Origin of the sequence: Streptomyces sp. NPDC047049 (genome assembly GCF_040643995.1) — a bacterium.
Lineage (GTDB): Bacteria > Actinomycetota > Actinomycetes > Streptomycetales > Streptomycetaceae > Streptomyces > Streptomyces mooreae.
The window spans coordinates 1-41074 of sequence record NZ_JBEYVM010000010.1; the positions used below are offsets into that span (position 1 = coordinate 1).

A 41074-nucleotide genomic window follows, 5' to 3' on the forward strand; every position below is an offset into this window, starting at 1 on the left:
TAAAGCGAAGCAGTCCGGCACCCCACCCGCGCAGGCCCGTCACCGCACCCCAACAGCCCCGCGCAGCGGACCCGCCCCGCGCAGCGGACCCGCCCCGCGCAGCGGCAACGCCCCGCGCAGCGGACCCGCCCGCCGCCAGGCGAAACGGCGGGAAAGCCAAAGACGGGGCAGGCAAAGCGCAGCGGAACGGCGACAAACCGCCACGACGGGAAAGACAAAAACGGCGGTCAATCCTTGGCCGGCCACCGCCGGCCTCGCAAACCCACCCTCTCGTCGGTGGCAACCGACACCGCCCCGGTGGTGACCGTCTCGTAGACGGCGAGAATGTCGGCACCGACGGTGCCCCAGTCGAACCGCCGCACATGACGAGCGCCACGCTCACGCAGCTCCGCGAGACGCGACGGGTCACCGAGCAGTCGTACCGCCGCAGCGGCGAGCGCCTCGGCGTCCTCGTTGGTGAAGAGTTCGCCGGCCTCGCCCTGGTCCAGGACCTGGGCGAAGGCGTCGAGGTCGCTGGCCAGTACGGGCGCCCCGGCCGACATCGCCTCGACGAGGATGATGCCGAAGGACTCGCCGCCCGTGTTGGGCGCGACATAGAGATCGACGCTGCGCAGCAGCCGCGCCTTGTCCTCGTCGCTGACCATGCCGAGGAATTCGACCCGGGAGCGCATCTCGGCGGGCAGCGCGGCCACCGCTTCTTCCTCGTCACCGCGTCCGGCGACCAGCAGCCGGGCGTCCGGTACCTCGGCCAGGATCGCGGGCAGCGCCTTCATCAGGACCGGCAGGCCCTTGCGCGGTTCGTCGATCCGGCCGATGAAGCCGATCGTGCGGCCCTGCCATTCGGCCTTGGCCTCGGCCGAGCCGAAGAAGCCGACGTCCACGCCATTGGGGATGACCACCGCATCGCCGCCGAGGTGTTCGACGAGGGTGCGGCGGGCGTATTCGCTCACCGCGATGCGTGCGCTGATCTTCTCCAGCGCGGGCTGCAGGATCGGATACGCGGCGATCATCGCCCGTGAGCGCGGGTTGGAGGTGTGGAAGGTCGCCACGATCGGGCCCTGTGCCGCCCAGCAGGCGAGCAGGCCGAGCGAGGGCGAGGCCGGTTCGTGGATGTGGATCACGTCGAAGGCGCCGTGCTGGAGCCAGCGGCGCACCCGGGCCGCGGAGAGGAAGCCGAAGTTGAGCCGGGCGACCGAACCGTTGTACGGGACGGGGACGGCGCGGCCGGCCGAGACGACGTACGGCGGCAGGGGGGTCTCGTCGTCCGCGGGGGCGAGCACGGAGACCTCGTGGCCGAGGCGGATCAGGTGGTCGGCCAGGTCGCGGATGTGGAACTGCACGCCGCCGGGGACGTCCCAGGCGTACGGGCAGACGATGCCGATCTTCACGCCGTCTCCGTTCCGGACGCCGCGGTGCCGTCCGGGGCGCCGGACTGCTCGCGCGGCTCCAGGTCGGCGAGCCAGAGCCGCTGCAGCATGTGCCAGTCCTCGGGGTGGTCGGTGATGCCGGAGGCGAAGGCGTCAGCGAGCGCCTGGGTCATCTGGGCGGCCTTCTCGGCGCGGGTGCCGGTCTCCGGGGCCTCGATCTCGGGGTGGACCCGTCCGCGCATGACGGCGGTGTCGTCGTACCAGAGCGTGACGGGCAGCAGCATGGCACCGGTCTGCAGGGCGAGGACCGCGGGACCGGCCGGCATTTTCGCCGCCTCTCCGAAGAACTTGACCTCTATCCCCGAGGCGGACAGATCGCGGTCGGCGACCAGACAGACCAGGCCGCCGGCCCGCAGCCGCCGGGCGAGGGTGCCGAAGGCTGAGCCGCCGGTGTGCGGCAGCACCTCCATGCCCAGGCCTTCACGGTAGGCGACGAAACGGTCGTAGAGGGATTCCGGCTTGAGGCGCTGGGCGACGGTGGTGAAGGGGACGCCGAGTTTGGTGGTGACCCAGGCACCGGCGAGGTCGTAGTTGCCCATGTGCGGCAGGGCGAGGATGACCCCGCGGTCGCTCTCGAGCCCGTCCACCAGGTGGTGCACGTCCTCGGGGGTGAAGCCGCCCCTTATCCGGTCCTTGCTCCAGGCCGGCAGCCGGAAGGACTCCATCCAGTAGCGCATGTACGAGCGCATCCCGGCCCGGGAGAGCTCGGCGAGCCGCTGCGGGGTGGCGTCCGGGACGACCCGGGCGAGGTTCGCCTCCAGCCGCAGGACGCCCTTGCCGCGGCGCTTCCAGACGGTGTCGGCGATCCGGCGGCCGAGCCGTACCGCCACGCCTTCGGGCAGCTTCTTGACGGTGCTCCAGCCCAGTGCGTAGAGCGCGTCCGCCAGTTTTTCGGTGTCCAGCCGCGGCCGGTGCGTGCGGTGTGGACTCATACGCCCGTTCCCCCTTGTGCCATGGCATCGGCCTCGGCCGATTCCCGTCGTACCGTCACCACGCGCTGGCCGAGGGTGACGGCGCTGCCGACGCCGACGATCCACAGGGCGATCGGCAGCAGCACCTCGACACCGGGCACCCCGAAGGCGTGCAGACCCGACAGCCCGCAGGCGACCAGGGTGATGACCAGGCGCTCGGCGCGCTCCACCAGTCCGTTGACGTTCACCGGCAGCCCGATGGCCTCACCGCGCGCCTTGGTGTACGAGACCACCTGGCCGCTGGCCAGGCAGAAGATCGCCATCGCGCAGAGGATCAGGCTGTCGCCGCGCCCCGCGTACCACAGGGCGAGCCCGCCGAAGATCGCCGAATCGGCGACCCGGTCGAGGGTGGAGTCGAGGAAGGCCCCCCACCGGCTGGAGCGCCCCAGCTGCCGTGCCATGTTGCCGTCGACCAGGTCGGAGAAGACGAACAGGGTGATGACGACCGTGCCCCAGAAGAACTCTCCCAGGGGGTAGAAGACCAGGGCGCCGGCCACCACGCCCCCGGTGCCGACGAGAGTGACCGCGTCCGGGCTGACGCCGATACGGATGAGCAGGGCGGCGAACGGCGTGAGAACACGCGTGAAGAACGCACGCGCGTACTTGTTCAGCATGGCCTTCCCGGAGGTCGATATGGGCCGCGCGGTCAAGGGGCCACCGGCTGGCCCATCGTAGCCAGGAGGTCTTGGGCCACCACGAACGCATCGCGGCGCGGAGCGCATCCCACGGCTCGGGGGCGCCGCCGCGCGCCCGTGGACGCGCCCGCGGGCCCCACCGGGCGCGTTAGGGGACCCTTGGGAGCACCGGCGCCGCGCGCCCGCTATGGACGCGACATGGCCACGGTGGAAAGCTCGAATCACCGCAAAGTGTCGACCTGGAGGCGAGACACATGAGCGAGAAATCGAGTACACACCCGGGAGCCGCCGGCAGGGCATCAACGGCCGACCAGCCCACGGCCCTGCGGAATGTGGTGTTGGTCGGCCACTCCGGATCGGGAAAGACCACCCTGGTCGAAGCCCTCGCGCTGGCATCCGGCGCGGTCAACCGGGCGGGCCGGGTCGAGGACGGCGGGTGTCTGTCCGACTACGACGAGATCGAACACCGCCAGCAACGCTCCGTACAGCTCTCCCTGGTCCCGGTGGACTGGGGCGGAGTCAAGATCAATATCTTGGACACCCCCGGATACGCCGATTTCGTCGGGGAACTCAGGGCCGGTCTGCGCGCGGCGGACGCGGCCCTTTTCGTTGTCTCGGCGGCGGACGGCGTGGCCGGTGCGACCCGGATGGTGTGGGACGAGTGCGCGGCCGTCGGCATGCCGCGCGCGCTGGTCGTCACGCACCTGGAGGCGTCCCGCTCCGACTTCGACGAGATGACCGAGCTCTGCCGGACCTCGTTCGGCGGCGAGGACCCGGACGCGGTCGTGCCCCTGTACCTCCCGCTGTACGGGACACCGGGCGCCGACGGCCACTCCCCCGTGCACGGCCTGATCGGCCTGCTCACCCAGAGGGTCTTCGACTACTCCTCCGGCGAGCGCACCGAACGCGCGCCCACCGAGGACGAGCTGCCGCGGATCGAGGCGGCGCGCAACCGCCTCATCGAGGCCATCATCGCCGAGAGCGAGGACGAGTCCTTGATGGACCGCTACCTCGGCGGCGAGGAGATCGACGTCAAGACCCTGATCAGTGACCTGGAGACGGCCGTTGCCCGCGGCACCTTCCACCCCGTGCTGGCCGCGGCCCCGGCCGCCGAGGGTGCCAGACAGGGTCTGGGCACCGTGGAGCTGCTGGAGCTGATCAGCGGCGGCTTCCCGACCCCGGCGGAGCGCGAGGCACCCGCCGTGACCAGCCCGGACGGCGCCGTGCGCCCGGCACTGAGCTGCGACCCCGACGGCCCGCTCGCGGCGGAGGTGGTCAAGACCTCCTCCGACCCGTACGTCGGCCGGATCTCCCTCGTCCGCGTCTTCTCCGGCACCCTGCGCCCGGACGAGATGGTGCATGTCTCCGGCCACGGGCTGGAGGACCGGGGACACGAGGACCATGACGTCGACGAGCGGGTCGGGGCGCTGTCCACCCCGTTCGGCAAGCAGCAGCGCCCGCTGTCCAAGGCCATCGCGGGCGATCTGGCCTGTGTGGCGAAGCTGACCCGCGCCGAGACCGGCGACACCCTGTCCGGCAAGGACGACCCGCTGCTGATGGAGCCCTGGACGATGCCCGACCCGCTGCTGCCGGTCGCCATCCAGGCACACAGCAAGGCCGACGAGGACAAGCTGTCGCAGGGCCTGGCCCGCCTGGTCGCGGAGGATCCGACGATGCGCCTGGAGCACAATCAGGACACCCACCAGGTGGTCCTGTGGTGCCTGGGCGAGGCCCATGTCGATGTCGCGCTGGAGCGGCTGCGGACCCGCTACGGCGTCCAGGTGGACACGGTCGCGCACAAGGTGTCGCTGCGGGAGACCTTCGGCGCCCCCGCCGCGGGCCGCGGACGCCATGTGAAACAGTCCGGCGGACACGGCCAGTTCGCGATCTGCGAGATCGAGATCGAACCGCTGCCGGGCGGCTCCGGCATCGAGTTCGTGGACAAGGTCGTGGGCGGCGCGGTGCCCCGGCAGTTCATCCCCTCCGTGGAGAAGGGCGTACGCGCCCAGGCCGAGCGCGGGGTCGCCGCCGGGCATCCGCTCGTCGACATCCGCGTCACGCTGCTCGACGGCAAGGCGCACTCCGTCGACTCCTCGGACGCCGCGTTCCAGACGGCGGGCGCGCTGGCGCTGCGCGAGGCGGCCGGTGACGTCCGGATCGATCTCCTCGAACCGGTGTCCGAGGTGAGCGTGATGGTTCCGGACGATTTCGTCGGCCAGGTGATGAGCGATCTGTCGGGGCGCCGGGGCCGGGTCGTGGGCACGGAGCAGTCGGGGGCGGGGCGCACGGTGGTGCGCGCCGAGGTGCCCGAGATCGAGATCGACCGGTACGCCGTCGATCTGCGCTCCCTCTCGCACGGCACCGGCCGGTTCTCCCGCGCTCACCTGCGGCATGAGCCGATGCCGCCACAGCTCGCCGACAAGTGGCGGGAACAAGCCGAGAACGGCGCATAGTTAACGGCGAATCAGCCGTTGGGGCGGTCGCTGTCCGGCTCAACTCCCCTGGGCCGGCCGGCGGCTGTACGCTGAGTTCCTGCCGTTGCCCAGGGCCTGTCTTCCACGTCCCGTCGTCCGCCCGAGGCAGGCGGGACGTGGAAGACAGGCCCTGGGGCCGGCGGCAGGTTGCGAGGTCACGGGCTCGAACACAGGCCCTCAGCAGGTGTGCCGTCGACGGAAGTCGGGAAGAGCCGCATCATCGGATACGTGGGGTGTGGGGGCGGTAGTGGCAGACGGCTTTGACTTCAGTCCCGGGGCGCAGGTCCCGCTCTCGGGGAGCGCCGGGCAGACGGCGGCGACCCAGGCACTGGCCTCGGCCGCCTACCGGGACAGTCCGCTGGCCGACATCTCCAAGGCCGACTCCGACTCCGGCAAGTCCGCGATCAAGAAGCCCAAGCTGTCGCTGTTCGCGCCCAATCTCGGCGAGGCGTTCTCGCGTGCCGTGCAGGTGCGGATGCTCGGCGGCGGGCGCGCCGCGCTCATCCAGTCCTTCGGGACCGAGCCGCAGACCATCGTCGAGCACTGCCTGTCCGCCTCCCGCGTGCGCAAGCAGCGGGACGCCAAGCTGACCCTGCTGATGGTGCTGTTCGGCGTGCTGTTCCTGCCGGGCGTGCTGGTGTGGCTGGGCGTCTTCCAGCTGCGGAAGATGCTGTCCAAGGACGGTGCGGGCAAGGGGCTTTCGCTGCTCGGCGGGCTGCTGCTGACGGTGCTGGCCGGCGTCGGCCTGTTCTTCATGATCAAGCTGCCGCTCACCGGTTTCTGGCCGCTGTACGCCCGCGCCATGGTCCTCGTCCCGGTGATCGGCTGGTGGTGGGCCAAGCAGATCTGCGAGCACACTGCGGTGGCCATGCGGGAGTCCTGGAAGGGGCTGCTGGAGGGCGGCGGCGTGGCCGCGAAGATCCCCGAGGCGGTGCCGCAGGACCCGAACCAGACCGCCGCCGAAACCCTCCGCCAGAACCTCGCCAAGATCTCCGCCGAGCAGACCAGCAACGTCGTCTTCTACGCCGGCCCCAAGGGCATACTCGGCATGGGCACCCGCTGGGGCAGCTGGCAGCTCGCCGAGGAGCTGACGCCGGCGCCGGGGAACGCCGAGATCCACCCGTTCCGCAGCTGGGACGTCATCCGGGCGATCCACGACAAGCTGCGGCTGCTGGAGCGCAGTCCGCTGCACACCGGCGGCTTCCCCACGCCGTCCGTACGCCACTGGATCGTCTCGCCGGTCGGGGAGAAGGCCGCCGCCGTCACCCGCCCCGAGGGCACCCATGTGGAGGCGTACCAGATCCGCGGGCACGAGATAGAGCGGATCTGCAACGAGCAGCAGTTCGGCAGCGGCAACCGCCACTACCTCGGCGTCCAGTTCGTGCTGTGGGACGGCCAGCTGGTGATCACCCTGATGATCACGGTCACCGTGCTGCACGAGACCCTGCGCATCGAGGTGACCGGCCACGCCCTCGGCCCGGTCAACGGCCTGTTCACGACCAAGCCCGAGCCCAAGACCAAGGACGTCGCCAAGGTCGTCAAGTTCTGGGAGACCAAGACCCAGCACCTGCCGCTCATCGAGCCGCAGGAGGTGGTCCGGCTCGCCGCGCGCGCCCCGCTGACCTGGTTCCCGCCGGTGCTGGACTTCCTCGGCGGCAAGCTGACCCTCCCCGAGCCGTTCGGCCTGCGGCACGTCTGGGCCGACAAGCCCTGGCGCCACCGCTTCATGGCCGATGACGCGCTGCGCGCCGCGACCCCGGTGCTGCGCACCGTCCACGCCGCCGCGATGAGCGTCCTCAAGGAGAACGGCGTGGACACCGAGCGCTTCACCAACCGTTCCCTGGTGCTCAGCGGCATGATCCAGGGAGTGGAGCCGCAGAAGGCGGACGAGTACAACGCGTAGGCCCTGGGGCGTCTTTCTCAGCGGAAGATGCCCGTGTGCCCCAGGGAGTACCGGCCCGGCTGCGGGTAGACCGCCAGTCCGTGCGGGCCCTGGCCGACGGGGATCTTGGCCAGGGTGGCGCCGGTACGGGTGTCCAGCGCGTAGACCTCGGAGTTGTAGCGGCCGGACAGCCACAGGACCTTGCCGTCGGTGGACAGGCCGCCCATGTCGGGGCTGCCGCCCCCGCGGATGCGCCATTTGCCGATGAGGGCGCCGGTCTTGAAGTCGAGCCGGGAGACGGAGCCTTCGCCGCGGTTGGAGACGTACATGTAGCGCGAGTCGCGGCTGACGTAGAGGCCGTGGGCACCCTTGCCGGTCGGCATGAGCTTGGGCTGTGTGAAGGTGTCGCCGTTGAGGATCCAGATGCCGTCGGCCATCATGTCGGCGATGTACCAGGTCTTGCCGTCCGGGGCGATCTTCACGTCCTGCGGCATCGCCCCCTCGAACGGCAGCTTCTCCTGGCCGATCACCTTCATCTTCTCGGTGTCGACCTTGAGCAGTTCACCGGAGAACTCGCAGGAGACGATGAAGTACCGCCCGTCGGGCGAGAAGTCGGCGTGGTTGACGCCCCCGCAGTTGACCGGCAGCGTCTTGCGGATCTCCATGGTGTGCGGGTCGCGGAAGACCAACTGCCGGTCCATCGAGGCCATCACGACGGCGTACTTCCCGTTGGGCGTGAAGTAGAGGTTGTACGGGTCGTGGACCTTGACGGGCTTGCCGGCCTTGCCGGTGGCGGGGTCGATGGGGGTCAGGTCGTGCCCCCGGTTGTTGTTGACCCAGAGCGTCTTCAGATCCCAGGACGGCACGACGTGCTGCGGCTGTACGCCCACCGGAATGGTCTCGATGACCTTGTAGGTCTTCGGGTCGATGACGCTGACCGTGTCGGAGCCGGTGTTGGGGACGTAGATCCGCGAGGGGAAGTCCTTGACCTGCGGGGCGAGCTTGCCCGGCCGGTCCGCCGCATAGAGATCGTGCTCGTCCAGCAGCGGCGGCATCCCGGGCAGACCGGAGGTGGCGGCCTTGACCGGCGCGCGTTCGACCGGCCGCGGGCTGTGCCCGGCCCGCCCGGTCTCGGCGCCGCCGCAGCCCGCCGCCGTCAGCGCGCAGGCGACGGCGAGCAGCGCGGCCCGGTGACGTGCGCGGGGACGGGGACGGTCGTGGATACGCTTCCGGTCAGCCATCAGGTCACCAGCTCCGTTGTCGTCACCGCGCGCAGACCGCGCCGGCGGAGGCCGTCGAGGATCGGGGGCAGCGCCGCCACCGTGCCGGCGTGCCCGAGGTGGAGGCTCACGACCGAGCCCGGCCCGACCGCGTCCAGGACCGTGCGCCGGACGGCCGGTGCCCCGGGGTCGTCCGCGTCGCGGGAGTCCACGTCGTAGGAGAGGACGTGCGGATAGCCGGCCTTGCGGGCCAGCCCGGTCACCAGGTCCGTGGCCCGCTGGGCCTGCGAGGGGCGGAACCAGCTGCCGATGGTCCCGGTGAGGGCGCGCAGCCGGTCGGCGCACCGGGTGATCTCGGCGTAGGCCTCGGCGGCCGGCAGGGCACAGATATTGCGGTGGTGCATGGTGTGATTGCCCAGTTCGTGGCCGCCGTCGAGGATCCGGCGGGCCATCGCGGGCTGCTCGTCGAGCCAGTCGCCGACGGCGAGCACGGTGACCCTGGCCCCGGCCCGCTCGGCCTCGGTGAGCAGGGCGGTCGCCAGCTTGGGGTCGCCCCTGCCGTGGAAGGTCAGCGCGACCGCACGGCCGTTCCGCGGCCCGTGCGCGATCTGTACGGGCAGGCCGGGCACCCGGACCGGCGGGCGGGCGGTGCGGGCACGGGCGGGCGGCGCATGACCCGCCCCGGAAGAGCCCGCACCGGAAGGGCTCGGCCCGCCGGACCGTACGGCGCCGGCGTCGTCGTCCCGGTGCGGGTCGCAGCCCGCCACCAGTGCACCGGCGGTCACGGCCGAGGCGGCCGCGCGCAGCACGGAGCGGCGATCTAGGGAAGTCACCACCCCATTAGAGAGGCAACTAATCCGAATTAGGGAGATATGCCCGATTCGCTCGGGCGCGTGTCGCTTCGGCGACCGGCCCCGGGCGAGGCCGGACGGCCTCAGGCGGGCCAGGCGTCCGCGAGCATCGCCCGGGTGTCGGCGAGCAGTTGGGGCAGCACCTTGGTGTGACCGACCACCGGCATGAAGTTGGTGTCACCGCCCCAGCGCGGGACGACATGCTGATGGAGATGGGCCGCGATCCCGGCGCCGGCGACGGTGCCCTGGTTCATCCCGATGTTGAAGCCGTGCGCTCCGGAGGCGGTACGCAGCGCGGTCATCGCCTGCTTCGTCAGCTCGGCCAGCTCCGCGGTCTCCGGCCCGTCCAGCTCCGTGTAGTCGGCGACGTGCCGGAACGGGACGATCATGAGGTGCCCGCCGTTGTACGGGTAGAGGTTCAGCACCGCATAGACATACTCGCCGCGCGCGATCACCAGGCCGTCCTCGTCGGACTTCTCGGGGATCGTGCAGAACGGACAGCCGTCGCCCGCCCCCGGGCCGGACGGTTTGTTCTCGCCCTGGATGTAAGCCATCCGGTGGGGCGTCCACAGACGCTGGAAAGCGTCCTGCGTCCCGACTCCGATCTGCTGCTCCGGCTCGCTTGTCATACGGGCCAGCATATGGCTTCGCCCGTTGGCGCCGTGTCGTTGGGGCACCTACCGCGGTCCGCTCCGCGATGCTGAGCCGGTGGACAGGGAACAGCGGCTGTGGGCCTGGGAACGAACCGCCCAGCCCTACCTCCTTGCCGCCTCCCTCCTCTTCCTCACCTCATACGCCGTCCGGGTCCTGGTCCCCGGCCTCTCCCCCGGCTGGCAGACCTGGTGGGAGCTGGTCACCGTCGTCACCTGGGGCATCTTCGTCGTCGAATATCTGGCGCGGCTGGCGCTCAGCAACGACCGGCGCCGCTTCCTGCGCACCCGCTGGCTGGATCTGATCGTGACCGTGCTGCCCCTGCTGCGGCCGCTGCGGATCGTCGACCTCCACGAGCGGATGCAGCGGCGCCGGGACCATCCACGGTTCGCCCTCGAATCGCGGGTGATGGCGTACACCGGGATCACCTCGCTGCTGCTGGGCTTCGCGGCCAGCCTGGCCGTCTACCACGACGAGCGCACGGCACCCGGCGCGAACATCCACACCTTCGGCGACGCGGTGTGGTGGGCCTGCTCGACGCTGACGACCACGGGGTACGGCGACGCCACGCCCGTCACCCCGCGCGGCCGGCTGGTCGCGGTGGCGCTGATGTTCGTCGGGGTGGCGCTGATCGGGGCGGTGGTGGGCTCCTTCTCCTCCTGGCTGCTGCGCCGCTTCCGGCAGGACGGCGAGACCTGAGCCCGGCGGCGGAACATGACGGGCCCCGGAGAGCGAGTCGCTCTCCGGGGCCCGGTGCTCAGGCACGTGTCACACCTGGACGCGGCGCTCCACGACGTCGAGGATCTCGGCGATCGCCTCTTCGCGCGGGATGCCGTTCTTCTGCGTCCCGTCGCGGTAGCGGAAGGAGACCGCGCCGTTGGCGACGTCCTCGTCACCAGCGATGATCATGAACGGCACCTTGGCCTTCTGCGCGTTCCTGATCTTCTTCTGCATCCGGTCCGACGAGGAGTCCACCTCGATCCGCAGGCCCTTGGCCTTGGCCTGCGCGGCGAAGTCCTGCAGATACGGGACGTGGGCGTCGCCGATCGGGATCCCGGTCGCCTGGACCGGCGCCAGCCACGCCGGGAACGCACCCGCGTAGTGCTCCAGCAGCACCGCGAAGAACCGCTCGATGGAACCGAACAGCGCACGGTGGATCATCACCGGACGCTGCTTGCTGCCGTCGGCGGCGGTGTACTCCAGGTCGAACCGCTCCGGAAGGTTGAAGTCCAGCTGGACGGTCGACATCTGCCAGGTCCGGCCGATGGCGTCCTTGGTCTGCACGGAGATCTTCGGGCCGTAGAACGCGGCGCCGCCCGGGTCCGGGACCAGCGGCAGCCCCTGCTTCTCGGCCACCTTCCGCAGCGTCTCGGTGGCCTCCTCCCACGCCTCGTCCGAGCCGACGAACTTCTCCGGGTCCTTGGTGGACAGCTCCAGGTAGAAGTCGGTCAGACCGTAGTCGCGCAGCAGGTCCAGGACGAAGGTGAGCGTGGCGTCCAGCTCGTCCGCCATCTGCTCCTTGGTGCAGTAGATGTGCGCGTCGTCCTGGGTGAAGCCGCGGGCGCGGGTGAGGCCGTGCACGACGCCCGACTTCTCGTACCGGTACACGGTCCCGAACTCGAAGAGACGCAGCGGCAGTTCACGGTACGAGCGGCCGCGCGCGTCGAAGATCAGGTTGTGCATCGGGCAGTTCATGGGCTTGAGGTAGTAGTCCACGCCCTCGTCGAGTTGCATGGGCGGGTACATGCCGTCGGCGTACCAGTCCAGGTGGCCGGACTTCTCGAAGAGCTTCCCCTTGGTGGCGTGCGGGGTGTAGACGAACTCGTACCCCGACTCCTCGTGCCGCCGGCGGGAGTAGTCCTCCATGACCCGGCGGATGATGCCGCCCCTGGGGTGGAAGACCGCCAGGCCCGAGCCGATGTCCTCGGGAACGGAGAACAGGTCGAGCTCGGCACCGAGCTTGCGGTGGTCGCGCTTCTCGGCCTCGGCCAGGAACTCCAGATGCGCCTTGAGCTCGTCCTTGGTCGGCCAGGCGGTGCCGTAGATCCGCTGCAGCTGCTTGTTCTTCTCGCTGCCGCGCCAGTAGGCGGCGGCCGAGCGCATCAGCTTGAACGCCGGGATGGCGCGGGTGCTGGGGAGGTGCGGACCGCGGCACAGGTCCTTCCAGCACAGCTCGCCGGTCTTGGCGTCGAGGTTGTCGTAGATGGTCAGCTCGCCGGCGCCCACCTCGGCGGAGGCCCCCTCGGCGGCCTCGGCGGCCGAGCCCTTGATCCCGATCAGCTCGAGCTTGTACGGCTCGTCGGCCAGCTCCTCGCGCGCGGCGTCATCGCTGACCGCCCGGCGCGCGAACTTCTGCCCGCGCTTCTGGATCTCCTGCATCTTCTTCTCGATGCGCTTGAGATCGTCGGGGTGGAACGGGGTCTCGACGTCGAAGTCGTAGTAGAAGCCGTCCTTGACCGGCGGGCCGATGCCGAGCTTCGCCTCCGGGAACAGCTCCTGCACGGCCTGCGCCATCACATGCGCCGTGGAGTGCCGCAGGATGTTCAGGCCGTCCTCGGAGGAGATCTCCACGGGCTCTACCGCGTCACCGTCGGCGACCTCGTACGCCAGGTCCTTCAGCTCTCCGGCGACCCGCGCGGCCACGACGCTGCGCTCGCCCTGGAAGAGGTCGGCAGCCGTAGTGCCCGTGGTCACCACGCGTTCATCCCGCTCGGAATCGCGTTGGATGGTCACACGGACGTCTGACACCGGTCTCTCCTGACTCATGTCTCTTGCGCGCCAGCGATTGCTGCGCAGCCGAATCGTACCGAGCCACCGGACCCGACCGCGAAACGGTTTCACCACCCCCGGCCCGAAAACCGCTCCTGCGCCGCTATTCCTCGGCGCCGCACGCCTCCTCGAAGAAGTCGAGGTTTTCCTGGAGCGACTTCAGCAGCCGGTCCCGCTCGGCCTCGTCGACCTGTACGGGCGTGACATCGCGGCCGCCGGTGATCCGGCGGAAGCCGCCCCGGCTCTCCAGCCGGCCGCTCACCCGGATGGGCAGTCCCACCAGGTGCGCGTGCCCGGCGATGCGGTAGTCCTCCTCCCCCAGCGCGACCCGCACCTGCACCACGTCCGCCCCGGTGATCACCCGCAGCCGCACCGTGCCGGGCCCGCCGGGACGCTCCCTGCGCAGCCGTATCACCGCGCCGGTCACCCGCACCGGCAGCGACGGCTCGTCGCGCACGTAGCGCTGGGCCGCCTGCTGCAGCGCGGGCAGATCGCCGGGCGAGAACTCCACCGGTTCGGGGCGGGCCGGGCAGCCGGCCGGGGCGCCGGCCCCCGGCGACCACTCGACCGCGATCCGCACGCCCTCCGCGTCCCGCACCAGCGCGATCAAGGCCTGGACCAGCTCATGGCAGACCCCCAGCTCGACGGCCGCGTCGAAGGCCTCCATCCCGCCGGTGGCCCGCTGGTAGTCGGTGGCGTCGCGGGCCGCGTGCAGCGCCCGCTGCAGCCCGGCGACCGCGCCGCGCCCGCCGCGCACCGGGACGAACGCGGTCAGCCGGCGCCCGGCCGCCGCCGGACCGACCAGCACCTCGCCCAGGAACCCCTCGGCCTGCCGTTTGTACCGCGCGCCGTAGTAGCCGGCCCGGCCGTACGTCCCCAGCGCCCCGGCGATCAGCATCGCGCGGGCCGCACCGCGCAGCTGCTCCTGGGCGACCCAGTACGCGGCCCCCGACCCGCCGTCGGGCACCTCGCGCACCCAGCGCACCTCGTCGCTGGGCACCGCGAGCCCCACCAGCACCTCGCGGGCGGAGGCCGAGGAGCTCTGCGCCAGCGCCGCCAGCGCCTCCGCGAGCAGTTCCCCGCTGTCGGGGAAGCGGCGGTCGTGCGGCACCAGCAGGCTGGTACCGCCCGCGCCACCGGGCGGTGTCCACCGGGCGTAGTGGCCCGCGGCCCCGCCCCGGCGCCGCCAGCCGTGCCGGGCCAGCAGCGCGCCGAGCACCGCGGGATCGAGCTGGGCGGGATCCAGGAGTCGCGCATCGTATGCGTCGGTCGGCCGGTACATCAGGGTCTCCCTCCCGCCCCGACCCGCGTCATGATCTCGCAGAGCGCTCGGTCGTCGAAGATCCGCGCGGTGGGGATCCGCACGGTGGTCCTGCGCCGGCCGGTCACCGGATGGCCGGCCAGGTTGATCCAGTAGCAGCAGTGCCGCAGCGCGAGACGGTCGTGGGAGGCCCGCAGCCAGTCCTCCCGGGTCCGCGGGACCAGCATCACGACCAGGATCTTGTGCACCGATACGGGCGTACGGGCCAGCTTCACCAGATGGTCGTTGTCGAGCGTGAAGGCGAACGTCGGCCCCGGCGGGCGGGGGGCGGTCTGGTAGGTGCACTTGAGCTGCACCTTGATGGTGACTTCGTCGTCGACGGTGTGGCCGGGCGCGCCATGGCTGACGTGCCAGTCGATTCCGTTGTCCGGGAAGGGCTGCGCCAGCGAACATCCCGCAGCGGCGGCGACCGCGTGCAGATAGCCCACCTGAAGGGTCTCCATGCACGCAGTGGTGGCGATTGAGCCGCGCTGCGGTGTGGACAGCTGGGGCAGCAGCCCGCCCGGTTCGGGCTGCGCGAGCGTCATCGCGGGGAGCCTTCCGGGCTGTGCCGATCGGTGCGGGTGGATGACGGGGAGAAGGCGGAACCCGTCGGCCCGTCACTCTGGTTGTCTCCGCGTCAAGTGGTCCGCAAACAAAGACGGTTCGAGCACCGGACGGCTCGGGTATCACCAGCTCGGGTGGCGTGCGTGCCATCCCCCGCACGAGCGCGAGGAGTTGGGATGATGCCGTGCTGGTATGACGGACCGCTTGCCGCCTTCGACACCGAGACCACGGGCATCGACGTCGAGCGCGACCGCATCGTCTCCGCCGCCCTGGTGGTCCAGGAGACACCGCGCTCCGCGCCCCGGATCACCCGTTGGCTGATCAACCCGGGCGTCGACATACCCGAGGCCGCCACGGCGGTGCACGGCCTGACCGGCGACCATCTCGCGCTGCACGGCCGCTGGCCCGCGCCGGTGCTGGAGGAGGTGGCGCGTGCCCTGGCCGCCCAGTCGGTGGCCGGCCGCCCGCTGGTCGTGATGAACGCCCCGTTCGACCTCACTCTCCTGGAGCGCGAGTTGAAACGGCACCGCGCCAGCTCGCTCGACGCCTACCTGGGCGGTCATCCGCTGCGCATCCTCGACCCCCGCGTCCTCGACAAGCATCTGGACCGCTACCGCAAGGGACGCCGCACGCTCACCGACCTGTGCGCCCACTACGAGGTCGAGCTGACGGACGCCCACGAGGCGGCCGCCGACGCACTCGCCGCGCTGCGCGTCGTCCGGGCCCTGGGCCATCGCTACGCGGACCGCCTGGAGAAGCTGCACCCGGCGGAGCTGCACACCCGCCAGGCCGTCTGGTACGCCGCCCAGGCGCGTGGCCTGCAGGCGTGGTTCGAGCGCAGCGGCAACCCCGAAACCGTCGATCCGCACTGGCCGCTGCGTCCCGAACTCCCCGCCGCGGCCTGATCCCTCATCAGCAATTCCGGCCCGGCCGGCAAAAGCGCCGGCCGGAATTCCCGGTGCGGTGTTCTCCCCGCACGGTGCCGCCTTCTCCCAACAAAAAGAACCGGGCCGCTTTTTGCGGCCCGGTTCTTGATCCCGGTGGGCGATACTGGGTTCGAACCAGTGACCTCTTCGGTGTGAACGAAGCGCTCTCCCACTGAGCTAATCGCCCGGGTGTCGGCGGGGTTTCCCCCGCGAACGAGCAGAACAATACAGGCCGCGCGGGGCTTCCATCAAATTCCTGTTCCGCCGGGGCCCGGGGCGGCCCCGGCGGGGCATGCGGGGCGCCTCATCCGCGGGCCAGCCAGGCGGCGAGCCCCCGGCGCCCGGACCGCATCATCAGCGCGTGATTGGCGACGAAGACCGGCCGCCCCAGCAGCGCGAACCGCCGCAGCAGCGGCTTGCAGACCTCGACGTCCTGCTCGAAGACGGCGCGGGTGCCGCCGGCGCCGGGCACCACCGTCCAGCGCGCCCAGCCGGCCAGGTCACCGCGCATCCCTATCTCCAGCACCCCCGCGCCCGGGTCCCGTACGCGTTCGCTCGCCACGACCGTGAGGTCGTACGGCAGCACCGAACGGAAGCGGGCGATGCCGCTGCGGTCGTCGAGCGCCGTCACCTCGCGGACCTGCGGCCACCACCGGGGGTAGGCCTCGGCGCGTTCGAGGACGGCGTAGACGACGGTCGGCGGGGCGTTGAGCAGCCAGACGGCGCGAAAACGGTAGCGGTGCAGTCGGCGTGACCGGACGGGCATGGTCCCAGTGTGCGCCCCACGGCGGCGCGGGGGCGCAACAACTGCGACGGCCCGGAGACTTGAAGTCTCCGGGCCGTCGTCCGGGGTGGGCGATACTGGGTTCGAACCAGTGACCTCTTCGGTGTGAACGAAGCGCTCTCCCACTGAGCTAATCGCCCGGGCGCACCGCCAACATTACCCCACGTCGGCGGGCACTTCTGACCACGGCGACGTCACTCGGAGACGTTCCACGGCATCGCGAGCCCGAACTTCCAGACGTAGACCGCGAGCACCGCGGCGATGATCACCAGGCCGACGGCGGTCAGGATGATGTTGCGCCGCCGCACCTTGGGGTCGAGCGCCTTCTGGGCCGCTTCCGTGACCTTCCGCTTGGTCCAGCGCAGCACCAGCTGGGCCCAGACGAATTCCGTCGCCCAGATCGCCATACCGGCGAAGATCACCAGCCAGCCCGGTCCCGGCAGCGGCAGCATGATCACGCCGCCCACCACGACCGCGAGGCCGACGACGAAGACTCCGACCTGCCAGCTCACGTGCAGCGGCCGGGAGCGCTTGATGAAGTGCGGCGCTCTCGAACCGAGCGGCTGCCCGGCCGGAGCGGCGTCCTCCTCCACCGTTCCCGACCCCCCGTTACTCTGCGTATTCATACCCGCAAACTTACCGGACGGGATGGGTCCGGCGGAATTACCGCCGAGGACGATCTCGCAATCCGCCGGAAGAGGTACCTGAAGCCACACAAAACCGTCAGAGGGGTTTACAACGGCACCGTAGGTGGCATGTCGATTTCGCCGACGTGCGAATCCCCGAGCGCACACTGAGCGAAAGGCCCTGGCGCTTATGAACACCACGGTCAGCTGCGAGCTGCACCTGCGCCTCGTTGTGTCGAGCGAGTCCTCACTGCCTGTACCCGCGGGCCTGCGGTATGACACGGCCGATCCTTATGCCGTGCATGCCACCTTCCATACCGGAGCCGAGGAGACCGTGGAGTGGGTTTTCGCCCGCGACCTCCTCGCCGAGGGCCTGCACCGGCCCACGGGCACCGGAGACGTCCGCGTATGGCCGTCCCGGAGCCACGGACAGGGCGTGGTCTGCATCGCCCTGAGCTCCCCGGAGGGCGAGGCCCTGCTCGAGGCGCCCGCACGGGCCCTCGAGTCGTTCCTCAAAAGGACCGATGCCGCCGTACCGCCCGGTACGGAGCACCGGCATTTCGATCTCGACACCGAGCTCTCCCACATCCTCGCGGAGAGCTGAGACGCAGCACGGTTACCGAAAGCACCCACCCGCTCACACTTGCGTCCGTCCGACTCGGGGAGACGGCGCAGGACCGACAAGTTCATACGGCACACTTCGGCGTCGTCGCCGCGGACCCACCGCGGAGTCGGCGCTGAAGCTTGTTCCGGGCGCGGGATTCGGCGACCATGCGGCAACCACACCGGGGGCGGTACCCGTCCGGCCCCACCCTGCCAGGGAGCGGAACCGTGATGATCAGCCATGACACCCGGTGCGCACTGGACGCGGTCGTCGACCTGCTGAACACCGCTCCGGAGGGCGAATCGCCCGGAGCGCCGGACAGCCTGACCGGCCTCGCGGCCCTCGAGGACTTCGTCCGGCGCCATGAGGTCAGCGACGTGGGGGCGCTCGGTGCGGGCGACCTGGCGGCCGTGCGGTCCGTCCGCGCGCGGTTCGCGCGGATCTTCGCGGCCGACGACGACCGTGCCGCGGCCGAACAGCTGAACGCGCTGGTCGCCTCGGCGGGCACCACACCGCAGCTGACCGATCACGACGGGTACGACTGGCACGTCCACTACTTCGCGCCGGGCGCGTCGGTCGCCGAGCACCTGGCCGCGGACGGCGGGATGGCGCTGGCCTTCCTCCTCGTCGCCGGAGAGCGCGAGCGGCTGCGGCGCTGCGAGGCGCCGGACTGCCGGCATGCCTTCGTCGACCTCTCGCGCAACCGCTCCCGGCGCTACTGCGACAGCCGCACCTGCGGAAACCGGCTGCATGTCGCGGCCTACCGGGCGCGGCGGCGGGAGGCCGCGGCGGGCTGAGCGCCGGTCGCGGCGCCCCTGCGGGGTGGGCGGCGACGGGGTGCGCAGCGGCGGTGCGTGGCCGCTTCACAGCAGGAAGAGGTCGTGCACCGCCCCGAGAAGGAGCAGAAAGCCGATGACGGCGAGGAAGAGCATCAGCGGCGGCTGGGACAGCGCGAACAGGCAGCCGCGTGGTTCGGGGGACGGGGCGTCGTCTTGGGCGAGGGCGCACTCATCGTTCATCTCGCGCGCATCATGACGCAGATGATCGTGCCAATGCGCCCGATATGCGCCTCAGCAGCGGTAGTTCATCAGATCCCGTGCTTTTTCAGGATCGCTTCGATGTCCGAGAAGTCATCCTTGGGTGCGCCGCCCTTGCCCTGGGCGGCCTTCCCCTTGGGTGCCGGCTGCGCGGCGCCCCGGGCGGCGCCGAGGGAGGGCACGGAGGCGGCCGGAGCCACCGCGCCGGACCGGTCGGCCGCCGCGGCCTTGCGCTCCTTGCGGCTGCCGATCCCGCCCCTGCGGCGCTCCACTCCCCTGCTGATCATGAACAGCACGGCGGAGAGCGCGAGCACACCGAAGCCGGCCCAGACCGTGGGCTTGAAGACGATGTTGGTGACCCAGTCGATGACGCCCGTCATCACCAGGCCGATGGGAATCAGGGAAAAAGCGGCGATGCGGGTCGCGGCCAGGAACCGCTTGCGGTATGCCGTCAGCGCGGCGATGCCCAGGCCCGCTGCCGACACCGCGGCACAGACGGTCGAGGTCAGCATCCGGTCCTCCTGCTGCTGAAAGGGCGAGCAGGCACTCTGCTCCCTTCCATCCTGCCTTGTCCGGCCGGGCGCGGGCCATGTTCCGGGACGGGCTCAGGGACATCTCGGGGTTGCGCTCCTCCGCAGGTGCCGGTTCCGTCACCGGGGCGGGGTACCAGCGGGTGTCGGCCGGGGGCGGGCTGGAAGACTGGCCCCATGAACGACGCCACCACCTCCGCCGCCCGCCCCGACCGCCCCGTTCTGGACGTGTGGTGCGAATTGCAGTGCCCGGACTGCCGTACCGCCCTGGAGGACCTGCGGGCGCTGCGGGCGCGCTACGGCGACCGGCTGGACGTCCGGCTGCGCCACTTCCCCCTCCCCAAGCACAAGCACGCCTACGTCGCCGCGCAGGCCGCCGAGGAGGCCATCGAGCAGGGCCGGGGCTGGCCGTACATCGAGGCGGTGCTGGCGCGCAGTGAAGAGCTCGGCGCACGCGGCGAGAAGCTGCTGCTGGAGGTCGCCGGGGAGCTGGGGCTGGACGCCGAGGAGCTGGACACCGCGCTGATCGACGGGCGGCATCTGCTGATCGTCGACGCGGACCAGGCCGAGGGCAAGGCGATCGGGGTGACCGGGACCCCCACCTATGTGATCGGCGGCGAGCGGCTGGACGGCGGCACGAGCCAGGAGGGGCTGCGCGCCCGCATCGAGGAGATCGCCGACCGGCTGCTGGCCGGACAGGACTGAGCCGGGCCGCACGGGACTGAGCCGGACCGCACGGGCGCCGGCGGGCCGCACGGGCGCCGGCGGGCCGCACGGGCACCGGGCCGGCTTCACGGGCGCCGCCCGGACCGCCTCACAGGATCGGCTTCCACAACAGGTACCCGGTGGGCCGGTAGCCCAGCGAGGTGTAGAGGCCGAGCGCCGGCGCGTTGTCCGCGTAGACGTTCAGGCCGAGGGCCGTGCGGCCGGCGGCCAGGCTCTCGCGCTCGGCGACCAGCATCAGGGTGCGGCCGTGGCCGTGCCCGCGGTGTGCGGGATCGACCCGTACGTCGACGACATAGCCGCCCGGCTGGTCCGGCATCCGCAGGGCGACCCAGATGCTGCCGACGTCCGCGCCGCGGTGGGCCAGGACGCGCAGCGCCTGGTCGGGCGTGTCCACACCGTCCGGCAGCAGGGCGCGATGGCTCGCGGCCGAGACCTCCTCGGCGCGGGCGCGGGGCATCCCCTGGCCCTGCTGCGTCCGGACGTACTCGGCGAGCGCGGCGTCCCGCCAGGCCGGGTACTCCGCCTCGCTCAGCGCCCGGTCGGAGCTGTTCCCAGGGAGCCGGGGCGGGCCGTCGAGGGTTTTGCTCATCGTGCGGCTGCGCTCGGTGTAGCCCAGCGCCGCGGCGAGCCGGGCGGCGGCCCCGGCGCCGGCGGGGACGGTCACCTCGATCTGCCGGCAGCCCCAGCCGCGCAGTACCTCCTCGGCGGCGAGCGCGGCGACCGTGGCGCGGCCGCGGTGCCGGTCCGGCTCCTCGACGGTCAGCTCCGCGATCCGGCCCGCCGTCGGGCCGAACCGGGCATCCGTCGTCAGCCGGATCCCGCCGACCCGGCGGCTGTTGACACAGATGTCGTACGGGCGGGCCCGGCGCCCGTCGCCGTGTCGCTCTTCGGGTCCCGCGGGGCGCAGCGTTGTGGTCACGAGGACTTTCTACTCGCCCCTGCGCGGGCCCGTCATCACCGCGGATCGAAGTCGGCGGCGGACTGCTCGTCGAAGATCCGCATGGCTTCCGCGGTCACCGGGCCCGGGGCGTCGGCGAGTTGGCGGTCGTCGATGCGGGTCACGGCCTGGACGTCGCGCAGGGTGGAGGTCAGGAAGATCTCCTGGGCCCGCTCCAGTGCGTCCAGCGGCAGGTCGGTCTCCTTGGCGCCGGCCCAGCTGATGGTCAGGGCGCGGGTGATGCCCGCCAGGCAGCCGGAGTGCAGCGGCGGCGTGTGCAGTTCGCCGTCCAGCACGACGAAGACGTTGGAGCCGGTGCCCTCGCAGAGCGCGCCGACCGTGTTGGCGAACAGGGCCTCGGAGGCGTCCCGTTCACGGGCGCGGGCCAGGGCGACCACGTTCTCGCCGTACGACGTGGTCTTCAGGCCGGTGAGCGCCCCGCGCTCGTTACGGGTCCACGGGACCGTGACGGCGGCGGTGGTGTCGGGGCGGCGCGTGGTCTCGGAGAGTGCGATGACCAGCGTGGGGCCGGCGTCGCCGCGGTCCGAGCCGAGCGGTGAGACGCCGCCGGTGTAGGTGAGCCGCAGCCGGCCCAGGGCCATCGGGTTGGCGTCGAGGACCGCCGCGCAGCCGCGCCGCACCTCGTCGAGGTCGGGATCGGGCAGTCCCAGCCCGCGGGCCGAGGTGGTCAGGCGCTCCAGATGGCGGGTGAGGGCGAAGGCACGGCCGCGCTCGGCCTTGATGGTCTCGAAGACTCCGTCGCCGACCGTCAGCCCGTGGTCGAAGACCGAGACCCGGGCGCCCTCGGCGTCCTGCAGCGTGCCGTTGAGCCAGATCTTCATCGCTTTCCTCCACTCGCCTCGTGCAGGCCCGACGCTACCGCGAGCAGCCTGCGCGCCTTCAACTCGGTCTCGGCCCACTCCCGCTCCGGATCGGAGTCCCAGATGATCCCGGCGCCGGCGCCGAAGCGGAGCACCGGGCCGCCGGGCGGGGTGCGGTCGATCCAGAACGTACGGATGCCGACCGCGAGCTCGCCGGTGCGGCGGTCCGCGTCGACCCAGCCGATGCCTCCGCAGTAGGGGCCGCGGGGTGCGGTCTCCAGCTCGTCGATGATCCGCAGCGCGCTGGATTTGGGGGCACCGGTGACCGACCCGGGCGGGAAGGTGGCGTCCAGCAGATCCGCCCAGGCGGTCTTCTCGTTCGCCCCGTCCAGTTCGCCGCACACGGTGGAGACGAGGTGGACCAGGCCGGGGTGCTCTTCGACGGCGCACAGTGCCGGGACGGTCACGGAGCCGGTGGCGCAGACCCGGCCGAGATCGTTGCGGACCAGGTCCACGATCATCACGTTCTCCGCCCGGTCCTTCGCCGAGAGGTCCGCCGCGGTCCGCCCGGTGCCCTTGATGGGGCCGGAGGTGACGGTGCGGTCCTCGCGCCGCAGATACAGCTCCGGGGAGGCGCTGGCGATCTCGACGCCATGGCCGGGCAGCCGGATCGTGCCCGCGTGCGGCGCCGGGTTGCCGCGGGCCAGCACCGCGGACAGCGCGTCCACGTCGGCACGGCCGGGATCGGGCAGCGGCGCGGTCAGCACCCGGCAGAGGTTCACCTGGTAGACGTCGCCGGCCGCGATGTGTTCACGGATGCGCCGCACACCGCCTGTATAGGCGTCGCGGTCCAGGGAGCTGGTCCAGGCGCCGGCGGCGGGGCCGCGCCAGCCGCCGGGGTCCGGACCGTCCGCCGCGGTGGCCGGACGTACGTCGCCGAAGCGGGCGCAGACCACCGCGCCCTCGAAATCGGCGGCCACGGCCCACCAGCCCGTGGAGTCCAGAGCCGCGGGATCGCTGGTCACATCCAGCAGGTCGGTGGCTATCAGGCCGCCGAAGCGTGCCATCGGAGCGAAGTCGTGCACGTCAGCGAGTCTATGGCGGCGGCCCCGAGGCTGCCTGTGCCGAGCGAGCAGCGCAGCACGCTGCACAAACGCGTTTTTGTACTGGCCCCGGAATCCGCTAGAGTTCAACACGTCGCCGGGACGCGCAAGCGCCCCGGAGGACACGTAGCTCTCGGACGTAGTCTGGGAGAGACACCTGCGGACGTAGCTCAGTTGGTAGAGCACCACCTTGCCAAGGTGGATGTCGCGAGTTCGAGTCTCGTCGTCCGCTCGATGTGGGGGATCTTCCCGAACCCCCTCACTCCTGGTGGAGTGGCCGAGAGGCGAGGCAACGGCCTGCAAAGCCGTCTACACGGGTTCAAATCCCGTCTCCACCTCCAAGGACGATTAGCTCAGCGGGAGAGCGCTTCCCTGACACGGAAGAGGTCACTGGTTCAATCCCAGTATCGTCCACTGGATCCCCGAACGTGCTTGACCGGGGTTTCCGTCCCGCGCGATTAGCTCAGCGGGAGAGCGCTTCCCTGACACGGAAGAGGTCACTGGTTCAATCCCAGTATCGCGCACGCAGCTGCGGATCTTCGTGATCCGCGGTCCCGCGGACGATTAGCTCAGCGGGAGAGCGCTTCCCTGACACGGAAGAGGTCACTGGTTCAATCCCAGTATCGTCCACACCTGATCCCGAGGGCCGGAGCATTTCGCTCCGGCCCTCGGTCGTTCTCCGGCAGGGACCGGTCAGGACGAGAAGAGCATGTGACCGAAGCCGCGGTGGTGGCCGTGATGGCCGTGATGTCCATGGTGGCCGTGGTGGCCCTGATGCGGGGCACCCCAGGCGGGCGCTGCGGGGTAGGCCTGCGGGGCGGGCGGCGGCGGGGGCTGCTGGGACCACTGTGACTCAAGGCGGGTCAGCGCCTCCAGCTCCCCGTAGTCCAGGAAGATCCCCCGGCAGCCGGCGCACTGTTCTATCTGCACGCCATTGCGGTGGTATGTCTGCATTGGCGCATGGCACTTGGGGCACTGCATCGTCGGCTCCACTCCTGTCATCCGGCACTGCTCACTGCCGCGCCGCCGGAAAGGCCGCCCGGCGGCGGGGTGTTCACCCTACGTCCGGGCCGCCGGGCGCCAACCGGTCCGGCAGGGAGGCCATCCGGGCACAGGCGGCGACGACCGCCGCCTCGGACTCGTCCAGGGGGCGGGCGGCGGTGAGGGCCTTGGCGAGGGCGAGCGCGGCGGTCTGCACGGTCAGGGCGCGGGCCGGAACCTCCAGGTCGGGCCAGGGATCGCCGGACGGCCGGACGGCGGGGCCGCCGGCGGCGCGGTAGGCGGCGAGGAAACGCGTCCAGAGGTCCGGTGCGAGCAGGCCGGTGGCGAACCACGCGGCGGGGCGGGCCAGGTCCCAGGCGCCGTCGCCCGTGCCGAGGTCGTCGATGTCGATGAGGAGCCAGGGGCCGCCGGCGGCCGGGTGGCGGACGAGCTGGCCCAGGTGCAGATCGCCGTGGCAGAGGGTGCCGGCGCGCGGCGGCGGGGCGGCGCCTTTGGCCCACGGCGGCAGCAGGGCCCAGGCCCGCTCGACGGCCGCGGCGGCCGCGGGCAGCGGCCCCGGGCCGGGCCGGAGCGCGGGCGGCGGGCCGTCGGCGGCGGCCAGGGCGGTGCGCAGCCGGGCCAGGGCACGGGCGGCCTTGGCGGGGCCGCGCATCGGCGGTACGGGGCCGGGCAGTTGGCGCGGGTCGACGGTGTGCAGACGGGCCAGCAGGCGGGCGGCGTCCTCCCAGGGCGCGGCGCCCGGGTCGTCGGGCAGCACCGGGCTGCCGTACGGCCAGCGGGTGAGGGCGCGGCCCTCCTCGGTGAAGGTGAGGAAGCCGTCGGGGGCGGTGACCGGGAGCGGGGGCAGCAGGATGCCGTGCAGAAGGGGGTGGGCGGCGATCCGCAGCCGGGTGGCCAGGTCGTGCCGGTCGCCGTCGGGGGCGTGCGCCTTGGCGACCGTGGGGCCACTGCGGACGACCGTGCCGTCGGGACGGTCGGCAAGCACCTCGGGGGCGGGGGTGGCGGTGGAGGCCGGAGCGCCGGGCCGGGCCGTCGTCGCGGACAGCGCGGCGAGGCGGTCGAGCAGTGAGGTGGCCATCGTTCCCCCTGGTCCTGCGCGCGCCGGAGGGCGTCGTGGTCGGCGGGCCGTGCAGGGTATGCCGTGGGTGGTGGTGCGGGCTGTGGGCGGCCCGGAGGGGGATCGTACGCGTGGTCCGCGGGGCCGGGCAGGGCGGCGGCCGGGAAAACCCGACGGCCGGGCATCTCCCCAGATGCCCGGCCGTCGTGCCGTCCGCCGCACCCCCGTCCCCACGGGGCTTTCAGCCGGAGGTCCCCGTCCCGGGCCGCTCTCCCGGGACCGGGGCGCCGCTCAGCGCCCCAACATTCCGACCACGGACGACGCCTGTGTCATCACGGCCTCCCAGCCGCCGAAGACCACGACGAGAACGCAGGCCAGCGGCAGCACCATGGCCACCGCGACGAGGGGATGGCGCGTGCCGGAGGGCTGCCGGCCGCCGGGCACAGTGGCTCGCCGCCCCTGCGCCCGAAGGGCCGTCCGCCCTGAGCTCTGCACCATCGTCCCGCTCCCGTCGTGGCTGGGGCGGCGGGCGTCTGACCTCGGGGGACGAGTGCGGCGCCCGCCGCTTGAAGACAACAGTAGGCACGCGGCCGGCGACGGGCGTCATGCCGTCGTACCGATTGGTCGGCCTCCGGGAGGATGACGGCCCGGCGCCCCGTGTACTCCCCTGGGTGGAGAGACGGCGTCAGGCCTTGGCGATCTCCCCCAAGGGGGACCGCTGCGCCGCCTTGGCCCGCGCACTCCTGAGGGTGACCTCGCTCACGTCGTCCGCTCCCCCGCGCACCATGGTCCCGCGCCTGCGGACCGCCGCGCGCACCCCCGCTTTCCGCCCCTCGGCCTCATCACCGGCATCCCCGGCCAACCACACCGGATCCCGTTTCATCCCGCCAATTTTCCTTCTACGGCGGATTATTGGGATCCCTCACGGTAAGCCGGGACGCCCGGCGGCCGGTTTTCCCCGCCCGCCGCGGGAATCGCCCCCGCCACCGGCAATCCGGCCGCCGACGCATGCGCGGCCTCTCAGCACAGCGAGCCGTCAATCCGTAAGCTGTGCCACGTCAGACGGTTGGCAGCGGAGGGGGCTCCCCACCGCAGGTAGGGGACGGACATGGCGATGATGCGGCTCCGACGCGAGGACCCGCGTGTCGTCGGGACGTTCCGGCTGCACCGCCGGCTCGGCGCGGGCGGGATGGGCGTCGTCTATCTCGGCTCGGACAAGCGCGGGCAGCGGGTGGCGCTCAAGGTGATCCGGCCGGACCTGGCGGAGGATCAGGAATTCCGCTCGCGGTTCGCGCGGGAGGTCTCGGCCGCCCGGCGGATCCGCGGCGGCTGTACGGCCCGGCTGGTCGCGGCCGATCTCGACGCGGACCGCCCCTGGTTCGCCACCCAGTACGTCCCGGGCCCGTCGCTGCACGACAAGGTCAACGAGGGCGGTCCGCTGTCCCCGGCACAGGTCGCCGCCATCGGCGCCGCGCTGTCCGAGGGGCTGTTGGCCGTCCATGACGCGGGCGTGGTGCACCGTGACCTCAAGCCGTCCAACATTCTGCTGTCGCCCAAGGGCCCGCGGATCATCGACTTCGGCATCGCCTGGGCGACCGGCGCCAGCACGCTGACCCATGTGGGTACGGCCGTCGGCTCGCCGGGGTTCCTGGCGCCGGAGCAGGTGCGCGGGGCCGCGGTGACACCGGCGACGGACATCTTCGCGCTGGGCGCCACCCTCGCGTACGCCTGTACCGCGGACTCCCCCTTCGGGCAGGGAAGTTCGGAGGTCATGCTCTACCGCGTGGTCCACGAGGAGGCACAGCTCGCCGGGGTGCCGGACGCCCTGGCGCCGCTGCTCGCCTCGTGCCTGGCCAAGGATCCGGCGGACCGTCCCAGCACGTTGTCGCTGTCGCTGCGCCTCAAGGAGATCGCGGCCCGTGAGGCGCACGGTCCGTCGGGCGGACCGCTGGAGAGCGCCGCGGGCGCCGCCTGGCAGCGCGCGGAGCGCCGTCCTCCGGACCGGCCGACCGGGCAGCGTGCCGAGGAATACGCCCGTCAGCGCACCGAGCGGCGGACGGCCGGCAACTCCTCGCCGCGGCCGCACCCGTCCCGCCCCCCGGCTTCGCATGACGCGGCCTCCCGGCCGTCCGGCCCGGCCTCGGCCGCGGGGAGGAACCCGCGGAGGCCCGGCGGACGCACGGTGCGCCGTGTCCCTGCCGCCCGGCCCGCGGGGGCGGGCGGCAAGCGCGCCCCGGTGCGTACGACGTCGGGCGGTCGGCGGCCCGGCCCCGACCGCCGGCTGCTGCGCCAGCGCGTCATCGTGTTCGTGGTGGTGACCCTGCTGGTGGCGCTCGGTATCGCGGCGGCCCAGGGGTGCCAGGGGCCGGCCCACGGTCTGGGCGTGGAGCGTCCGGCGCCGGTCGCCCCGGCCTGGGGTGCGGACGGGGCTTACGGGGTGGGGGCACAGAACCCCTGAGAGCCTGCGCGGGCAGATCTCGGCAACGGGGTGGGCACAAGCCCCGGAAGTGTGGAAGGGAACGCCCGCGCCCTGGTGAGGCGTCATGGGCGGCGTTCCAGTGGTGCCGGGGCCGGTGCCGCGTGGCGAGCCGGCCAGCAGGACGCGGGCCCGCTCAGGGGCGCAGGCCCTTAAGGGGTCCTTGCACTATGAGCGCCCGATGAGGGCGCGTGGTCTGGTGCCGTGCATCGCAAGGCGCCGGAGAGCCCTCGTAGCGGAGCTACGAGGGCTTTTCGGCAACGCGGCGAGGTGCGGTGCCAGGCCGCGCGACCCGGGCGGGCATAGTGCAAGGACCCCTTAAGCGGGCCGCCCCGTCGCCACCGCGTAGAACGCCACCGCGGCGGCCGCTCCGACGTTGAGCGAGTCCACGCCGTGCGCCATCGGGATGCGGACCCATTCGTCGGCGGCCCGCAGCGCACCGGTGCTCAGTCCGCCGCCCTCCGCGCCCAGCATCAGGGCGGCGCGCTCCAGGGTGTGCGGGGCGGCTTCGTCGATGCCGGTGGCCTTCTCGGCCGGGGTGAGGGCGAGCAGGGTGAAGCCCGCTTCCCGTACGGCGGCCAGGTCCCGGGGCCAGCTCTCCAGGCGGGCGTACGGCACGGAGAACACCGCGCCCATGGACACCTTGACCGAGCGGCGGTAGAGCGGGTCGGCGCAGTCCGGGGAGAGCAGCACGGCGTCCATGCCGAGGGCCGCCGCGCTGCGGAAGATCGCGCCGATGTTGGTGTGGTCGTTGACCGCTTCCATGACCACGATGCGCCGGGCCCCGGCGAGGAGTTCGGTGGCGTCCGGCAGCTGCTTGCGCTGCATGGAGGCCAGCGCCCCACGGTGGACGTGGTAGCCCGTCACCCGCTCGGCGAGGTCCGGGCTGACGGCGTAGACCGGCGCCGGGACCTCGTCGATCACATCGCGCATCACGTCGACCCACTTGGCCGAGAGCAGCATGGACCGCATCTCGTAACCGGCCTGCCGGGCGCGCCGGATGACCTTCTCGCCCTCGGCGATGAAAAGCCCTTCCGCGGGCTCGCGCCGGCGCCGCAGCTCGACGTCGGTCAGACCGGTGTAGTCGGCCAGCCGGGGGTCGTCCGGATCGTCGACGGTGATGATTTCTGCCACGGGAAGAGAGTGCCTTGTCGGTGTCGGGGTGCCAATGCCGCGTCGGGATCGGCTACCTGGGGGCAGGTGCGGGGGCGACGGTGACGACGTCGCCGACGACGATGACCGCCGGAGGACGGACGCCCTCGGCCCGTACGGTGTCGCCGAGCGTGGCGAGCGTGGCGTCGACCCGGCGCTGGGCGGCGGTGGTGCCCTCCTGGATGACGGCGGCCGGGGTGTCGGCGGGCCGGCCGTGCTCGATGAGCTTGGCGGCGATGGCGCCGCTGTTCTCCACGCCCATCAGGACCACGAGAGTGCCACGCAGCTTGGCGAGCGACGGCCAGTCCACGAGCGAGCGCTCGTCGTCGGGGGCGACATGGCCGCTGACGACGGTGAATTCGTGGGCGACCCCGCGGTGGGTGACCGGGATGCCGGCCGCGCCGGGCACCGAGATGGTGCTGGAGATACCGGGGACGACCGTGCAGGGGATGCCGGCCTCGGCGAGCGCCTGGGCCTCCTCCATGCCGCGGCCGAAGACGAACGGGTCGCCACCCTTGAGCCGGACCACGGCCTTGCCGGCCTTGGCGTGCTCGATCAGCGCGTTGTTGATGGCCTCCTGGGCCATGAACCGGCCGTAGGGGATCTTCGCCGCGTCGATGACCTCGACGTGCGGCGGGAGTTCGGCGAGCAGATCGCGGGGGCCGAGCCGGTCGGCGATCACGACATCGGCCTCGGCGAGCAGCCGGCGGCCGCGGACGGTGATCAGGTCGGGGTCGCCGGGGCCGCCGCCGACCAGCGCCACGCCCGGGGTGTGCGGGCGGCGGTGGTGCGGGGCGGCGAGACTGCCGTCGCGCAGGCCCTCGACGATCGCGTCGCGTACGGCGGCGGAGCGGCGCGGGTCGCGGCCGGTGAGCACGGCGACGGTGACGCCCTCGCTGCGGCCGGTGGCCGGGGTCCAGGCGGTGGCGGCCTCGGCGTCGTCGGAGCGTACGCACCACACCCGGCGGTCCTCGGCCTCCTGGGACGCGGCGGCGTTGGCCTGCGGGTCGTCGGTGGAGATCAGCGCGTACCAGGCGCCGTCGAGGTCGCCGTCCCGGTAGCGGCGGCGCTCCCAGCGGACCTCACCGGCGTCGGCCATCGCCTCGACGGAGGGGGTCGCGGACGGGGAGATCAGCAGGACCTCGGCGCCCGCGGCGACGAGGGACGGGAGCCGGCGCTGGGCGACCTGTCCGGCACCCAGGACGACCACCCGGCGGCCGGACAGCCGCAGTCCGACGGGGTAGGCGGCGTGATCGGCGGCGTGATCGGCCATGGCGGTACGGCTCCTTGTGCGGATGCTGCGGGGTTCGGCGACCGGCTCAGCCGCTGCGGCTCTGGAGCGGCTGGTGAGGGGACGGCCCGGGGCGGCGGTACGGCCCCGGCCCACAGCCTATGGGGCTGCGGGCCGGGGGTCATGCGGAGGTCGGGCCTGATCAGGTCTTCTCGGTCACTCCGGCCGAGTCGAAGGTGGCGACCTCGTGCATGGCGCGGGCGGCGCTCTGCACCACGGGCAGTGCGAGCAGGGCGCCGGTGCCCTCACCGAGGCGCAGATCGAGGTCGACCAGCGGGCGCAGGCCCAGCTTGTTGAGGGCCGCGACATGGCCCGGCTCGGCGCTGCGGTGTCCGGCGATGCAGGCGGCCAGCGCCTCGGGGGCGATGGCGCGGGCCACCAGGGCGGCGGCGCCGGCGCTGACCCCGTCGAGGATCACCGGCGTGCGCAGCGAGGCGCCGCCGAGGATCAGTCCGACGAGGGCGGCGTGCTCCAGGCCGCCGACCGCGGCGAGGACACCGATGGGGTCGGCCGGATCGGGCTGGTGCAGCTCCAGGGCGCGGCGGACGACCTCGACCTTGCGGGCGTGCGTCTCGTCGTTGATGCCGGTGCCGCGGCCGGTGACCTCGCCCGGGTCGACTCCGGTGTAGACGGAGATCAGCGCGGCGGAGGTGGTGGTGTTGGCGATGCCCATCTCGCCGGTGAGCAGCGCCTTGTTGCCGGCCGCGACCAGGTCGCGGGCGGTGTCGATACCGACCTCGATGGCCTTGAGCACGTCCTCCTGGGTCATCGCCGGGCCGGCCGTGAAGTCGGCGGTGCCGGCGCGGACCTTGCGGGGCAGCAGACCCGGGGTGGCGGGCAGGTCGCTCGCGACACCGACGTCCACGACGCAGACCTCGGCGCCGACCTGGTTGGCGAAGGCGTTGCAGACCGCGCCGCCGCCCAGGAAGTTGGCGACCATCTGGCCGGTGACCTCCTGGGGCCAGGGGGTCACGCCCTGGGCGTGGACACCGTGGTCACCGGCGAAGATCGCGACGGCGGCGGGCTCCGGGATGGGCGGCGGGCACTTGCGGGACAGTCCGGACAGCTGCGCGGAGATGATCTCCAGCATGCCCAGCGCCCCGGCCGGCTTGGTCATCCTCTTCTGCCGCTCCCAGGCCTCGCCGAGCGCCTTGGCGTCCAGCGGGCGGATGCCCTGCAGGGTCTCCTGGAGGAGGTCGTGCGGGCTCTCGCCGGGCAGCGCGCGGCGGCCGTAGGTCTCCTCGTGGACGACCCAGGACAGCGGGCGCCGCTTGGACCAGCCGGCCTGCAGCAGCTCGGGCTCCTCCGGGAACTCGTCGACATAACCGATGCACAGATACGCGACGACTTCGAGGTGCTCGGGCAGGCCGAGATCGCGGACCATCTCCCGCTCGTCGAAGAAGCTCACCCAGCCGACGCCCAGGCCCTCGGCGCGGGCGGCGAGCCAGAGGTTCTCGACGGCGAGCGCGGAGGAGTACGGGGCCATCTGCGGCTGGGTGTGCCGGCCGAGGGTGTGCCGGCCGCCGCGGGTGGAGTCGGCGGTGACGACGATGTTCACCGGCGTTTCGAGGATGGCCTCGATCTTCAGCTCGCGGAACTGCTTGGCGCGCGCCTTGGGCAGCGACTTGGCGTACGCCTCGCGCTGCCGCATGGCGAGCTGGTGCATCTTCTCGCGGGTCTCCTCCGAGCGGATGACCACGAAGTCCCAGGGCTGGGAGTGGCCGACGCTGGGGGCGGTGTGGGCCGCCTCCAGGACGCGCAGCAGCACCTCGTTGGGGATCGGGTCGCCGCGGAAGCCGTTGCGGATGTCGCGGCGTTCGCGCATCACGCGGTGCACGGCGGCCCGCTCGTCGTCGTCGTACCCGGCGGCCGGGGACGGCACCTCGGCCGCGCCGGACGCTGCGGAGTCTCCGCCGTCGGGCCGCTCACCGGCCGGCTGCGGCTGGTCGTCGCCGAGCTGGACGAGTTCGGCGACGTCCTGCTGGTGGGGCGCCTCGTCGGCGGGGGCGTCGGGCGTGGGCCCGGCCGTCGAGGGCTCGGCGGCCGCGGCGCGCGGGGCCGGGCCGTCCACGGGGGACGGCTCGCCGGAGGCCTGGGACGGGATGTGGACGGCCACGGGCGGGGTGTCGACGGGCAGGGCCTCGGGGGTCTCGGGGGCGGTGGGCTCCGCGGCTTCCGCGGTCGTGCCGGACTCCGTGGGTTCGTCGGCCGCCGGCTCCGCGGCGGGGGCGGTATCCGGGGTCGCCTGGGCCGTCGGGTCTTCCGGCAGGCCGGGGGCGTCGGAGCCGTCCGCTGCGGGCCGCTCCTCGACGGCGGCGTCCGCGTCCTGCGGCGCGGCCTCCGCTGCGAGCGCGTCCGCGGTCTGCTGCCCGGCGGCGTCCACGGGGGCATCGGGCTGCGGCTGCCCGGCGGCCGGTTCCTGCGCCTCGGGCGGCTCTATGACGGTCTGATCCGTGTCGGTCTGCTCCGTGTCCGCCTGCTCCGTGTGCGTCTGGTCCACGGGCGCGCCGGTCTCCTCGGCGGGTGGCGCGGCGGGGCCCTGGGGGGCGGCGGGCGCGGGGTCGGCGGCGGGCTCGGCCCCGGGGGCGTCCGTACCGGCCTCGGCGGGGGTGGTCTCGGGCTCGGCGGCCTCAGGAGCGGACTCAGGCGCTGCGGCCTCGGGAGTTACCGCCTCGGGGGCTGCGGCCTCGGGCTGCGACTGGGCCTCGTCGGTGGCAGGGGCCGGGTCGGCGCCCTGTCCCTGGTCGGCGGGCTGCTCGTCCTGCGCTGCCGGGGCCGGATCGGCGGGAGCGTCGGCCGGCTGGGCGGGGGCGGGCTCCTCGGCCGGGACGACGGCTTCGGGCGCGACGGGAGCCGGGGTGGCGGCGGGCTGCGCCTGCGCCTCCGGGGCGGCCACGGCTCCGGCTTCGACTCCGGCTTCGGCTTCGGCTTCGGTGGGCAGGCCCTGGGCCACGGGCTGCTGCGGGTCCTCGGCGGCGGCGGCCGCCTCGGGCTGCTGGGCCGCCTCGGGCTGCTGGGCCGCCGCGGCGGTGTCCTCCACGGCGGGCGCCTCCGGCGCGGCAGCTTCCGCAACCGGGGCCTCCGGTACAACTGCTTGCGCCTCGGCCGCCTCGACAAGCTCGGCCGTCTCCACAGACGCGGCCGCCTCAGCAGGCTCGACCTTCTCGACAGACGCGGCCGTCTCCACAGCCTCGTCCGCGCCGTCCTGTCCGGCCACGACGGCCTCGGGCAGGACGTCCGCGGCCCCCTCCTGCGGCTGCTCCTGCGCCGCTCCCCCGGCCGGCGCGTCCTGGCCGGCCTCGGGGGCTCCCGCGACGGCCACGACGTCACCGGCCTCCGCCACGCCCGCGGGCGCCGGCGCCATCGGCTGGGGCTGCTCGGCGGGCAGCGCTTCGGCGGGCAGCGCTTCGGCAGGCTGGGCCGTGTCCGGCAGGACGGGCGCCGCCTCGGGGGCAGGGGCGGCCGGCGCCTCGGGGGCGACCGTTTCTGCAAGCGGGGCCGCGGCCGCGGCCTGGGCGGTGGCCTCCTCCCACGACGGCACCTGCGACGGGATCTCGCCGAGCTGCGGGCCGGGCAACGGGCCCTGGCCCGCGGCCCCATAGGTCTGCTCGGCGGACAACTGCCCGCCGTAGGACTGCCCGCCGTAGGACTGAGCGCCATAGGGCTGCTCGCCGTACGGCTGCCCGGCGTAGGACGGCGCCGCGACGCCCTGCTCCGGCGCGGCCGCCTCCCCCGAGGGCTGCTCGGCGTACGGCAGGCCCGCCTCGGCCGGCGGCGCTTCGCCCACCACGGCCTCGGGCGCCCCGGCCGGAACGTCGAAGTACTCGGGACCGCCGGTGGGCGGTCCGGCGTGCCGGGCGGCGGGCTGCGCGGGCGCGTCGGCCGGTCCGCGGTCGGCGAGCGAACGGACCACTCCGCCGGTCGCGTCGGGGACGGGCGGGCCCATGTGCAGCGGACGGCGCGGGGGCGTGGCGGGCGCCGCGGCGCGGGGCTGCTGCGGTGCCGCGGGCTGCGGGATACGGACGGCGCCGAGGTCGACCGAACCGGAGTCCCGGCCGCCGCTCTCGTGGTCACCGGCCGGGGCGGGCATCGGCTCGAAGCCGGTGGCTCCCTGGGCGGCCGGGTCATACGGCGCGCCCTGCGGGCCCTGGTGGGTCTCCTGCGGGAGCGGCTGGGCCGCCGGCTGTTCGCTCCAGGCGCCCTGGGCACCCGGCATCAGCAGCAGATCGTCGTCCTCGGCGACGCCGTCGGCCTGGTCGGCATAGGGGTAGACGCCGGGAGGGGGCACCATGCCCGGCAGCTCCGTCGGTCCGGCGTCGGCAGGGGAGGGAGCGGCCGCCGGCTGCGGCTGCCCGGGATGTCCGCCTGCGTTCTCCGGCTGTCCCTCGCCCGGGACCTGGCCGGTGTCGGTCATGCGTACCCCTCGCCCATTGGTAGTGCTCCTTCCAACCGCTCGTGCGACGCGCTCGACCGGGGCGCGCCGACGCCCCGATAGCTAGAACGAGCGAGCACGCCTCGCGGCACGTCCGCTCTCCAGAGCTTCATATTCGGCCAAAACCACGGCATTTTCCGGATATTGGTGTACGAAGCCGAATGCGGAACGGCGGCGCAACGATCCGCCAGCCTACCTCGCGCGGGTTGCCCTGCTGGTCACGGGTGAGGAACGCGATAGCCGCTGAGCAAAAACACCACGGACCGCTCGCGTTCGACCCAGACGGAGGTGTCCAGGTCCACGGACTGCAGCAGTGCGCACTCGACTTCGTAGCCGCCGTCGGCCAGCGCCCGGCCCAGTGCTTCGGCCTCGTCGCGGGTGGCGGCGTGGGTGACGATCCGTTCGGGACGGCGGGCCGCGCAGGCGGTGACGACCTCCGCTCCCCCGCCGCCGACCCGGATCACATCGGGCTCGGGCAGGTCCTCCAGGACCTGCGGCGCCCGCCCGTGCACGACCTGGAGTTGGACGCCGTGACGGCGGGCGAGGGCGGCGGTGCGTCCGCAGGCGTCGGGGTCGGCGTCCACCGCGATGACGGCGGCGCCGAAGCGCCCGGCCTCCACCGCGGCGGCTCCGCTGCCCGCGCCGATGTCCCAGACGAGGTCGCCCACCTGCGGCCCGAGGCGGGCGAGTTGTGCGGTGCGCAGCTGGACGGACTCGCCCTCGCCCAGGGCACCGCCGTAGGCGCCGGCCGGAAGTCCCCAGCCGCGCGCACCCGTCGGATGGCCCACCTCGCGTCCGGCGATCCAGCCGGTGCCCTGGGCCGCGGCGCCGCCGGGCGAACCGCCGATGACAATGACGACATTGGGGTCACGCCAGACATGGTCGGCGGCCTTGTCCGATGTGAGTACCGTCACCCGCTCCCGGTCGGTGCCCAGGTCCTCGCAGATGACGAAGGTGCGGTGGACGCCACCGAGCAGCAGGGCGAGTTCGGCGGGGCCGGCGCCGGGCGAGGTGAGCACCGCGACCTTGGTGTGGGCGCGGCAGACGTTCACCGCGCGGCGCAGATCGCGGCTGTGGGCGACGACGACCTGGGCGTCGTCCCAGGGCATACCGGCCCGGGCGAAGGCGGCGGCGACGGAGGAGACGGCCGGTACCACTTCGACTTCCAGGCCGTGCTCGGGTGCCCGCAGGGTGCGTACGACGCCGAAGAAGCCGGGGTCGCCGTCGGCGAGCACGACGGCGGTGCCGCGGTGCTGGGCGATCCGGCGGGCGGCCAGGGTCACACTGCCGAGCCGGATCCGCTCGGCGTTCGGCGGGACTTCGGGCAGTGCGAGGTGGTGCGCGGCGCCGGCCACCAGGGTGGCGGCGCCGAGGGCGGAGCGGGCGGCGGCGGTCAGCGCGGAGCCGTCCCATCCGATCACCGTGACCCGGTCGGCCATGCTCGTCAGTCTCCTGGGGCTGCTGTGGTTGCGCGCGCGGGGGCGGCAGGCGGGCCGGCTGCGGGCGGCCGCAGGCCGGTGAGGTGCCGCTGGGGCGCTGGTCGCGCAGGTGCGCGGCAGGCCGAGGGTACCCCGAGAGGTACGGACCGGAGTGCGGGCGTGGGGTCAGTTCCACTCGGGGTAGGGAAATGCGTCCGCATCCGCCGGCCGGCCCGGGATCCCGTCCAGGTCCTCGGGCAGCAGGCTCCACACGATCAGATCGGTGCGGATGTCCGTCCAGCCGCCGTCCTCGGTGCGGCTGCGGACGATGAAGGCGTTCCGCAGCACGCCCTCGCTGATACAGCCGATCTTCTGGGCGACCTGCTGGGAGGCGGTGTTGCCGGCCGCGGTGCGCAGCTCGATGCGTTCGAACTTCTGGTCGTGGAAGAGCCAGTGGGCAACGGCGAGCGAGGCCTCGGAGGCGTACCCCTCACCGCGGGCCCAGGAGGCGACGACGTAGCTGATCTCGCTGGAGCGGATCCGCCAGTCGGTGTGGCGCAGCTGGATCACGCCGACCAGGCGCTGGGTGAGGAACTCGGTGACCGCGAAGTCGATGCCGTGGCCCGAGGCCCGTTCGGCGGGGGCGCTCTCGGTGGTCCAGGTACGCGCGGCGTCCTCGGTGTACGGCTGGGGTATCGCGGTCCAGGCGGCGACCAGCTCGTCGTTCATCATGGCGGTGAGGGAGGGCACGTCGGCCTCTTCGAACGGGCGCAGCACCAACCGGTCCGTGCTGATGGAGATGTCCGGAAAGGTGGATGTCATGCCGCTGCTCCCACGCCGTTGACTGTGGTGTCCGGAACGTCGCGGACTGTGAGACCGCGAGGTCACGGGCCGTCTGGACCGTCTTGAATGCACCAGCATGCAGCATCGGCCCGCGGGTGTGCACGCGCATGGGCCCCGGTCGCGCGCGTGCACGGATCCGGGGCCCGGTGGCCGCGCCTGCGGACGGCCGCCTTCCGGTGACCTGCGCGGGGCGACCGCACGTCCACACCCGCCCACCCCCCGAAGAGGGGTGGGCGGCGGGGAGAACGTTCAGGACAGCAGCGGCGGCGTCAGCTCTTGGCGGGGCCGAACGCCGGGATGACCGAGCCGTCCTTGTACTTGTCCTCGATGAACTTCTTGACCTCGGGGGAGTTCAGGAGCTTGGCCAGCTTCTTGATCCGCGGGTCGTTCTCGTTGCCCTTCTTGACGGCGAGGAAGTTGGCGTAGGGGTTGTCCTTCGCCTTCTCCAGGGCCAGCGCGTCCTTGGAGGGCTTGAGGTGGGCACCGATGGCGAAGTTGCCGTTGATGATCGCGGCGTCGACGTCGTCGATGCGCGGCGCGGTCTGGGCGGCCTCCAGCTCGGTGATCTTGATGCCCTTGTCGTCCTTGACGTCGGTCAGCTTGGCGTCGGAGCCGACACCGGGCTTGAGGGTGATCACGCCGTTGTCGGCGAGCAGCTTGAGCGCCCGGCCCTCGTTGGAGGGGTCGTTGGGGACCGAGACGGTGCTGCCGGACTTGAGCTGGGACAGCTTGTCGATCTTCTTGGAGTAGACGCCCAGCGGCTCGATGAGCACGTTCTGGACGGGCACGATGTGCGTGCCGTTCTCCTTGTTGAAGACGTCGAGGAACGGCTTGTGCTGGAAGAAGTTGGCGTCGACCTGGCCGTCGTCGGTGACCTTGTTGGGGATCTTGTAGTCGTTGAACGGCTTGACGACCAGCTTGAGGCCCGCCTTCGCCGCCAGCTCGTTCTTGACGAAGTCGAGGATGGCGCCGTGCGGGGTGGGGCTCGCGGCGACGACGAGGGGGGCGTTCTTGTCGTTCTTGTCGGTGCTGGCGGTGGTGTCGGAGGGGGCGCTGCAGGCGCTCGCGCCGAGGGCGACGGCGGAGGCGGCGGCTATGGCGACGGAGATCTTGACGGTGTTGCGCACGAAGAGTGCCTCTTTCTTGTTCCCACGCGCGCGTTCACGCGTGATGTCCGCCCGGCAAAGGGTCCGGGCTGCGGGGTGGTGCGGGTGTGGCGGTCAGGCGGCCTCGGTGACCGTGGCCGGTTCCTCGGCGCGGGCACGGCGCAGGCCGACCCCCAGCGAGGAGGTACGGGTGCCGCGCTCGGCGAGCCGGCGGACGATGAGGTCACCGAGCAGCTGGACGAGGGAGACCAGGAGGATCAGCTCCACCACAGTGGCGATCATCAAAGAGGTCTCGTACTGCTGGTAGCCGTAGGTATAGGCGAGGTTGCCCAGGCCGCCGCCGCCGACCGCTCCGGCGATCGCGGAGTAACCGATCAGCTGGATGACGAGCGTGGTGACGCCCGCGATCAATGCGGGCAGCGCCTGCGGAAGGAGCACCTTGAAGATGATGGTCCAGGTGCCGCCGCCCATGGCGTGCGCGGCCTCGACCAGGCCGCCGTCGACCTCGCGCAGCGCGGCCTCCACCAGCCGGGCGAAGAACGGGATGGCGGCGAGGGCCAGCGGGACCACCGCGCCGGTCGGGCCGATCGAGACGCCGACGAGGAGGCGGGTGAAGGGGATCAGCACCACGATCAGGATCAGGAACGGGAAGGACCGCCCGATGTTCGCGATGGCGCCGAGCACCTTGTTGACCACGACGTTCTGCAGGACGGCGCCGCGCTGGGTCAGGTGCAGCAGCACACCGACCGGGATGCCGAAGAGCACCGCGTAGAACGTCGACCACCACACCATGAACAGGGTGTCGAGGGTGTTGTCATACAGCAGCGGCTGCATCTCGGACCAGGTCACTTGGCACCTTCCTTCTCCAGCGGGGCGCCGGCCGCGACGACGCTCAGCGCGTCGTCGACCGTCTGGCCCGCTACATCCGCCACATCCACCTGGAGCCCCTGCTCGCGCAGGAAGCCGATGGGCACGACGTTCTCCTCGAAGCGGCCGGGCAGCTCGATGCGCATCCGGCCGACCTGCTTGCCGCCGACCGTGTCCATGGCGGCGCCGAGGATCGAGATGTCGACGTTGTACGTGCGCGACAGCTCGGAGATCACCGGGCGGGTGGCGGCCGAGCCGTGGAAGGTGACGTCGACGACGGTGCGGTCGTCGGCCGACGCTTCGCCGCCGACCGGGAACAGCTCCCGGGCCAGCTCGGAGCCGGGGGTGGCCAGCAGCTCGGCGACGGTGCCCTGCTCGACCACCCGGCCGTTCTTCATCAGCGCGGCCGAGTCGCAGATCGTCTTGACGACGTCCATCTCGTGCGTGATGAGCACGATGGTCAGGCCCAGCTTGCGGTTGAGGTCGCGCAGCAGCTGGAGGATGGAGCGGGTGGTCTCCGGGTCCAGGGCGCTGGTGGCCTCGTCGGAGAGCAGCACCTTGGGGTCGCCGGCCAGCGCGCGGGCGATGCCCACGCGCTGCTTCTGCCCGCCGGAGAGCTGCGCGGGGTAGGCCTTGGCCTTGTCGGCGAGGCCGACCAGGTCCAGCAGCTCCAGCGCCTTGCGGGAGCGCTCACGGCGGTCGACCTTGAGGATCTCCAGCGGCAGTTCCACGTTGTCCTGGACGGTGCGCGAGGACAGCAGGTTGAAGTGCTGGAAGACCATGCCGATGTGGCTGCGGGCGGCGCGCAGCTGGGCACTGGCGCGCTTGCCGCGCCCGGCGATGGACGTCAGCTCCTGGCCGGCGACGGTGACCGTGCCGGAGGTGGGGCGCTCCAGGAGGTTGAGGCAGCGGATGAGGCTGGACTTTCCGGCGCCGCTCTGGCCGATGACGCCGTACACCTCGCCCTCGCGGACGTGCAGATCGACGCCGTCCAGGGCGGTGACTTCGCGGTCTCCTGAACGGTAGACCTTGGTCAGGCCCGTTGTGGTGATCACTAGGGAATTCCGTCACTGTCGAGTGCTCGGCGGCTCGCCCGCCGGGCACGGGGCATTCTTGCGAGTGCGGCAGAGGGGAACAGGGAGCGGCGGCGGGCGCGGGGCCCGGCTCCGGGTTCCGGTGACGCGGGGCGGCCGGGGGCGTCGGGAGGAGGCCGACGTACGGCTCATGGCAGGGTCTCGCTTCGGGGCGCGAGGCTCAGGCGGGGGCCCTCAGCGGTCACACATTCGACACATGCAACGAGCACCGGGCGTCAGGTACGCCTCGGTCGCAGGGGTGCGGTTGCTCGTCGTGGTCATGGCGGCAAGTAAACCAGACAGCGGGACGGCCCAATCAAGCCAGTCCGGATGGCGGACACGCCTGACCATTGTGTGGACAGCGCCGCCCGGCGCGCGAGTGCTCTCCGCCGGTCCGCCCGTGGCCTGCGCGGATGCCGCCGGGAGCGGGGTGACGACGGCGCCCCGGTGCGGTACTTCCGCAGGGTGGGCTGTGGCCAACGCCACGGTCACCCTCCCGACGGTCGTCGTCCCGGTGTTTTCCGCGACCGGGCGGCCGGCCGCGGCGGGGCCGGAGGCGGTCGCCCGTCCGCCGCCGATTAGCATCGCCCCATGCCCCACAACCCCACGGCGCGCGGCCACGTGGCCCGGAGGTCCCGGTGATCGACGCGCTGACGATCGCGGTCGCGGTGACCGCTCTCGCCCTCGCCGCCTGGTGCGGCTTCGCCGCCTTCCGCGACCAGCCGACCAAGGACTGGCACTTCATCGGCATGGCCCTGGTGTCGCTGCTCGGCCTGGTCCAACTGGTCGTCGCCGGCGTGCAGCTGGCGGGCGGAGCGGCGCCGGACAAGGGCACCGCGCTCTTTGTCGCGTATCTGCTCGGGGCGGCCGCCTGTGTCCCGGCGACCGGGTTCATGTCGCTCTCGGAGCGCACCCGCTGGGGTTCGGCCACCGTCGCGGCGGGCGCCGTGGTGCTGGCGGTTCTGGAAGTGCGGCTGTTCGACATCTGGGGAGGCGGCAGTGCCTGAGACCACGGCAACCACGGCGGCGGACGGCACCACGGCCACCGCCCCGGCGAGGCGTTCCCTGGGCACCGGTCCCGGGCGCCTGCTGGTCACGCTCTACGGCATCTTCACCGTCGCGGCCGCCTCCCGCTCGCTCTACCAGCTGATCGCGCAGTTCGACCGGGCTCCGCTGGCCTACAGCCTCTCGGCGCTCTCCGCGGTCGTCTACGGGTTCATCACCTTCTCGCTGGTGCGCGGCGGTGAGGGCGCCCGCCGGGCCGCGCTCGCCTGCTGTGCGCTGGAACTGCTCGGGGTGCTCGGCATCGGCACCTGGACGCTGCTCGACCCGTCCGCCTTCCCCGACGCCACGGTCTGGTCGGACTACGGCATGGGCTACCTCTTCATCCCGGTCATCCTGCCCGTCACGGGGCTGCTGTGGCTGCGCCGGGCGCGTACGGAGCAGCCTGCCACCTGAGGGACGGCTTCCCGGAAGGGGGGGGTGCGGGTCCCGGCCGCGCGGCCGGGACCCGCAC

At 72.5% G+C, this 41074-nt stretch carries 38 protein-coding genes and 7 tRNA genes; 15 read left to right on the forward strand and 30 right to left on the reverse strand.

Features of this window, described 5'->3' with window-relative positions:
- Window positions 1-227: 227 nt before the first annotated feature.
- From ABZ851_RS22005 to pgsA, 3 genes are read right to left on the reverse strand one after another with little or no spacing between them, the layout of a single operon-like run.
- Window positions 228-1388 (reverse strand): glycosyltransferase family 4 protein, encoded by a 1161-nt coding sequence (locus tag ABZ851_RS22005; RefSeq protein WP_361130211.1) that lies wholly within the window; start codon window positions 1386-1388, stop codon window positions 228-230.
- Window positions 1385-2359 carry a phosphatidylinositol mannoside acyltransferase gene (locus tag ABZ851_RS22010; RefSeq protein ID WP_361130214.1) on the reverse strand — a complete coding sequence of 325 codons (975 nt, stop codon included), beginning with the start codon at window positions 2357-2359 and terminating at the stop codon, window positions 1385-1387. Before ABZ851_RS22010 ends, ABZ851_RS22005 begins: the two co-directional genes overlap by 4 nt.
- Window positions 2356-3012 (reverse strand): phosphatidylinositol phosphate synthase, encoded by a 657-nt coding sequence (gene pgsA / locus ABZ851_RS22015; protein WP_350249878.1) that lies wholly within the window; start codon window positions 3010-3012, stop codon window positions 2356-2358. The genes ABZ851_RS22010 and pgsA overlap by 4 nt, the downstream gene beginning before the upstream one ends.
- A gap of 275 nt (window positions 3013-3287) precedes the next feature.
- Between pgsA and ABZ851_RS22020 the strand changes: the two genes are divergently transcribed.
- Both ABZ851_RS22020 and ABZ851_RS22025 read left to right on the forward strand, forming a co-directional pair.
- Entirely contained in the window at window positions 3288-5486 is a 2199-nt protein-coding gene (locus ABZ851_RS22020) for an elongation factor G-like protein EF-G2 (RefSeq protein WP_361130217.1), read from the forward strand.
- A 268-nt stretch (window positions 5487-5754) separates the two neighbouring features.
- The gene (locus ABZ851_RS22025; RefSeq protein ID WP_361130219.1) at window positions 5755-7410 is read left to right on the forward strand and encodes a hypothetical protein; all 1656 of its coding nucleotides are present in this window, start codon (window positions 5755-5757) and stop codon (window positions 7408-7410) included.
- Window positions 7411-7427: 17 nt separating this feature from the next.
- Here ABZ851_RS22025 and ABZ851_RS22030 read toward each other — a convergent pair whose 3' ends face one another.
- From ABZ851_RS22030 to ABZ851_RS22040, 3 genes are all read right to left on the reverse strand, one after another.
- The gene (locus tag ABZ851_RS22030) at window positions 7428-8630 is read right to left on the reverse strand and encodes a hypothetical protein (protein ID WP_361130222.1); all 1203 of its coding nucleotides are present in this window, start codon (window positions 8628-8630) and stop codon (window positions 7428-7430) included.
- The gene (locus ABZ851_RS22035) at window positions 8630-9418 is read right to left on the reverse strand and encodes a polysaccharide deacetylase family protein (RefSeq protein WP_361130695.1); all 789 of its coding nucleotides are present in this window, start codon (window positions 9416-9418) and stop codon (window positions 8630-8632) included. The genes ABZ851_RS22030 and ABZ851_RS22035 overlap by 1 nt, the downstream gene beginning before the upstream one ends.
- 125 nt (window positions 9419-9543) lie before the next feature.
- The gene (locus ABZ851_RS22040; RefSeq protein WP_336050825.1) at window positions 9544-10101 is read right to left on the reverse strand and encodes an HIT domain-containing protein; all 558 of its coding nucleotides are present in this window, start codon (window positions 10099-10101) and stop codon (window positions 9544-9546) included.
- Between the two features lie 67 nt (window positions 10102-10168).
- Between ABZ851_RS22040 and ABZ851_RS22045 the strand changes: the two genes are divergently transcribed.
- On the forward strand, window positions 10169-10810 hold the full coding sequence (locus tag ABZ851_RS22045) for an ion channel (protein WP_361130225.1): 642 nt from the start codon (window positions 10169-10171) through the stop codon (window positions 10808-10810).
- A gap of 69 nt (window positions 10811-10879) precedes the next feature.
- Here the strand turns inward: ABZ851_RS22045 and thrS are convergent, their stop codons facing one another.
- The 3 genes from thrS to ABZ851_RS22060 form a co-directional block, all read right to left on the reverse strand.
- Window positions 10880-12859 carry a threonine--tRNA ligase gene (thrS, locus tag ABZ851_RS22050; RefSeq protein WP_361130228.1) on the reverse strand — a complete coding sequence of 660 codons (1980 nt, stop codon included), beginning with the start codon at window positions 12857-12859 and terminating at the stop codon, window positions 10880-10882.
- A 124-nt stretch (window positions 12860-12983) separates the two neighbouring features.
- Window positions 12984-14162 (reverse strand): hypothetical protein, encoded by a 1179-nt coding sequence (locus ABZ851_RS22055; protein ID WP_361130231.1) that lies wholly within the window; start codon window positions 14160-14162, stop codon window positions 12984-12986.
- The gene (locus ABZ851_RS22060) at window positions 14162-14728 is read right to left on the reverse strand and encodes a DUF4365 domain-containing protein (RefSeq protein ID WP_336050819.1); all 567 of its coding nucleotides are present in this window, start codon (window positions 14726-14728) and stop codon (window positions 14162-14164) included. The genes ABZ851_RS22055 and ABZ851_RS22060 overlap by 1 nt, the downstream gene beginning before the upstream one ends.
- A 198-nt stretch (window positions 14729-14926) precedes the next feature.
- On the opposite strand from ABZ851_RS22060, the gene ABZ851_RS22065 reads away from it, so the two are divergent.
- Complete coding sequence (locus tag ABZ851_RS22065) at window positions 14927-15652, forward strand: exonuclease domain-containing protein (RefSeq protein ID WP_088801932.1); 726 nt, start codon at window positions 14927-14929, stop codon at window positions 15650-15652.
- Window positions 15653-15788: 136 nt separating this feature from the next.
- Here ABZ851_RS22065 and ABZ851_RS22070 read toward each other — a convergent pair.
- The 4 genes from ABZ851_RS22070 to ABZ851_RS22085 all read right to left on the reverse strand — a co-directional run bounded on the left by ABZ851_RS22070 (window position 15789) and on the right by ABZ851_RS22085 (window position 17083).
- A tRNA-Val gene (locus ABZ851_RS22070) sits at window positions 15789-15860 on the reverse strand.
- Window positions 15861-15977: 117 nt separating this feature from the next.
- Window positions 15978-16439 carry an SRPBCC family protein gene (locus tag ABZ851_RS22075; protein ID WP_361130234.1) on the reverse strand — a complete coding sequence of 154 codons (462 nt, stop codon included), beginning with the start codon at window positions 16437-16439 and terminating at the stop codon, window positions 15978-15980.
- Window positions 16440-16525: 86 nt separating this feature from the next.
- Window positions 16526-16597 (reverse strand) — tRNA-Val (locus ABZ851_RS22080).
- Between the two features lie 54 nt (window positions 16598-16651).
- Window positions 16652-17083, reverse strand: coding sequence for a TIGR02611 family protein (locus tag ABZ851_RS22085; protein ID WP_129297326.1), 432 nt, complete (start codon window positions 17081-17083; stop codon window positions 16652-16654).
- A 190-nt stretch (window positions 17084-17273) separates the two neighbouring features.
- Here ABZ851_RS22085 and ABZ851_RS22090 point away from each other — a divergent pair, with 190 nt between their 5' ends.
- Complete coding sequence (locus tag ABZ851_RS22090) at window positions 17274-17687, forward strand: SsgA family sporulation/cell division regulator (protein ID WP_003959770.1); 414 nt, start codon at window positions 17274-17276, stop codon at window positions 17685-17687.
- 227 nt (window positions 17688-17914) lie between these two features.
- Window positions 17915-18484 carry a CGNR zinc finger domain-containing protein gene (locus tag ABZ851_RS22095; protein WP_336050815.1) on the forward strand — a complete coding sequence of 190 codons (570 nt, stop codon included), beginning with the start codon at window positions 17915-17917 and terminating at the stop codon, window positions 18482-18484.
- Window positions 18485-18550: 66 nt separating this feature from the next.
- Here ABZ851_RS22095 and ABZ851_RS22100 read toward each other — a convergent pair whose 3' ends face one another.
- Both ABZ851_RS22100 and ABZ851_RS22105 read right to left on the reverse strand, forming a co-directional pair.
- The gene (locus tag ABZ851_RS22100; RefSeq protein ID WP_018087659.1) at window positions 18551-18706 is read right to left on the reverse strand and encodes a hypothetical protein; all 156 of its coding nucleotides are present in this window, start codon (window positions 18704-18706) and stop codon (window positions 18551-18553) included.
- A 68-nt stretch (window positions 18707-18774) separates the two neighbouring features.
- Window positions 18775-19236: a hypothetical protein gene (locus ABZ851_RS22105; RefSeq protein ID WP_361130239.1), complete on the reverse strand. Its 462-nt coding sequence runs from the start codon at window positions 19234-19236 to the stop codon at window positions 18775-18777.
- Between the two features lie 195 nt (window positions 19237-19431).
- Between ABZ851_RS22105 and ABZ851_RS22110 the strand changes: the two genes are divergently transcribed.
- The gene (locus tag ABZ851_RS22110) at window positions 19432-19959 is read left to right on the forward strand and encodes a DsbA family protein (protein WP_336050813.1); all 528 of its coding nucleotides are present in this window, start codon (window positions 19432-19434) and stop codon (window positions 19957-19959) included.
- A 109-nt stretch (window positions 19960-20068) separates the two neighbouring features.
- On the opposite strand, the gene ABZ851_RS22115 is transcribed toward ABZ851_RS22110, so the two are convergent.
- Genes ABZ851_RS22115 through ABZ851_RS22125 form a run of 3 tightly spaced genes read right to left on the reverse strand, consistent with a single transcriptional unit; the run spans window position 20069 to window position 22823 of the window.
- The gene (locus ABZ851_RS22115; protein WP_361130242.1) at window positions 20069-20899 is read right to left on the reverse strand and encodes a GNAT family N-acetyltransferase; all 831 of its coding nucleotides are present in this window, start codon (window positions 20897-20899) and stop codon (window positions 20069-20071) included.
- Between the two features lie 35 nt (window positions 20900-20934).
- Window positions 20935-21759: an aminodeoxychorismate lyase gene (locus ABZ851_RS22120; protein WP_361130245.1), complete on the reverse strand. Its 825-nt coding sequence runs from the start codon at window positions 21757-21759 to the stop codon at window positions 20935-20937.
- The gene (locus tag ABZ851_RS22125; protein WP_361130248.1) at window positions 21756-22823 is read right to left on the reverse strand and encodes a chorismate-binding protein; all 1068 of its coding nucleotides are present in this window, start codon (window positions 22821-22823) and stop codon (window positions 21756-21758) included. The genes ABZ851_RS22120 and ABZ851_RS22125 overlap by 4 nt, the downstream gene beginning before the upstream one ends.
- A 177-nt stretch (window positions 22824-23000) precedes the next feature.
- On the opposite strand from ABZ851_RS22125, the gene ABZ851_RS22130 reads away from it, so the two are divergent.
- The 5 genes from ABZ851_RS22130 to ABZ851_RS22150 all read left to right on the forward strand — a co-directional run bounded on the left by ABZ851_RS22130 (window position 23001) and on the right by ABZ851_RS22150 (window position 23471).
- A tRNA-Gly gene (locus ABZ851_RS22130) sits at window positions 23001-23073 on the forward strand.
- Between the two features lie 35 nt (window positions 23074-23108).
- Window positions 23109-23182, forward strand: a tRNA-Cys gene (locus ABZ851_RS22135).
- 1 nt (window position 23183) lies between these two features.
- Window positions 23184-23255, forward strand: a tRNA-Val gene (locus ABZ851_RS22140).
- A 38-nt stretch (window positions 23256-23293) separates the two neighbouring features.
- Window positions 23294-23365: transfer RNA gene (locus tag ABZ851_RS22145), tRNA-Val, on the forward strand.
- 34 nt (window positions 23366-23399) lie between these two features.
- Window positions 23400-23471 (forward strand) — tRNA-Val (locus ABZ851_RS22150).
- A gap of 63 nt (window positions 23472-23534) precedes the next feature.
- On the opposite strand, the gene ABZ851_RS22155 is transcribed toward ABZ851_RS22150, so the two are convergent.
- The 4 genes from ABZ851_RS22155 to ABZ851_RS22170 all read right to left on the reverse strand — a co-directional run bounded on the left by ABZ851_RS22155 (window position 23535) and on the right by ABZ851_RS22170 (window position 25783).
- Entirely contained in the window at window positions 23535-23822 is a 288-nt protein-coding gene (locus ABZ851_RS22155; protein ID WP_088796784.1) for a zf-TFIIB domain-containing protein, read from the reverse strand.
- Window positions 23823-23895: 73 nt separating this feature from the next.
- Complete coding sequence (locus ABZ851_RS22160; RefSeq protein WP_361130251.1) at window positions 23896-24921, reverse strand: phosphotransferase; 1026 nt, start codon at window positions 24919-24921, stop codon at window positions 23896-23898.
- A 270-nt stretch (window positions 24922-25191) separates the two neighbouring features.
- Window positions 25192-25398 carry a hypothetical protein gene (locus ABZ851_RS22165; protein WP_336050808.1) on the reverse strand — a complete coding sequence of 69 codons (207 nt, stop codon included), beginning with the start codon at window positions 25396-25398 and terminating at the stop codon, window positions 25192-25194.
- A gap of 187 nt (window positions 25399-25585) precedes the next feature.
- Window positions 25586-25783, reverse strand: a complete 198-nt coding sequence (locus tag ABZ851_RS22170) for a hypothetical protein (RefSeq protein ID WP_361130254.1) — start codon at window positions 25781-25783, stop codon at window positions 25586-25588.
- 225 nt (window positions 25784-26008) lie between these two features.
- On the opposite strand from ABZ851_RS22170, the gene ABZ851_RS22175 reads away from it, so the two are divergent.
- Window positions 26009-27358 (forward strand): protein kinase, encoded by a 1350-nt coding sequence (locus ABZ851_RS22175; RefSeq protein ID WP_361130257.1) that lies wholly within the window; start codon window positions 26009-26011, stop codon window positions 27356-27358.
- A 336-nt stretch (window positions 27359-27694) separates the two neighbouring features.
- On the opposite strand, the gene ABZ851_RS22180 is transcribed toward ABZ851_RS22175, so the two are convergent.
- The 8 genes from ABZ851_RS22180 to ABZ851_RS22215 form a co-directional block, all read right to left on the reverse strand.
- Window positions 27695-28510 (reverse strand): RNA methyltransferase, encoded by an 816-nt coding sequence (locus ABZ851_RS22180; RefSeq protein WP_336054743.1) that lies wholly within the window; start codon window positions 28508-28510, stop codon window positions 27695-27697.
- A gap of 52 nt (window positions 28511-28562) precedes the next feature.
- The gene (gene cobA / locus ABZ851_RS22185) at window positions 28563-29801 is read right to left on the reverse strand and encodes a uroporphyrinogen-III C-methyltransferase (RefSeq protein WP_336054744.1); all 1239 of its coding nucleotides are present in this window, start codon (window positions 29799-29801) and stop codon (window positions 28563-28565) included.
- Between the two features lie 160 nt (window positions 29802-29961).
- The gene (gene cobT / locus ABZ851_RS22190; protein ID WP_361130261.1) at window positions 29962-34233 is read right to left on the reverse strand and encodes a nicotinate-nucleotide--dimethylbenzimidazole phosphoribosyltransferase; all 4272 of its coding nucleotides are present in this window, start codon (window positions 34231-34233) and stop codon (window positions 29962-29964) included.
- Between the two features lie 236 nt (window positions 34234-34469).
- On the reverse strand, window positions 34470-35690 hold the full coding sequence (gene cbiE / locus ABZ851_RS22195) for a precorrin-6y C5,15-methyltransferase (decarboxylating) subunit CbiE (protein ID WP_336054746.1): 1221 nt from the start codon (window positions 35688-35690) through the stop codon (window positions 34470-34472).
- A gap of 165 nt (window positions 35691-35855) precedes the next feature.
- Window positions 35856-36491, reverse strand: a complete 636-nt coding sequence (locus ABZ851_RS22200) for a GNAT family N-acetyltransferase (RefSeq protein ID WP_361130265.1) — start codon at window positions 36489-36491, stop codon at window positions 35856-35858.
- Between the two features lie 290 nt (window positions 36492-36781).
- Window positions 36782-37639 (reverse strand): MetQ/NlpA family ABC transporter substrate-binding protein, encoded by an 858-nt coding sequence (locus ABZ851_RS22205; protein ID WP_336054748.1) that lies wholly within the window; start codon window positions 37637-37639, stop codon window positions 36782-36784.
- Window positions 37640-37732: 93 nt separating this feature from the next.
- On the reverse strand, window positions 37733-38467 hold the full coding sequence (locus ABZ851_RS22210; protein WP_336054749.1) for a methionine ABC transporter permease: 735 nt from the start codon (window positions 38465-38467) through the stop codon (window positions 37733-37735).
- Window positions 38464-39540, reverse strand: coding sequence for an ATP-binding cassette domain-containing protein (locus tag ABZ851_RS22215; RefSeq protein WP_361130270.1), 1077 nt, complete (start codon window positions 39538-39540; stop codon window positions 38464-38466). Before ABZ851_RS22215 ends, ABZ851_RS22210 begins: the two co-directional genes overlap by 4 nt.
- Window positions 39541-40196: 656 nt before the next feature.
- Between ABZ851_RS22215 and ABZ851_RS22220 the strand changes: the two genes are divergently transcribed.
- Together ABZ851_RS22220 and ABZ851_RS22225 are read left to right on the forward strand one after the other, a co-directional pair.
- Window positions 40197-40565: a hypothetical protein gene (locus ABZ851_RS22220; protein ID WP_361130273.1), complete on the forward strand. Its 369-nt coding sequence runs from the start codon at window positions 40197-40199 to the stop codon at window positions 40563-40565.
- Window positions 40558-41016, forward strand: coding sequence for a hypothetical protein (locus ABZ851_RS22225; RefSeq protein WP_361130276.1), 459 nt, complete (start codon window positions 40558-40560; stop codon window positions 41014-41016). Before ABZ851_RS22220 ends, ABZ851_RS22225 begins: the two co-directional genes overlap by 8 nt.
- Window positions 41017-41074 lie beyond the last annotated feature (58 nt).

Excerpts from the sequence above, each read along its gene's own strand:
- ABZ851_RS22105 (WP_361130239.1), bottom strand. The coding sequence starts at position 19,236 with ATGCTGACCTCGACCGTCTGTGCCGCGGTGTCGGCAGCGGGCCTGGGC.
- cbiE (WP_336054746.1), bottom strand. The coding sequence starts at position 35,690 with ATGGCCGACCGGGTCACGGTGATCGGATGGGACGGCTCCGCGCTGACC.
- ABZ851_RS22030 (WP_361130222.1), bottom strand. The coding sequence starts at position 8,630 with ATGGCTGACCGGAAGCGTATCCACGACCGTCCCCGTCCCCGCGCACGT.
- pgsA (WP_350249878.1), bottom strand. The coding sequence starts at position 3,012 with ATGCTGAACAAGTACGCGCGTGCGTTCTTCACGCGTGTTCTCACGCCG.
- ABZ851_RS22120 (WP_361130245.1), bottom strand. The coding sequence starts at position 21,759 with ATGAAGATCTGGCTCAACGGCACGCTGCAGGACGCCGAGGGCGCCCGG.
- ABZ851_RS22155 (WP_088796784.1), bottom strand. The coding sequence starts at position 23,822 with ATGCAGTGCCCCAAGTGCCATGCGCCAATGCAGACATACCACCGCAAT.
- cobT (WP_361130261.1), bottom strand. The coding sequence starts at position 34,233 with ATGACCGACACCGGCCAGGTCCCGGGCGAGGGACAGCCGGAGAACGCA.
- ABZ851_RS22010 (WP_361130214.1), bottom strand. The coding sequence starts at position 2,359 with ATGAGTCCACACCGCACGCACCGGCCGCGGCTGGACACCGAAAAACTG.
- ABZ851_RS22040 (WP_336050825.1), bottom strand. The coding sequence starts at position 10,101 with ATGCTGGCCCGTATGACAAGCGAGCCGGAGCAGCAGATCGGAGTCGGG.
- ABZ851_RS22060 (WP_336050819.1), bottom strand. The coding sequence starts at position 14,728 with ATGACGCTCGCGCAGCCCGAACCGGGCGGGCTGCTGCCCCAGCTGTCC.
- ABZ851_RS22165 (WP_336050808.1), bottom strand. The coding sequence starts at position 25,398 with ATGGTGCAGAGCTCAGGGCGGACGGCCCTTCGGGCGCAGGGGCGGCGA.
- ABZ851_RS22100 (WP_018087659.1), bottom strand. The coding sequence starts at position 18,706 with ATGAACGATGAGTGCGCCCTCGCCCAAGACGACGCCCCGTCCCCCGAA.
- ABZ851_RS22175 (WP_361130257.1), top strand. The coding sequence starts at position 26,009 with ATGGCGATGATGCGGCTCCGACGCGAGGACCCGCGTGTCGTCGGGACG.
- ABZ851_RS22065 (WP_088801932.1), top strand. The coding sequence starts at position 14,927 with ATGCCGTGCTGGTATGACGGACCGCTTGCCGCCTTCGACACCGAGACC.
- ABZ851_RS22200 (WP_361130265.1), bottom strand. The coding sequence starts at position 36,491 with ATGACATCCACCTTTCCGGACATCTCCATCAGCACGGACCGGTTGGTG.
- ABZ851_RS22075 (WP_361130234.1), bottom strand. The coding sequence starts at position 16,439 with ATGCCCGTCCGGTCACGCCGACTGCACCGCTACCGTTTTCGCGCCGTC.
- ABZ851_RS22160 (WP_361130251.1), bottom strand. The coding sequence starts at position 24,921 with ATGGCCACCTCACTGCTCGACCGCCTCGCCGCGCTGTCCGCGACGACG.
- ABZ851_RS22085 (WP_129297326.1), bottom strand. The coding sequence starts at position 17,083 with ATGAATACGCAGAGTAACGGGGGGTCGGGAACGGTGGAGGAGGACGCC.
- ABZ851_RS22170 (WP_361130254.1), bottom strand. The coding sequence starts at position 25,783 with ATGAAACGGGATCCGGTGTGGTTGGCCGGGGATGCCGGTGATGAGGCC.
- ABZ851_RS22110 (WP_336050813.1), top strand. The coding sequence starts at position 19,432 with ATGAACGACGCCACCACCTCCGCCGCCCGCCCCGACCGCCCCGTTCTG.
- ABZ851_RS22020 (WP_361130217.1), top strand. The coding sequence starts at position 3,288 with ATGAGCGAGAAATCGAGTACACACCCGGGAGCCGCCGGCAGGGCATCA.
- cobA (WP_336054744.1), bottom strand. The coding sequence starts at position 29,801 with ATGGCCGATCACGCCGCCGATCACGCCGCCTACCCCGTCGGACTGCGG.
- ABZ851_RS22090 (WP_003959770.1), top strand. The coding sequence starts at position 17,274 with ATGAACACCACGGTCAGCTGCGAGCTGCACCTGCGCCTCGTTGTGTCG.
- ABZ851_RS22055 (WP_361130231.1), bottom strand. The coding sequence starts at position 14,162 with ATGTACCGGCCGACCGACGCATACGATGCGCGACTCCTGGATCCCGCC.